Annotated in this window: 52 protein-coding genes (2 of these 52 cut by a window edge); 46 read left to right on the forward strand and 6 right to left on the reverse strand. The window is 32.0% G+C overall.

Annotation, left to right across the window (positions count from 1 at the left end):
* The 3 genes in view from srlD to ACY3IT_RS02380 are tightly spaced (at most 4 nt apart) and all read left to right on the forward strand, a layout consistent with a single transcriptional unit that may run on beyond the window.
* Positions 1-539, forward strand: the 3' portion of a protein-coding gene (gene srlD / locus ACY3IT_RS02370) for a sorbitol-6-phosphate dehydrogenase (protein WP_463083194.1). The gene continues 259 nt to the left of window position 1, outside the view; 539 of the gene's 798 nt are visible here — the last part of the coding sequence; its start codon lies off the left edge, out of view; it ends in the stop codon at positions 537-539.
* A gap of 4 nt (positions 540-543) precedes the next feature.
* The gene (locus tag ACY3IT_RS02375) at positions 544-1,533 is read left to right on the forward strand and encodes a sugar phosphate isomerase/epimerase family protein (RefSeq protein WP_463083195.1); all 990 of its coding nucleotides are present in this window, start codon (positions 544-546) and stop codon (positions 1,531-1,533) included.
* Positions 1,523-2,191, forward strand: a complete 669-nt coding sequence (locus ACY3IT_RS02380; RefSeq protein WP_463083196.1) for a class II aldolase/adducin family protein — start codon at positions 1,523-1,525, stop codon at positions 2,189-2,191. Before ACY3IT_RS02375 ends, ACY3IT_RS02380 begins: the two co-directional genes overlap by 11 nt.
* A 1-nt stretch (position 2,192) precedes the next feature.
* Here the strand turns inward: ACY3IT_RS02380 and ACY3IT_RS02385 are convergent, their stop codons facing one another.
* The gene (locus tag ACY3IT_RS02385) at positions 2,193-2,918 is read right to left on the reverse strand and encodes an SDR family oxidoreductase (RefSeq protein ID WP_463083197.1); all 726 of its coding nucleotides are present in this window, start codon (positions 2,916-2,918) and stop codon (positions 2,193-2,195) included.
* Positions 2,919-3,088: 170 nt separating this feature from the next.
* Between ACY3IT_RS02385 and ACY3IT_RS02390 the strand changes: the two genes are divergently transcribed.
* From ACY3IT_RS02390 to ACY3IT_RS02505, 24 genes are all read left to right on the forward strand, one after another.
* On the forward strand, positions 3,089-4,357 hold the full coding sequence (locus tag ACY3IT_RS02390; protein ID WP_463083198.1) for an ABC transporter substrate-binding protein: 1,269 nt from the start codon (positions 3,089-3,091) through the stop codon (positions 4,355-4,357).
* 69 nt (positions 4,358-4,426) lie between these two features.
* On the forward strand, positions 4,427-5,335 hold the full coding sequence (locus ACY3IT_RS02395; protein ID WP_463083199.1) for a carbohydrate ABC transporter permease: 909 nt from the start codon (positions 4,427-4,429) through the stop codon (positions 5,333-5,335).
* A 3-nt stretch (positions 5,336-5,338) separates the two neighbouring features.
* Complete coding sequence (locus ACY3IT_RS02400; RefSeq protein WP_463083200.1) at positions 5,339-6,184, forward strand: carbohydrate ABC transporter permease; 846 nt, start codon at positions 5,339-5,341, stop codon at positions 6,182-6,184.
* Between the two features lie 33 nt (positions 6,185-6,217).
* Complete coding sequence (gene aglA, locus ACY3IT_RS02405) at positions 6,218-7,609, forward strand: alpha-glucosidase AglA (RefSeq protein WP_463083201.1); 1,392 nt, start codon at positions 6,218-6,220, stop codon at positions 7,607-7,609.
* A gap of 292 nt (positions 7,610-7,901) precedes the next feature.
* Positions 7,902-9,095: an L-rhamnose isomerase gene (rhaI, locus tag ACY3IT_RS02410; protein WP_463083202.1), complete on the forward strand. Its 1,194-nt coding sequence runs from the start codon at positions 7,902-7,904 to the stop codon at positions 9,093-9,095.
* 10 nt (positions 9,096-9,105) lie between these two features.
* Positions 9,106-10,584 carry a rhamnulokinase gene (rhaB, locus tag ACY3IT_RS02415; protein ID WP_463083203.1) on the forward strand — a complete coding sequence of 493 codons (1,479 nt, stop codon included), beginning with the start codon at positions 9,106-9,108 and terminating at the stop codon, positions 10,582-10,584.
* Between the two features lie 83 nt (positions 10,585-10,667).
* Entirely contained in the window at positions 10,668-11,057 is a 390-nt protein-coding gene (locus ACY3IT_RS02420; protein WP_463083204.1) for a class II SORL domain-containing protein, read from the forward strand.
* A gap of 229 nt (positions 11,058-11,286) precedes the next feature.
* Positions 11,287-12,873 (forward strand): pectate lyase family protein, encoded by a 1,587-nt coding sequence (locus ACY3IT_RS02425; protein ID WP_463083205.1) that lies wholly within the window; start codon positions 11,287-11,289, stop codon positions 12,871-12,873.
* Between the two features lie 69 nt (positions 12,874-12,942).
* Positions 12,943-13,968, forward strand: coding sequence for a fibronectin type III domain-containing protein (locus ACY3IT_RS02430; RefSeq protein ID WP_463083206.1), 1,026 nt, complete (start codon positions 12,943-12,945; stop codon positions 13,966-13,968).
* A gap of 73 nt (positions 13,969-14,041) precedes the next feature.
* Positions 14,042-15,415 carry a pectinesterase family protein gene (locus tag ACY3IT_RS02435; RefSeq protein ID WP_463083207.1) on the forward strand — a complete coding sequence of 458 codons (1,374 nt, stop codon included), beginning with the start codon at positions 14,042-14,044 and terminating at the stop codon, positions 15,413-15,415.
* Positions 15,416-15,440: 25 nt separating this feature from the next.
* The gene (locus tag ACY3IT_RS02440; RefSeq protein WP_463083208.1) at positions 15,441-16,427 is read left to right on the forward strand and encodes a hypothetical protein; all 987 of its coding nucleotides are present in this window, start codon (positions 15,441-15,443) and stop codon (positions 16,425-16,427) included.
* A gap of 20 nt (positions 16,428-16,447) precedes the next feature.
* A complete protein-coding gene (locus ACY3IT_RS02445; RefSeq protein WP_463083209.1) occupies positions 16,448-17,581 on the forward strand; it encodes a pectate lyase family protein in 1,134 nt (377 codons plus the stop codon).
* Between the two features lie 71 nt (positions 17,582-17,652).
* On the forward strand, positions 17,653-18,834 hold the full coding sequence (locus ACY3IT_RS02450; RefSeq protein ID WP_463083210.1) for a hypothetical protein: 1,182 nt from the start codon (positions 17,653-17,655) through the stop codon (positions 18,832-18,834).
* 160 nt (positions 18,835-18,994) lie between these two features.
* Complete coding sequence (locus ACY3IT_RS02455; RefSeq protein ID WP_463083211.1) at positions 18,995-20,269, forward strand: ABC transporter substrate-binding protein; 1,275 nt, start codon at positions 18,995-18,997, stop codon at positions 20,267-20,269.
* A gap of 70 nt (positions 20,270-20,339) precedes the next feature.
* Positions 20,340-21,245 carry a carbohydrate ABC transporter permease gene (locus ACY3IT_RS02460; protein WP_463083212.1) on the forward strand — a complete coding sequence of 302 codons (906 nt, stop codon included), beginning with the start codon at positions 20,340-20,342 and terminating at the stop codon, positions 21,243-21,245.
* Positions 21,246-22,085 (forward strand): carbohydrate ABC transporter permease, encoded by an 840-nt coding sequence (locus ACY3IT_RS02465; protein WP_463083213.1) that lies wholly within the window; start codon positions 21,246-21,248, stop codon positions 22,083-22,085. It begins immediately after the preceding gene.
* A 21-nt stretch (positions 22,086-22,106) separates the two neighbouring features.
* Entirely contained in the window at positions 22,107-23,480 is a 1,374-nt protein-coding gene (locus ACY3IT_RS02470; RefSeq protein WP_463083214.1) for a family 4 glycosyl hydrolase, read from the forward strand.
* Positions 23,481-23,495: 15 nt separating this feature from the next.
* On the forward strand, positions 23,496-24,500 hold the full coding sequence (locus tag ACY3IT_RS02475) for a pectate lyase family protein (protein WP_463083215.1): 1,005 nt from the start codon (positions 23,496-23,498) through the stop codon (positions 24,498-24,500).
* Between the two features lie 12 nt (positions 24,501-24,512).
* Positions 24,513-25,658, forward strand: a complete 1,146-nt coding sequence (locus ACY3IT_RS02480) for a hypothetical protein (RefSeq protein ID WP_463083216.1) — start codon at positions 24,513-24,515, stop codon at positions 25,656-25,658.
* A gap of 23 nt (positions 25,659-25,681) precedes the next feature.
* Entirely contained in the window at positions 25,682-26,644 is a 963-nt protein-coding gene (locus ACY3IT_RS02485; RefSeq protein WP_463083217.1) for a sugar kinase, read from the forward strand.
* Positions 26,641-27,402 (forward strand): IclR family transcriptional regulator, encoded by a 762-nt coding sequence (locus ACY3IT_RS02490; RefSeq protein WP_463083218.1) that lies wholly within the window; start codon positions 26,641-26,643, stop codon positions 27,400-27,402. The genes ACY3IT_RS02485 and ACY3IT_RS02490 overlap by 4 nt, the downstream gene beginning before the upstream one ends.
* Positions 27,403-27,416: 14 nt before the next feature.
* Complete coding sequence (locus tag ACY3IT_RS02495) at positions 27,417-28,586, forward strand: 4Fe-4S binding protein (RefSeq protein ID WP_463083219.1); 1,170 nt, start codon at positions 27,417-27,419, stop codon at positions 28,584-28,586.
* Positions 28,573-30,360 (forward strand): FAD-binding protein, encoded by a 1,788-nt coding sequence (locus ACY3IT_RS02500; protein ID WP_463083220.1) that lies wholly within the window; start codon positions 28,573-28,575, stop codon positions 30,358-30,360. Before ACY3IT_RS02495 ends, ACY3IT_RS02500 begins: the two co-directional genes overlap by 14 nt.
* On the forward strand, positions 30,350-31,441 hold the full coding sequence (locus ACY3IT_RS02505; RefSeq protein WP_463083221.1) for a zinc-binding dehydrogenase: 1,092 nt from the start codon (positions 30,350-30,352) through the stop codon (positions 31,439-31,441). The genes ACY3IT_RS02500 and ACY3IT_RS02505 overlap by 11 nt, the downstream gene beginning before the upstream one ends.
* 30 nt (positions 31,442-31,471) lie before the next feature.
* On the opposite strand, the gene ACY3IT_RS02510 is transcribed toward ACY3IT_RS02505, so the two are convergent.
* Complete coding sequence (locus ACY3IT_RS02510; RefSeq protein WP_463083222.1) at positions 31,472-31,663, reverse strand: YgaP family membrane protein; 192 nt, start codon at positions 31,661-31,663, stop codon at positions 31,472-31,474.
* 256 nt (positions 31,664-31,919) lie between these two features.
* On the opposite strand from ACY3IT_RS02510, the gene ltaE reads away from it, so the two are divergent.
* On the forward strand, positions 31,920-32,954 hold the full coding sequence (ltaE, locus tag ACY3IT_RS02515) for a low-specificity L-threonine aldolase (RefSeq protein ID WP_463083223.1): 1,035 nt from the start codon (positions 31,920-31,922) through the stop codon (positions 32,952-32,954).
* On the opposite strand, the gene ACY3IT_RS02520 is transcribed toward ltaE, so the two are convergent.
* Positions 32,940-33,407, reverse strand: coding sequence for a ribonuclease toxin HepT-like protein (locus ACY3IT_RS02520; protein ID WP_463083224.1), 468 nt, complete (start codon positions 33,405-33,407; stop codon positions 32,940-32,942). The genes ltaE and ACY3IT_RS02520 overlap by 15 nt on opposite strands.
* Entirely contained in the window at positions 33,404-33,787 is a 384-nt protein-coding gene (locus ACY3IT_RS02525; RefSeq protein WP_463083225.1) for a nucleotidyltransferase family protein, read from the reverse strand. The genes ACY3IT_RS02520 and ACY3IT_RS02525 overlap by 4 nt, the downstream gene beginning before the upstream one ends.
* 70 nt (positions 33,788-33,857) lie before the next feature.
* Between ACY3IT_RS02525 and ACY3IT_RS02530 the strand changes: the two genes are divergently transcribed.
* The 3 genes from ACY3IT_RS02530 to yicI all read left to right on the forward strand — a co-directional run bounded on the left by ACY3IT_RS02530 (position 33,858) and on the right by yicI (position 39,550).
* Positions 33,858-34,274, forward strand: a complete 417-nt coding sequence (locus ACY3IT_RS02530) for a secondary thiamine-phosphate synthase enzyme YjbQ (protein WP_463083226.1) — start codon at positions 33,858-33,860, stop codon at positions 34,272-34,274.
* A 115-nt stretch (positions 34,275-34,389) separates the two neighbouring features.
* A complete protein-coding gene (locus ACY3IT_RS02535; RefSeq protein WP_463083227.1) occupies positions 34,390-37,209 on the forward strand; it encodes a glycoside hydrolase family 3 C-terminal domain-containing protein in 2,820 nt (939 codons plus the stop codon).
* A gap of 13 nt (positions 37,210-37,222) precedes the next feature.
* Positions 37,223-39,550 carry an alpha-xylosidase gene (gene yicI, locus ACY3IT_RS02540; protein WP_463083228.1) on the forward strand — a complete coding sequence of 776 codons (2,328 nt, stop codon included), beginning with the start codon at positions 37,223-37,225 and terminating at the stop codon, positions 39,548-39,550.
* 38 nt (positions 39,551-39,588) lie between these two features.
* Here the strand turns inward: yicI and ACY3IT_RS02545 are convergent, their stop codons facing one another.
* Together ACY3IT_RS02545 and ACY3IT_RS02550 are read right to left on the reverse strand one after the other, a co-directional pair.
* A complete protein-coding gene (locus ACY3IT_RS02545; RefSeq protein ID WP_463083229.1) occupies positions 39,589-40,032 on the reverse strand; it encodes a tetratricopeptide repeat protein in 444 nt (147 codons plus the stop codon).
* Positions 40,033-40,112: 80 nt separating this feature from the next.
* Positions 40,113-41,033: a calcium/sodium antiporter gene (locus ACY3IT_RS02550; protein ID WP_463083230.1), complete on the reverse strand. Its 921-nt coding sequence runs from the start codon at positions 41,031-41,033 to the stop codon at positions 40,113-40,115.
* Between the two features lie 498 nt (positions 41,034-41,531).
* Between ACY3IT_RS02550 and ACY3IT_RS02555 the strand changes: the two genes are divergently transcribed.
* From ACY3IT_RS02555 to ACY3IT_RS02625, 15 genes are all read left to right on the forward strand, one after another.
* Positions 41,532-42,731, forward strand: coding sequence for a MalY/PatB family protein (locus ACY3IT_RS02555; protein ID WP_463083231.1), 1,200 nt, complete (start codon positions 41,532-41,534; stop codon positions 42,729-42,731).
* 24 nt (positions 42,732-42,755) lie between these two features.
* Positions 42,756-44,156: an alpha-L-fucosidase gene (locus ACY3IT_RS02560; protein ID WP_463083232.1), complete on the forward strand. Its 1,401-nt coding sequence runs from the start codon at positions 42,756-42,758 to the stop codon at positions 44,154-44,156.
* A gap of 113 nt (positions 44,157-44,269) precedes the next feature.
* The gene (locus tag ACY3IT_RS02565; protein WP_463083233.1) at positions 44,270-45,250 is read left to right on the forward strand and encodes a hypothetical protein; all 981 of its coding nucleotides are present in this window, start codon (positions 44,270-44,272) and stop codon (positions 45,248-45,250) included.
* On the forward strand, positions 45,251-46,096 hold the full coding sequence (locus tag ACY3IT_RS02570) for a diguanylate cyclase domain-containing protein (protein WP_463083234.1): 846 nt from the start codon (positions 45,251-45,253) through the stop codon (positions 46,094-46,096).
* Positions 46,086-46,430: a hypothetical protein gene (locus ACY3IT_RS02575; protein WP_463083235.1), complete on the forward strand. Its 345-nt coding sequence runs from the start codon at positions 46,086-46,088 to the stop codon at positions 46,428-46,430. Before ACY3IT_RS02570 ends, ACY3IT_RS02575 begins: the two co-directional genes overlap by 11 nt.
* A 125-nt stretch (positions 46,431-46,555) precedes the next feature.
* The gene (locus ACY3IT_RS02580) at positions 46,556-47,362 is read left to right on the forward strand and encodes a hypothetical protein (RefSeq protein WP_463083236.1); all 807 of its coding nucleotides are present in this window, start codon (positions 46,556-46,558) and stop codon (positions 47,360-47,362) included.
* A gap of 183 nt (positions 47,363-47,545) precedes the next feature.
* Complete coding sequence (locus ACY3IT_RS02585; RefSeq protein WP_463083237.1) at positions 47,546-48,802, forward strand: glycosyltransferase family 2 protein; 1,257 nt, start codon at positions 47,546-47,548, stop codon at positions 48,800-48,802.
* Positions 48,802-50,793 (forward strand): cellulose biosynthesis cyclic di-GMP-binding regulatory protein BcsB, encoded by a 1,992-nt coding sequence (locus ACY3IT_RS02590; RefSeq protein ID WP_463083238.1) that lies wholly within the window; start codon positions 48,802-48,804, stop codon positions 50,791-50,793. Before ACY3IT_RS02585 ends, ACY3IT_RS02590 begins: the two co-directional genes overlap by 1 nt.
* A gap of 6 nt (positions 50,794-50,799) precedes the next feature.
* Positions 50,800-52,116: a glycerate kinase type-2 family protein gene (locus tag ACY3IT_RS02595; RefSeq protein ID WP_463083239.1), complete on the forward strand. Its 1,317-nt coding sequence runs from the start codon at positions 50,800-50,802 to the stop codon at positions 52,114-52,116.
* Between the two features lie 55 nt (positions 52,117-52,171).
* Positions 52,172-52,885: a sensor histidine kinase gene (locus ACY3IT_RS02600; protein ID WP_463083240.1), complete on the forward strand. Its 714-nt coding sequence runs from the start codon at positions 52,172-52,174 to the stop codon at positions 52,883-52,885.
* On the forward strand, positions 52,882-53,517 hold the full coding sequence (locus ACY3IT_RS02605) for a response regulator (protein ID WP_463083241.1): 636 nt from the start codon (positions 52,882-52,884) through the stop codon (positions 53,515-53,517). Before ACY3IT_RS02600 ends, ACY3IT_RS02605 begins: the two co-directional genes overlap by 4 nt.
* A 106-nt stretch (positions 53,518-53,623) precedes the next feature.
* Positions 53,624-54,361 (forward strand): response regulator, encoded by a 738-nt coding sequence (locus ACY3IT_RS02610; protein WP_463083242.1) that lies wholly within the window; start codon positions 53,624-53,626, stop codon positions 54,359-54,361.
* 6 nt (positions 54,362-54,367) lie between these two features.
* Positions 54,368-56,287 (forward strand): chemotaxis protein CheA, encoded by a 1,920-nt coding sequence (locus ACY3IT_RS02615; protein ID WP_463083243.1) that lies wholly within the window; start codon positions 54,368-54,370, stop codon positions 56,285-56,287.
* Positions 56,271-56,738, forward strand: a complete 468-nt coding sequence (locus ACY3IT_RS02620; RefSeq protein WP_463083244.1) for a chemotaxis protein CheW — start codon at positions 56,271-56,273, stop codon at positions 56,736-56,738. The genes ACY3IT_RS02615 and ACY3IT_RS02620 overlap by 17 nt, the downstream gene beginning before the upstream one ends.
* Positions 56,719-57,671 carry the 5' portion of a methyl-accepting chemotaxis protein gene (locus ACY3IT_RS02625; protein WP_463083245.1) on the forward strand. 907 nt of this gene lie beyond the right edge of the window, so 953 of the gene's 1,860 nt are visible here — the first part of the coding sequence; the start codon lies at positions 56,719-56,721; its stop codon lies off the right edge, out of view. The genes ACY3IT_RS02620 and ACY3IT_RS02625 overlap by 20 nt, the downstream gene beginning before the upstream one ends.

Here is a 57,671-nt window from a genome sequence, read left to right on the forward strand (position 1 = left end):
AACTTGATATAATGGTTGCTAATGCTGGAATATTGATAGCTCATGATATTACTGAATTTCCTCTTGAGGATTGGAAAAAGGTTATTGATGTAAATTTGACAGGCTATTTTCTCTGTGCGAGAGAGGCGGCAAAGGTTATGGTGAGACAAAGATCAGGTGTCATAATACAGATTAATTCAAAATCTGGTAAAAAAGGGAGTTTTAGAAATTCTGCTTATTCTGCATCTAAATTTGGAGGAATAGGTTTTACTCAGAGTATTGCATTAGATTTGGCTCCATATAATGTAAGAGTGATAGCTGTTTGTCCTGGAGATCTTCTGGATTCACCTTTGTGGAAAGAAAGTCTATATGATCAATATGCAAAGAGATTAGGGATAAGCAAAGAAGAGGTAAGAGAAAGGTATTTAAAACAGGTTCCCCTTGGAAGAGCATGTACTTATGATGATGTGGCAAATGTGGTAGTATTTCTTGCCAGTGATGAGGCATCCTATATTACTGGAGATGCTGTTAATGTTAGTGGTGGGGTAGAGATGAGGTGAAGAAATGAGAGTACATATAGATATTGGTGTTAATGGAGCCTTTTTAACAAGAAGGTGGGAAGAACCTGAAAATTTTATAAGGCTTACAAAAGAACTTGGGTATGATTACCATTCTTTCTGTAGTGATGTTTTAGATCCCTTCTTTAGTGGCGATAAGGAATATCAAATAGAGACAGCAAAGAAAATAAAGGAGTATTCAGAAAAATATGATGTAGATATATGGGACTACTATACAGGGATGGCAACCCATAGGTTCCATGGTTTGTCTCATAGTGATGAAAGAGTTAGAAAGAAAATGAAAGAATGGATCATATCTGCCATGGATATTGTAAGGGAGATGGGGGCAAAATATCTTGGAGGACATTGGGATGCTATTTCTGTAGAAGTATTGCAAGATAATAGCAAAAAAAGAGAAAGAATTAATTACGTTTATAATACTTTTAAGGAACTTGCTAAGATTGCTAAAGATAAGGGGCTTTTAGGCATTTCTAATGAACAGATGTATATACCAAGTGAAAAACCATGGACATTAAAAGAGGCTGAAGAATTTCTTATTGAAGTAAATAAAGATAATGAAGGGGTTCCTGTTTACTTAACTATTGATGTAGGCCATCAGGCTGGTATGCATTACGGACTTACAGGAGACGATCTTTCCTACGAAGAATGGTTAAGAAGATTTGCTTGTTTTTCTCCCATTATTCATTTACAACAGACAAAGCCAGATTCAAGTAGTCATTGGCCATTTACAGAAGAATATAATTCTATTGGACATGTCAAAATTGAGAAGGTGCTTTCTGCAATAAAGTCGTCTTTTGAAAATTATAAAGAAAATCCTGTATCTAAATATTTAAATCCAGTAGATAAAATAGTACTTATAGTTGAAGTTATTCCACCTTCCACAAAAACTGAGGAAAAGGTATTAGAAGAGCTTAAAAAGACCTCTGATTATCTACGAAATTATATTCCTAAGGGAGGAATTTATTATGAATTCTGATGTGGCAAAACTTAAAAAAGAACTTATAGAGATAGGAAAAAGAATTTCTATGGAAAGCTTAGTTGTCGGGCCTGGAGGAAATATAAGTGCAAGGCTTGGAGATAGAATATATATAAAAGCAAGTGGATCTTCCTTTGAAGATGCTATAGAAGAGGACTATATAGGAGTAGAAATAGATTCTGGAAATGTTGTAGACGGTGATAAAAGGCCTTCCTCAGAAATTTGGATGCATCTTGAGTGCTATAAGCAAAGGGAAGATGTAAAGGCAGTGATTCATACGCATCCTATATATGCTATTGCATATGCTTTTCAAGATGAATCTTTAAAACCCTTTACCCCTGATATGGTTGCTCTCCTTGGAGGAGAGATTCCAGTAATTGAGTATGTAGTCCCTGGAGGTAAAGAGTTTGCTGAGGCAGTAGGTGAGATTATAAAAAATCATAATGGGGTTTTAGTAAAGAATCATGGTCTTGTTACAGTTGGAAGTAATTTAAAAGAGGCGTTATATAGAACTTTACTTATTGAATCTTCAATTAAAGTAATTTTTGTAGCAAAACTTTTTGGAAAGATGCGCTTCTTTACAAAAGAACAAATAGATGAAATTGATAATTTAGAAGTTGAAAAATATAGAAAAAAATTATTAAAGGATAAATTTTAAACTATTTCCAAGGAATATTATCTCTTCGTCTTACTTGGATTTCGTCAATAACTGCATTATTTCTAAATCTTAATAGAAATACAATAATTTCTGCAATTTCATAGGGTTGTATGAGGAATGATTTTTTAAGATCAGGTCTAACTTTGTTAACAAGATCAGTGGCAACTCCCCCTGGAGATATTAAATGTACCCTTATATCATATTCATGCACTTCTTGAGCAAGGACTTTTGTGAATCCGTGAAGTGCATGTTTAGATGCAGTATAGGCACTTTGATTTACATATCCTTTGTAGCCTACTACTGAAGATATATTTATAATAGTTGGAATTTCTGAGTTTTTCAAATAAGGTATGGCATATTTACATAAAAAATAAGGAACCTTTGCATTAATTGTCATTAAATTATCCCATTCTTCCTCTGACGTTTCTAATAAAGGTTTGGAAAGAGCTGTTCCAGCATTATTTATTAATATATCTAATCCCCCAAAATATTTAGTTACTTTATCAATAACAAACTTTGGAGCATTATTCTCTGTCAAATCTATTGGCAAAATAAATACATCAATATTTTCTTTTGATAATTCATCTTTTATTTTTTTTAATTTATTTTCATCTCTTGCTATAAGAGCAAGATTAACCTTTTCCTTTGCAAGCCTTCTTGCAATTTCTTCTCCAATCCCTCTACTTGCTCCTGTAATTAAGGCTATCTTTTTCTCTAGATTAATCATGAATTTATTATATCATGACATTGATAATGAAAAAAATCTTGACAGAAATGAAAAATAAAAATAGAATATAAATGTTAATTTATGCAATGTTTTTGCATAATATAAAATGAGGGGGTGATCTGTAAATTTAAAAAATCTCTCCTAAATAATATTAAAAGGGGGTTAGATTTATGAAGTTTAAAGGGGTTTTAGTTTTTTTGTTACTTCTTCTCATCGTTTTGACAGTTAATTATTCTCAACAGCCTATAAATTTAAGGGTTGCTTGGTGGGGAAGCCAAACCAGACATAATCAGACTCTTGAAGTAATCAAGCTGTTTGAAAAAAGATATCCCAATATTAAAATAACGCCAGAATATACATCATGGAGTGATTACTGGACGAAACTTAATACACAGGCTGCAGCTGGAAACTTACCTGATGTAATACAACATGATTATCAATATATTACTGAATGGGTAAATAGAGGATTACTTTTACCTCTTGATGATTTTGTTAAGGATAATGTAATAAATCTAAAAGATGTGGATACTAATTATATAAAGCCTGGAATAGTAAATAGTAGACTTTATGGTATAAATCTTGGTGTTAATGCTCTTGGTCTTGTTTATGATCCTGAATTATTCAAACAAGCTGGTTTTCCTCTTCCAAAAAATGATTGGACTTGGGAGGAATTTAAAAATACAGTTATACAAATAAAGAAAAAACTTTGTATTTATGGTGTTGAAGGCTTTACAGGTCAAATAGAATGCTTCAAAATTTGGTTAATTGAGAATGGAGAATGGTTATATTCTCAAGATGGTAAGTCCATAGGTTTTAGTAAAGACACATTTGTAAAATGGTGGAAAATGATGCTTGATATAGAGAATGCGGGTGCTGCTCCAGATGTAACAGTGGATGTTTCAAGGACAGGTCTTGGAGTTGAAGATCAATTTATTGTTAAAAAGAAATCTGCCATGTCTCTTGCTTGGAGTAATCAGCTTATTGCTATATCAAAAGCTGCTGGCAGACCTTTAAAGATGGTTCTTTTCCCAAGGCTTGATAAAAAATCAAAATCTGGTACCTATCTTAAAGCTTCCATGTTTTTCTCTATTTATTCCAGGACAAGATATCCTAAAGAGGCAGCTATGTTTATTGATTTCTTTACTAACAATTTAGATGCTCATAAGATTATGAAAGCAGAAAGAGGAGTTCCTATTTCAAGTAGAGTACAAACTTTCTTAAAACCATATATTGAGGCTTCTCAGAAAGAGGCTTTTGCTTTTGTAAGACTTGCTGAAAAAGAAGGATCGCCTACACCTCCTCCTGATATTCCTAAACATGCAGAGATATCAAATAATGTTATAGCTCCTATATGGGAGCAAATTAGATACAAGAAGATTGGATTAGAGGAGGCCTATGATACTCTTAAGAAAGAAGCAGAGAAAATATTGAATAGGTAATTAATGTTTTAGGGGGAGAATAATAAAATTCTCCCCCTTTTATACTTTATAAGGGGAGTAGATAATATTATGAGGCTATCTAAGAAAAAAAGATCCAATATCTTAGCAGGATATTTTTTTATTTCTCCATGGATTATAGGTTTTTTAGCATTTATTTTGTTTCCACTTGTGGCTTCTTTTCTTTTATCTTTTACTAAGTATGATGTATTAAGTACTCCTAAATTTATAGGTTTTGATAATTGGTATAGAATGTTTTTTGAGGATAGGCGTTTTTATAATGCACTGAGAGCAACTCTTAAATATGTGGTCTTTGCTGTTCCTTTTAGATTACTGTTTGCTTTTATCGTTGCTTTGGTATTAAATCTTTCAGAACATAAGATAATTAGATTATATAGGGCTATATATTATGTACCTTCTCTTGTTGGGGGAAGTGTTGCAGTAGCAGTAATGTGGAAACAAATTTTTGGTATGGATGGACTTGTAAATTATATATTACAGAATATTTTGGGGTATTCAGAAAAGATTATGTGGCTTGGTGATCCTCGTTTTGCAATATGGACTTTAATTTTACTTGCAATGTGGCAATTTGGATCTCCTATGCTTATATTTTTAGCAGGGTTAAAACAGATACCTGTAGAACTATATGAGGCTGCAAGTATAGATGGGGCAGGATTTTGGAGACAGATATTTAAAATAACATTGCCCCTTTTAAGTCCTGTTATATTTTTTAATCTTGTTATGCAAACAATTGGAGGATTTATGGTTTTTACACAAGCTTATATTATAACAGGAGGAGCACCTTTAGATACTACTCTATTTTATGCTCTTTATGTATATCAAAAGGCTTTTAGAGATTATGATATGGGATATGCATCTGCAATGGCTTGGTTCTTATTAGTTGTGGTAGCAGTCGTGACTTTTATTTTGTTTAAAACTTCTAAAAAATGGGTATATTATGAGGCAGGGGAGGTTAAGTAATTTATGATAAAGAAAACTTTAACTTTTTATGTAATTTATTATATCCTAATTAGTATTTTTGCCTTTGTAATGATTTATCCACTACTTTGGTTGATAGGTTCGTCATTTAAAACGCATCAGGAGATATTTTCAGATATGACATCACTTATTCCTAAAAAATTTACGATTGAGAATTATATAGAGGGATGGGAAGGATTTGGAGGTATAACCTTTGCTACTTTTTTTAAAAATTCTTTTATTTTATCCACTGGAGTAACTATTGGTATAGTTATATCATCAACCATGATTGCCTATGGACTTTCAAGAATCGCTTTTCCGGGAAGAAATTTTTGGTTTACAACTATAATGTTAACCTTACTTCTTCCAGGACAAGTTCTTATTGTTCCACGATATATACTTTTTTATAAACTTGGTTGGGTTAATTCCTTTAAACCCTTAATTGTTCCTGCCTTTTTTGGGGGTCCTTTTTTTATTTTTTTGATGATGCAGTTTATAAGAGGAATTCCCTATGAATATGATGAGGCTGCATCTATTGATGGGGCTAGTAAATATCAAATATTTTGGTACATTATCTTGCCAGGATTAAAACCTGCTTTAATCACCAGTGTAATCTTTGCTTTTTATTGGACATGGGATGATTTTATGGGACCCTTATTGTATTTAAATAAACCAGAGTTGTACCCTGTAGCTCTTGCTTTAAAGGCTTTTGCTGATCCTACAACTATTACAAATTGGGGAGCTGTTTTTGCTATGTCAGTTCTGTCGCTTATTCCTATTTTTATTATTTTTATATTTTTCCAAAAGTATATGGAGACAGGTATTGCTACTACCTCTGTATCAAAGTTATAGAATTCTTAATAATTAAAATTGGGAGGTCTAAAAATGGCAAATATTAAGATTGCTTTTGTAGGAGCAGGAAGTGTCAGGTATACCTTAACTCTTATTTCAGATCTTTGTAAAGTAAAGGGATTAAATGATTCTTCTGTATCATTAATGGATATTGATGAAGAAAGATTGAATGCTGTATACAATCTTGCAAAAAAAATTAATGATGTACTTGGAGCAAATCTTAGGATAGAGAAAACTACAGACTTAAGATTTGCTGTAGAAGGAGCAAGCTTTGTTATTAATACTGCTCTTGCAAGGGCTGAGGGGCATGAAGATGGATATGTACAATATGAAATTATGAGAGAGGTTGGAGAGAAACATGGTTATTATCGGGGTATAGATAGTCAAGAGTTTAATATGGTTTCTGATTATTATACTTTTACTAACTATAATCAATTAAAACTTTCTCTTGATATAGCAAAGGTGATAGAAAAATATGCTCCTTCTGCTTATATGATGCAGACTGCAAATCCTGTTTTTGAAATTACTCAGCTTGTCTTACGCCAGACTAATACAAAAATAATAGGTTTTTGTCATGGTTATGGTGGAGTTTTTGATTTGATAGAAACTTTAAATTTGGATCCTAAAAAAGTGGATTGGCAAGTTGCTGGAGTAAATCATGGTATTTGGCTAAATAGATTTTTATACAATGGTGAGAATGCATATCCTCTTATTGATAAATGGATAGAGGAAAATTCATCAAAATGGGAACCTAAAAATCCATGGGATGCCCAATTAAGTCCTGCATCTATAGATATGTATAGATTTTATGGGATGATGCCCATTGGAGATACATGTAGAAATGGAAGTTGGAAATATCATTATGATTTAGAGACGAAAAAGAAATGGTATGGTAAATTTGGATGCATAGATAATGAGATAGAAAGGCCTAAATTCTATGAAGCTTTAAGAGTTTATAAGAGAAGGCTTATTGAATTATCAAAAGATGATAAAGTAAATCTTTTGGATGTTTTCCCTGAACTTAAAAGGGAAAGTTTGAGTGGTGAACAACAAATTCCTTTTATTAATGCAATTGTAAATGGGGAAAAACAGAGATTAGTTTTAAATATCCTTAATAATGGAATTATCTCTGATATTCCTAAGGATGTGGTGGTGGAAGTTCCAGTAATAGTAGATGATAATGGAATACATCTTGAAGAGATTAAGCCTGATTTAACAGATAGAGTTAAGAAATTTTATTTAACACCTCGAATTATGAGAATGGAATTTGCTATAGAAGCATTTGTTACTGGTGATAGAAGAGTATTGGAAGAAGTTTTGATAAGAGATCCAAGAACAAGATCATATGAACAAGTAAAGGAAGTTATAGATGAAATTTTAAATTTACCTTTTAATAAAGAGATGAAAGAGCACTATTCCCACTAAGAGTTAGTAAGTACTTATTTCTTTACCATAAAAAGGCCACTTAAGTACCTTGGTAATCCTTCTCGGCAATTTAGAGGAGGGTTACCAAGGTTTTTTCTGAATTCATAGTTTTTATACTCTCAACAATAGAAAAATGATGGCAATATTACACAAATCTACATCAAAGATTGATTTTATTTATTATTGACCATAACTTTTTTTTGTGATAAAAATAAAACATAAAAACAATAAAAAATGAAAATTAAATTTGAAAAAATAAATAGAAAAATAAAAATATATAGGGGGTAATACTATGATAAATTATGAAAAAAGGTATGAGATTTTAAGGAATATGTTAGAAGATGAAGGTATAGATGTAGAGGGGGTTGAGAGGAAGTTAAAGAATTTTAGGGTCGAAACTCCTTCTTGGGGTTATGCTGATTCTGGAACCCGATTTGCTGTATTTAAGCAAAAAGGATCTGCAAGAAATGTAAAGGAAAAGTTGCAAGATGCTGCTATGGTGCATAAATTAACTGGAATATGTCCTACAGTTGCTCTTCATATACCATGGGATATGTATGATGATTGGGATGAACTATTAAAATATGCTGAATCTCTTGGAGTTAAACCAGGTGCAATTAATCCAAATCTATTTCAAGATGATGAGTATAAGTTAGGAAGTTTAACTCATGTTGATAAAAAAGTAAGGGAGAAGGCTATAAATCATATTAAAGAATGCATAGAAATAGCTAAAAGACTTGGATCTAAAGATATTTCCCTTTGGCTTGCTGATGGTACTAATCATCCTGGGCAAGATGACTTTAGAAAGAGAAAACATAGATTAGAAGAAAGCTTAAGAGAAGTATATTCTTATTTGGATTCCGATATGAGGCTTCTTATAGAGTATAAGTTTTTTGAACCTGCTTTTTATCATACGGATATTCCTGACTGGGGAACAGCAATGATTCTTTCAAGAAAGCTTGGAGATAGGGCTTATGTACTTGTAGACTTAGGACATCATCCTCTCGGGACAAATATAGAGCAGATTGTTGCTATTCTTGTAGATGAAGGAAAACTTGGGGGATTCCATTTTAACAATAAAAAGTATGCAGATGATGATCTTACTACTGGCTCTATAAATCCTTATGAATTATTTTTGATATTTAATGAACTGGTTTCTGCGGAAGAAGATGGTTTAAAGATGAATATTGCATATATGATAGATGAATCTCACAACCTTAAGAACAAAATAGAAGAGATGATACAAAGTGTTGAAAATATATTTAAAACTTATGCAAAAGCTTTAATTGTAAACAGAAAATTGTTAAGAAAATATCAAGAGGAATGTGATATTGTCATGGCAGAAAATACCTTGGTAAAAGCCTTTGATACTGATGTTATGCCATTAATTTATAAAGTAAGAGAAGAAATGGGAGTTCCTCTTGATCCATTGAAGACTTTTCGAGAAAGTGGTTATATGGAAAAGGTTGTTAAAGAGAGAGTATGAGGTGATAAATATGAAAGAGAGAAGGTTTATTGCTATTGATCTTGGGGCAGAAAGCGGAAGAATTATGTTGGGAACCTTGAAGGATAATAGAATAACTCTTGAAGAGATTCATAGGTTTGTAAATAGGCCTGTTGATATTCTTGGGAGACTTTACTGGAATGTTACACAGATGTTTCAAGATATTAAAGAGGGTTTGAGTAAGGCTTTTTCTAAATATAAAGATATAGAAAGTATAGGGATAGATACATGGGGTGTAGATTTTGGATTGGTTACGAAGGAAGGTTATTTAGCAGGGATTCCTGTATGCTATAGGGATCATAGGACAGATGGGATTCTTGAAAAGGCTTTTAGAGTAATGTCTAAAGAAGAAATTTATAAATTGACAGGAATACAAATAATGCAAATTAATACCTTATTTCAACTCTATAGTATGGTGCATGAAAAATCTTCTCTCTTTAATTCTGCTCATAAACTGTTATTTATGCCTGATCTATTTAATTTTATGTTGACGGGAGAGATGATAACTGAGTTCTCTATTGCAACTACTTCTCAGATGTATAATCCTTTTAAAGATGATTGGGAAGAAGAAATCTTGAATAAATTTAATATTCCTAAGTACATAATGCCCACTATAGTTCCTTCTGGTACAGAGATAGGTAAGTTATACAGAGGGATTCAAGAAGAATTAAATGTTAAGGATGTTTCTGTAATTGCCCCTTGTGAACATGATACAGGATGTGCTGTAGTGGGAGTTCCTGGAAAAGGTGAAGATTGGGCATATATTAGTTCAGGAACATGGTCATTGATGGGGGTTGAACTTAAAGAACCTATTATAAATGAAGAATCTTTTAAGGCAAATTTTACTAATGAAGGTGGTTATGGTAAGACTTATAGATTTTTGAAAAACATAATGGGACTTTGGCTTTTACAGAGAGTAAAAAGAGAATGGGCTAAAGAAGGGTGTGACCTATCATATTCTGAGATTACTAAATTGGCTGAAGAGGAAGAACCCTTTAAATATTTTATAAATCCTGATGATGTATCGTTTTTAAATCCACCGAGCATGGTAAAAGCAATTCAAGATTATTGCTATAAAACCCATCAAGGTATACCTGAGAAAAAAGGAGAAATAGCAAGATGTATATTGGAATCTCTTGCTTTTAGATATAAAGAGGTCTTTGATGATCTTGAGAGAATTTTAAAGAAGAAGATCAAAGTTTTACATATTGTGGGAGGAGGCTCACAAAACCAATTACTTTCACAATTTACTGCTGATGTTCTTGGTATACAAGTTATTACTGGACCTGTTGAAGCAACTTCTTTAGGGAATATAGTAGTACAAGCTATAACAAAGGGAGCAATAAAAGATATAAAAAAGGCAAGAGAAATTATTGAATCCTCTTCTGATATGAAAACTTATTATCCAAAGGATACTGAGAAATGGCAAAAAATGTATGAGAGATATAAGGAGATTACAAATATAATTTAAGAAACCTTTTTCTTTTAGATTGAAATCCCTCTCAAAAAGATATAAAATAAAATATAATAATTTTAAGTTGGGAGGGATAAATTATGGAAAAATTGAAGGAACTTTTACAAGAAGCCGACTGGACAAGAGAAAAACATGTTCCTGTGATAGATATACTTGAAAAGGATAGAGAAAAAGGGGTTAAAGTAAGGGTTTCTGTAGGAAAAGAGATTCCACATCCCAATACATCTTCTCATTTTATTGCTTGGATTGAAGTATATTTCTTGCCAGAGGGAGAGAAGTATCCATATCAGCTTGGAAGATTTGAATTTACATCTCATGGGGCATCCACACAGGGTCCAGATACAAGTACTGTTTACACAGATCCAATAGTAGAATTTGTTTTTAAGACTCAAAAAGATGGAAAGATTTTTGCTTTATCCTATTGTAATATTCACGGACTTTGGGAGGGTTCTGCAGAATTAAAATTCTAATATTTTGATTTAAAAGAGTATAGTTTTATTAGAGGAGGGCCTTTTGGGCTCTCCTTTTTTTGCTATAACAAAATATTGAATTTTTTATAAACTTATAATTAAAGTATTTTATATATCCATATATTACTCTGAATATCTTTTATTTTTTTCTTGACTTAAAAAATTCATAAGTATATAATTTTGTTACTAAAATGCAATGTTATTGTATAATGTGCAAAGGGGGTTTATAATGAAGTTTAAAGTTGCTAATTTAAATATAAAAGTTGGTTTACTATTATTTTTCATGTTCATTCTTTCAAGTGGATGTTCACCGAAAGTTAATAATGTTTCTACAAGTGTTCCTAATCCACCTAAAAATCTAACTGGTTTAGTTCTATCTGAGGTAAGGGTTAGATTAATGTGGGAAGATAAATCTAATGATGAATTAGGATTTATTCTTGAAAGAAAAAAAGAGGGAGATACTTGGCAAGAGGTTAAGAATATTCAAGCTAATATTACAAGTTATATTGATGTAGGTTTAACTCCAGGATGGAAATACTATTATAGAGTAAAAGCATATAATGCTTATGGTAGTAGTTCATATTCAAATGAGTTTGTTTGTATTACTCCCGTTATTATTGCTCCTACTAATCTATCGGCTGGTGTAACATCGGATGGAAAGGTTAAGTTAATTTGGGAAGATAGATCTGAGATAGAGGAAGGATATAAGATAGAGAAAAATGATAATGGTAATTGGATAGAAATAGGATCTGTAACCTCAGATATTAATGTTTATGTTGACAATGATGTTACCTGTGGAAATACTTACTCTTATAGGGTAAAGGCATATTATTCAAATGTAGAGAGTGAATATTCTAATGTAGCTTTTGTTTTTGTTGCCCCAATTGATAATGGTGTTGATTTCTCATTAATAGGTTTTGCAACCTTAGGTGGGGGTACTACAGGTGGTGAAGGAGGAGAGGTTGTTTATGTAAGTGATGGAATTAGCTTGCAAAATGAAATAAATAAAGGAGGGCCAAGGATAATATATGTTAATGGAATTATAACTCCAGAAAATAGTTCAGGAAAGTATGTGATATATGTAAAAAATGTGTCAAGAATATCCATTATTGGCGTAGGTACAAATGGGGAACTAAATGGAGTTGGAATAAAAATTAATAATGCTAACAATATAATAATTCGTAATCTTAGGATTCATCATGTTAAAGACCCTAATATAGCAAGTCAAGGACCAGATTGTATTACAATTGAAGGTCCTTCAAGAAATATATGGATTGATCATTGTGAATTTTATAATCAATTCCAAGGGATTGATAAAGATTATTACGATGGGCTTTTAGATATTAATGGGGCTGTAGATTATGTTACTATTTCTTGGTGCTATTTTCATGATAGTTGGAAGACAAGTCTAATAGGAAGTTCTGATTCTGATAATTACAATAGGACTATTACTTACCACCATAACTGGTTTAGAAATTGTAATTCGAGATTACCAAGTTTTAGATTTGGGGAAGGGCATATCTATAGTAATTATTATCAAGATATTTCAAGTTCAGCTATTAATTCACGAATGGGTGCAAAATTAAGGATAGAGCATAACTATTTTGAAAATGTAAGAAATCCTATAGGATCTTGGGACAGTCAAGAAATTGGATTTTGGGATGTAGTAGGTAATATTTTTGTTAACTGTTCAGGTAGTATGCCTACAACTTCTACATGTTCTTATACTCCTCCTTATAACTATACTATTACGCCAGCTGATAAGGTAAAAGAAATTGTTACTCAATATGCAGGTGTTGGAAAGATTAACTTTTAAAAGAAAGGGGGTGTGAATTACTAAATATTTTCTTTATTGAAAAATAAATTCTTAAGGGGGGCAAAAGTTATGAAAAAAGTAAGAAATTTAAGTCTTATTTTGATTGTTATTTTAATAATCTTGTTAGTAAGTGGATGTACTCCTAAAACAGAACAGCCTCAACCACAGCCTACTAAACCGAATGCTCCAACAGATTTGACTGCAGAAGTTGTTTCAGGTACCGAAGTGAGACTTGCATGGAAAGATAATTCTAATAATGAAGAAGGATTTAAGATTGAAAGAAAAACATTAGATGGAGAATGGTCTGAAATAGCAACAGTAGGTGCAAATGTAAATACATATAACGATACAGGATTAACTCCAGGTACAACTTATTATTACAGAGTAAAGGCATATAACTCTGCAGGAGATAGTGATTATTCCAATGAAGTTTCTATAGTACCATTATACTCACCTACATGGGGCACTCATGATTGGACTAACACTTTTGAATTTCCAAGTGGATGGATAGATGGAAATGCAAATTATCCGATGCAAAACTTCTGTACAGTACAGGATGGAATCTTAATATTTGATACTACATATACTGCTGGTGCAACACCAAGTTTCAGGTATAATTTTGAAGCTTGTGCTCCAAATTCCTTCAGTATGACAATAGTACTCAAAGCTAAAGGAGATGTAGGAACAAATGTGACAAGAGCATGGACCCTCGATATTCAGACCGCTTTATATAGAGGAGGTTTTGAGATTCAAACTAATCCAACTCAAGTGAGAATATTAAATGGGACATCAACTTTAGCTTCCTATACCATGACTACTACCGATTGGCATATATATTGGTTTACTGTAAATTACACTGTAGATGGCTTATATGCCAAATTATATGTAGATAATAATTCTACTCCAGTTCTTGAAGGTATTATAAATGCTGCTCCTTCTACTCCACCTGATCCTCAGTTTATGAGGCTTGGTGATACTTCAACTTCAGCTTCTAACTTGTATAAAAGTCAGCTTGACTGGATATTCTGGACCTTTGATGGGGCCTTTGCTCCAAATGAGGTAAAACTTCCTGAAGGTTTCAATTTGAATCCTTAAAAAAAGTGTATGGAGAGGGCTCAAGAATAAGCCCTCTCCATTTTAGAAGGTTTTACAGGAGGTACAAAATAACATGTTTCGAAGAATCTTTTTATTGATATTTATAATTTCTGTTTTTATAATAACTGGATGTTCTGCTGAACAGATTGAGGAGCAATTTAATGTAATTATAAATAATTCTCCAAAATCTGTGGTGATAGATAATCCATATGTTATAGAAGTTATACCTAATCAAGATGCTTATTTAAGCCTTTATTTGAATGACAAGGAAGTATACAAGGATAAAGAAATAAAAGGAAAAGTAAGTAACTCTATTCAATTTTCATTTGAAAAGTCGAGGGGTAATTCTTTGAGAATTGAGATAAGAAATAAGAAAGGTGAAATATTGGAATATAAATATGAAAATATTCTATTTCTTCCGAAAGTTCAAATAGTGGTTGACAAGAATTATCAAGGTGAAGAAGGAATGGAAATAAATGGAAGGAAGTATTTTAAGAGTGTTAAAAATGCTATTACTTATATAATGCTAAATCAGAGTAATTACAATAACCAAAGAGTATATGTATTTGTCAGAAGCGGAGATTATTATGAAAAAGTTAATATTGGATTTCCCAATGTTAGTTTGATAGGTGAAGATGTTAATACAACAAAAATTTATTATGATCTTGCTGCAGGAACACCATTGCCGGGGGGAGGTACTGTAGGAACATCAAATAGTGCAAGTGTTACTATAAATAGTAGTGCAACTGGTTTTACAGCAGAAAATATAACATTTGAAAATTCTTTTGATGAGCTTAATACTACTATTACAAGTAAGCAGGCGGTAGCTGTTCTTACCCAATCAAATAAAGCTGTTTTTAAAAATTGTAAATTTATTGGAAATCAAGATACTTTATATGTAAGAGGAGGAATCCATTATTTTGTTGATTGTTATATAGAAGGAGATGTGGATTTTATTTTTGGAGATGGAAAAGCAGTTTTTGAAAATTGTGTAATTTTCTCTATAGATCGTCCTGGAATAACACCAAAGGGTTACATTACGGCAGCAAGTACAAAGATTGGAAATCTGGGATTTTTGTTTATTAACTGTAAATTGTTAACAAATATTACAGAACCTAATTCAGTATATTTGGGAAGACCATGGCACCCTAGTTCAGATCCTTATAGTGTTAATTCAAATGTGGTATTTAGAAATTGCTATTTAGATCAACATATCCATCTTGATGGATGGACTGCGATGAGTTCTAAGGATCCTAATACAGGTGAGATTATTTGGTTCTATCCAGATACAGAGAGATTTTTTGAGTATCAAAATTATGGTCCGGGGGCTGTTGTTAATAATAAACGGCGACAGCTTGAAGGAGATGATATAACTCTATATTCAAAAGAGATTTTTTTGGGAAATTGGGATGTAGAAAGTTTTATTTTAAATCTTTATGAGAATTAGGAAGGCTAATGAAAGGGGGGTAAATATGAGAAAAATAATATTTTTAATAATATTATTAATGCTTTTGGGACCTGCATTTGCCCAAGTTAATATCTATAATAAAGTAGAGTTTTCTACAAAATATTATCCTGATTCTAAAAAGCTCAATTTTAATCCTAATTATTCTCTACAATTTAGCTATAAAGAAACTAATATTGATGCTTATCTTGATATAAGAGATGGAGGTTGGAGAAGCTATTTAAATATTTCAAATTTATTAGGAGCTTTAAATGTGTATTTTACTAAATATTACTTAAATATAGAGGGAACAAGAGCACTTTTTGATTCTCTTTTATACAGTAGGTTAGGAGGAATTAATGGAGTTAAAGTATCTTTGAATAAACCCATAAAATTTACTGCCACCTATATTCCAAGGCAAATTGAATCTGATGTAGATTTTAATCTTGGAAGATTAACCCTTAAGATTGAGACTTCCCCTATTTCTGCGAAGTTGATGGGATTGAATATTTATGGTTTATACGACAAAGATATGCTTAACATGGTTGAAACATATGTTGTGGGAGCTGAAGTATCTCCATTATCATTATTAAATTTGTTCTTTGAATATGGGAATAATTCAAGACAATGGGCTATTGGTGGATCTTTGAAACCTATACCAAATTTAACTTTGTCAGGATATTATAGAGGTGATGGGGGATATAAATTAGAGTTTGATTTAAAAGATATTGTACCTAAAATGACTTTAAATGGTGCCTATTTCTTGGCTCCTGATTCTGCTAACTATATGTATCTTTCACTTGCTTTGCCTCCTCAGAATTTTGGTAATATAGATACCTTGTATGGAAGATATACCTCTTTCAGAGATTACGATGTGTTTTATTTTAGGTTAAGTTATACCATGGGAAAAATCTCTAATACCTTGAGAATCTATAAGAATTGGAACTTTGGGTATGGATGGTTTGATACTACTGTTCCTTTAACTTTTGAGGATGTAGTTTCACTAAGTTTCTGAAAACAAGGGGGTTTATCAAAATGAGAAGTTTAAAAAGATATCTAATTTTAATCTTAATATTTCTTTTCATTTTAGTAATAGCAGGATGTGGAGCTCCATCTACTGGAGGACAACCTACAACTAAAAAGATAACAATTGAAGGATATGATGAACCTATGATTGGTTTTGCAACTATTGGGCAGGGGACTACTGGTGGTGCTGGGGGAGAAGTTGTTGTAGTACATGATTACTTTGAATTTTTTGATGCTGTTTATCATGCTGATGATACTCCAAGAGTTGTTCTTGTGGATGGTACTATAACATATACTCCAAGTTATTATCTTATAGATCCCAAATATTTAAATACAATTAATATTGCATCTAATAAAACTATACTTGGGCTTGGAGATGGTGCAACTATTTCTGGAATAAGTATAAGAATTGGAAGACAGGGAGATCCAGAAAAAAATATTGTTATAAGAAATATAACTTTTGAAAATGCTCCTGATGATAATATATCTATATGGTGGGGTTCCTCAAATATCTGGATTGATCATTGCACTTTTAAATCGGCTGTTGATAGTAATGTAGATATAACAAGACAAGGAAATTATGTAACCCTTTCTTGGAATAGATTTGAGAATGTAGGAGCAAAAGGTGTGAGTATAGTAGGGAGTGATGATAAATTATCAGATGATGCTGATTATTTAAGGGTTACTTATCATCATAACTTTTTCAATGGTACCGCTGGAAGAAATCCCAGAATGAGGTATGGAATAGTACATATTTTCAATAATTATTATACTGATGTTCAGCTTGGTCCTAATGGTACATGTGCTGTAAGAGCTCTTGTAGAATATAATTACTTTGAGAGAGTTCAGATTCCTGCCTCAGGTACATATAATTCTCCTCCAGGGTTTATTGTTTTTTCTAAAGAGGATCCAGAAAACGGAGATACAAATATCTATATAGAGAGTGGTACTCCTCAGAAAAACTTACCTACTTTAGATCAACTGACAGATGGTATTAATTACGATTTCAGAGATAGAGCAGATGAGTGGCTAAATATATCCAATTGGATACCTTATAACTACTCACCTGAAGATCCTATTAACCTGCCAAGCGTAATCTTAGAGAAGGCAGGAGCTGGAAAGATTATAGTTAAGTATGAGTAATAATAGGGGGGTCCTTTTAGGGACTCCCCGTTGAAACCTTGTCGTTTTATTGGTTAAAAGGAGGTAACAAAATGAAAAGATATCTATATTTGAAGATGTTATTTGTAGTACTTCTGATTATTTTTATTTCAGGATGTACTTATTTTACTCCTAAGACTACTTGGAGAAAGATTCATGGATATTCAGGCAATGAATATGTTAATGATATTATAAAAACAAAGGATGGAAATTACATTCTTGCAGGAATGAGCAATTCTAAGAATATTAATGGAGAAGATGATTTTTATTTTCTAAAGATTGATAAATGGGGAAATATTCTTTGGGAGATATTCTTTTTTGGTGAAAGAGATGATAATGCTCAAAGTGTAATAGAAACTAGTGATGGAGGACTTTTACTTTTAGGTGAAAGCTATTCTTATGCTACAGGAATTTCAAAGGATCTTTTTGCAATAAAGTATGATGCAAAAGGAAATCTTGCTTGGGCTAAAAATTTCGGTGGAATAGATATGGATGGCGGAAGACAGGTTATTGAGGATAGTGATGGAAATTATATTTTTGTGGGATGGACAAGGTCTTTTGGGCAAGGAAACTCTGATTTTTATGTTCTCAAATTAGATCCTAATGGAAATCTTATATGGAGTAAAACATGGGGTGGAAGGAATTTTGATGAGGCAAGTTCGGTAGTAGAAGTAGAAGACGGATATTTGGTGTTAGGATATACTATGTCTTTTGGTAATGGGAGTAAGGATGTAGTACTTGTAAAATTTGATAAGAATGGAAATGTAATTTGGTATAAAACTTATGGAGGAACAAAAGATGATGTGGGAAATAGAATTGAGAAGACAAAGGATGGAAACTTCATATTAGTTGGATCTACACTTTCTTATAGTAACTATAGTGATGTTTATATTATCAAGGTTGATCCTAATGGTGATATGCTTTGGGAAAGGTATTATGGTGGAGATTCGGGAGATGAAGGTGGATGTATAAGAACAACATCAGATGGAGGATATATAATATCGGGAAGTACAAGATCATTTGGAACTACCGGAACAGCTGTATATTTAATTAGATTAGACTCTGATGGTAACTTATTATGGCAAAAAGTATACGATGGAGACGGAGATGATGATGGTAAAACAATAATAGAAACAGAGGATAATGGATATATTTTGGCTGGACTAACCAGATCTTGGGGAGCATCCTTAGGAGATGTATTAATTACGAAACTCAACTCTCAAGGGGATTTTTAACCTTAATTTAAAATTTGCTTGAAAAATTTTAATGATATGGTTATAATATAATACAAATGAATTTCATAATATACAAAGGAGGTGTATAAAGAAATAAAAAAAATTTTTAGTTTTGCTTTGATTTTCTTTTATTAAAAAACTTAGTTTGGGGGGATTAAAAATGAGAAGAAATTTTAGATTACTGATGATCTTATTAGTTTTAGTCTGTTTCTTATTAGCCATTTCTCCAGCTCAACAGCAGGTTACTTTAAGAATTATTTGGTGGGGCTCTCAGGATAGACATAATAGAACTTTAAAAGTTATTGATTTATTCCAAAAGAAGTATCCTAACATAAAGATAGTAGCTGAGTATACTGGATGGTCAGAGTATTATACAAAGCTTACTACCATGGCTGCCGGTGGTAATTTACCAGATATAATGCAACAGGATCATGCCTATTTAAGGGGATGGGTAGAAAAAGGATTTTTGCTTCCTTTGGATGATTTAGTAGCCCAAGGAGTAATAAATCTAAAAGATGTAGCAAAGAGTATAGTAGATTCAGGAAAGTTAAAGGGAAAACTTTATGCTATAAACTTGGATAATAACTCTCAAGCATTTGCTATTGATCCTGAAATTTTCAGAAAAGCAGGTGTACCTTTACCTCCAACTTTATGGACATGGGAAGATTTCAAGAGAATTGCAAGGATAATTCATAGAAAACTTGGAATATATGGAGCAGCAGAAAACTTAGGAGACCATAATGTATTTAGAGTATGGACTATAGAGAATGGTGGCTATCTATTTAGTGACGATGGAAAATCTCTTGGATATGAAGATGATAATGTTTATGCCAACTTCTATAGAATGCTTCTTGAACTACAAGATGAGGGTGTAATTCCATCAAGAGATGTAGAAATAGCAAGAGGAAGTGTAAGCCCTGAGCAAAGATTCATTTGTCTTGGAAAATCTGCTATGCAATTTACATGGAGTAACCAGCTTACTGCTATGAGTAAAGCTTTAAAAGGAAAACAATTAAGACTTTATATGCTTCCTACACTTAAAGGAAAAGTAGGTAATTTCTTAAAGCCTTCCATGTTTTTCGCAATAAATGCAAAAACTAAATATCCCAAAGAAGCTGCAACTTTTATAGACTTCTTTATTAATGATATTGAAGCAGCAAAGATATTAATGGCAGAAAGGGGAGTACCTATTTCCAAGAGAGTACAACTTGCACTAAAACCTCTTCTTTCTCCAGTGGAGAAAGAAATGTTTAATTTCATATCTATAGTTGAAAAATATGGAGCTCCAACTCCAGCACCTGATCCTGAAAGATGGCAAGAGATTTATAATAATGTTTACACTCCTCTATATGACCAGATTATGTATAAGAAGATTACCCCAGAAGAAGCAGCAAAGAAGTTCAGAGAACAAGTAATACAGATATTAAAGAGGTAAGTAAATTTTATTTAGGGAAGGGAGGCAAACTCCCTTCCCTATTATATTTTGAGGAGGTAATAAGAGATTTATGAAAAAACTTACTAAAAAGAAAAAACATGATCTACTTATGGGATATATTTTTGTAAGTCCTTGGTTGATAGGTTTTATTGCCTTTATAATTTTTCCCCTTGTAACTTCTTTATACCTTTCGTTTACCAGATATGACATCTTGACTTCACCAAGATGGATTGGTTTTCAGAATTGGATAAGAATGTTTACTCAAGATCCCAGATTTTGGAGTGCTACAAAAGCAACTTTTAAATATGTTTTATTCGAGGTGCCATTGAGGCTTATTTTTGCTTTTATTGTTGCTCTTATATTTAGTATGAAAGAAAGTAAAATTCTTAATTTATATCGTGCTATCTATTATATACCTTCTCTTATTGGAGGAAGTGTAGCTATAGCGGTAGTTTGGAGACAGATATGGGGATATGATGGAATTGTTAATGCATTTCTTTCTATTTTTGGAATTCATGGTATAAACTGGCTTGGAGATATTCGTACTGCTATATGGACTCTTATTTTACTTGCAGTTTGGCAGTTTGGATCTCCCATGTTAATATTTTTGGCAGCGTTAAAACAGGTTCCTACTGAGCTTTATGAAGCTGCGACTATTGATGGTGCAAGTTTTTGGAAAAGACTCACATCTATTACTCTTCCTATGATTACACCAGTTATTCTTTTTAATCTTATTAACCAGATGATACATGGTTTTATGGCTTTTACACAGTCCTATATTATTACTCAGGGAGGTCCATTAGATTCAACTTTGTTCTATGCAGTTTACATGTATAGGAAGGCTTTTAATGATTTTGAAATGGGTTATGCTTCAGCCCTTGCCTGGTTTATGTTAGCTTTAGTTGGCTTATTTACTATTATCATTTTCAAGACCTCTAATCGTTGGGTTTATTATGAAGCAGAGGAGGGAGTATAAGTGAAAAGGAAAACTTTGAATAATATAATTTATTATACCTTTGTTACTTTTCTTGCCTTCATTATGGTATATCCAGCCTTGTGGATGTTAAGTAGTTCTTTTAAACAGCCGTGGGAGATTTTTAGTGATGTTTTAAATCTTATACCTAAGGAACCTACAATAAATAACTATATAGAAGGATGGGGGGGATTTGGTGGTATAACTTTTGCTACATTCTTTAAAAACTCCTTTATATTAGCAGGTCTTAATACTATTGGAACAGTTATATCTTCAACTCTTGTAGCATATGGACTTGCCAGAATTCCTTTTGCAGGAAGAAAAATCATATTTACTACTATAATTCTTACATTGATGCTTCCTATGCAGGTTCAGATTGTACCCAGGTATATTTTATTTTCTAAACTTGGATGGATAAATACATTTAAACCTCTTATAGTACCAGCTTTTCTTGGAGGGCCTTTCTTTATATTTATGATTATGCAATTTGTTAGAGGAATACCTAAGGAACTTGATGAATCTGCCTTTATTGATGGGGCAGGAAGATTTGGTATTTTTTATCATATTATTCTTCCCAACTTAAAACCAGTAATTACTACCGCTACCATATTCTCTTTCTATTGGGCGTGGAATGATTTTATGGGACCTTTGGTATATTTAAATAGTCCTGAAAAATATCCAGTCTCAGTAGCGTTAAGAGCTTTTTCAGATCCTTCTGCAGTAACTAATTGGGGAGCAGTTTTTGCTATGTCTACGTTATCTTTACTTCCTGTGCTTATATTATTTGTATTCTTCCAGAAATATATTGTACAAGGTGTAACCACGTCAGGGCTTAGAGGATAGAGGAGAGGAGGAATTAAAAAAATGAATGATGTAAAGATAGCATACATAGGAGGAGGATCTAAGGGTTGGGCTTGGAAGTTTATGGCAGATCTTGCTCTTGAAGAGAGTTTTTCTGGAGAAGTGAGACTTTATGATATAAATTTTGAGTCTGCAAAAACTAATGAGATTATTGGAAATAGAATAAGTGAACAGAAGTCTGCTAAAAGTAAATGGAGATATAAAGCGGTAAAGGAGATAGGGGAAGCATTAGAAGGTGCAGATTTTATAGTTATTTCCATTCTTCCAGGTACATTGGATGAGATGGAAATAGATGTGCATCTTCCAGAGGAGTATGGTATTTATCAATCAGTAGGAGATACACCTGGACCTGGAGGAGTTATAAGAGCTTTAAGAACTATTCCTATATATATGGAATTTGCTGAGGCTATTAGAAAATATTCTCCCACTTCCTGGGTTATTAATTACACAAACCCTATGGCTCTTTGTGTGAGGACTCTATATACAGTATTTCCTAAGATAAAAGCAATAGGTTGTTGTCATGAAGTTTTTAAAATCCCTAAGATTTTGTCTCTCATGTTAAAGGAAAAGGAGAATATTGATGTCTCACTTTCTGAGATAAAACAAAATGTTTTAGGAATTAATCATTTTACATGGGTAGATAAGATTTCCTACAGAAATATGGATCTATTACCCATTTATGGTGAATTTGCCGAGAAATATTATTATGAAGGTTATGAAGAAGAGAAAGGTAGATGGACTTGGGATTATTTTGCCTCTGCTAATAGGGTAAAATTTGATCTTTATAAAAGATATGGAATAATTGCAGCTGCTGGTGACAGACATTTAGCAGAGTTTTTCCCTGCTTACTGGTATTTGGAAAATCCTGAAAAGGTAAAAGAATGGAAGTTCTCTTTAACTCCTGTATCCTTTAGAAGACAGCAAGCAAAAGAACTTTATGAGATGAGTCAAAAGCTTGCTAAAGGAGAGATGGAATTTCCTATTAAGCCTTCTGGAGAGGTAGGAGTCCAAATAATGAAAGCTCTTCTTGGGCTTTCCAATTTCATAACTAATGTTAATTATCCTAATGTTGGGCAGATGGATGGAGTACCAAGAGATGTGATAGTTGAAACCAATGTATATATAACAAGAGATAATATACTACCTATATATGCAGGAAAATTACCTAATGATGTGAATTCATGGGTTTTGAGGCATATTATGAATCAAGAAATGATCCTTCAAGCAGTTTTGGAAAAAGATCTAAAGCTTGCTTTTAGGGCTTTTTATAATGATCCATTAGTAGAGTCAAGATTAAATCATTCTAAAGCCAAAGAACTTTTTGATAGAATGATTGATGGTACAAAAAGATTTCTAAAATATTTTGGAGAAAAATAAAGGAGGTATAGAGTCATGAAGAAGCTTTTTATTCTATTACTAATTATTGCTTTATTAATGAGTTTTGGTTTCTCTCAAGAAAATATAGATGAAACTATACTTACTCTTGATGATAAGCCAGTAGGTTTTGGGGCAGGGACAACAGGTGGGCAAGGTGGAAAAGTTGTAACTGTTGATAATATTAATGATTTTAAAAAGTATGCACAAGATAAAGATCCATATATTATTCTTGTAAAAGGAATTGTAGATACTAGTAAAGAACAGGGTCAGATTACTATTGAATCTAATAAGACTATTATTGGTATAACAGAAGATGCAGGTATTGTTGGCTGGGGCTTATATTTAAAAGGAGTAAGTAATGTAATTATCAGAAACTTAACCATTAAAAATACTTTTGAAAATCCTAAAAATGATGCCATAACTGTTGAAAACTCTAAAAACGTTTGGATAGATCACTGCACATTAACCAGTGATATGATTGTGGTACCAGAAAGAGAAAAAGAAAAGGATAGAGTTGATGCATTATTAGATATTATCAAAGGATCTCAAGGAGTCACTGTTTCATGGAATATTTTTGAGAATAGTTGGAAATGTACTCAAGTAGGTAGTAGTGATAGCTCTACTGTAGATGTAGATGCAAGGGTAACTTATCACCATAATATCTTTAGAAATACTAATTCAAGAAATCCTTCTGTAAGATTTGGGGCTGTCCATATCTTTAATAACTATTATAAAAATATACTTCTTTATGGTATTGCATCCAGAATGGGGGCAAAAGTTATTGTAGAAAATAACTATTTTGAGAATGTAAAAATTCCAATGACTACTCAGTTTGAAAGTCCACAGGATGGGTATATAAAAGAGTCTAATAATTTTTACTGGGAATGTGGAGAAAATAATATAACTCAAGAATTGGAGGACTTTAATATTCCTTATGAATATGAATTAGATGAAGCTGACGTGATTCCATATCTATTGGAAAAAGGAGCAGGAGCAGGAAAGAAGGTACTTTTACCTTAAAGGAGAGGGTTTATGAAAAGGTTTTTGATTTTCTTTTTAACTTTCTTTTCTCTGTTTGTTATTTCTTTTTCTCAAGAAAAAGAAATGTTGGATTTTGGGCAGAGTGTATATGGTGGTGAAAAAAGTGAAAAAGGTTATGGAATAGTTAAAAGTAAGGATGGATATATTCTTGTAGGAGAGACTTCATCTTTTGGTAGTGGAGGAAAAGATGTTTATATTCTTAAAATAGACAGAAAAGGGGAAAAAGTTTGGGAGAAATTTTATGGCGGGTCTAAGGATGATTATGCCTATTCTATAAATGAGGCAGAGGATGGATATCTTGTTGTTGGTGGTACCAGATCTTTGGGAGCAGGAAATAGTGATGTATATGTGTTAAAGATAGATGAAAATGGAGATCTCTTATGGCAAAAAACTTTTGGCGGTAAAGGTTTTGAAGAGGTTTGGAAATTGTCAAAGGATTCTGATGGTAATTTTGTAACGGTTGGAAGAACTAATTCTTTTGGAAAAGGGCAATATGATCTTTATCTATTAAAAATCGATGGTAAGGGTAATAAGCTTTGGGAAAAAGCATTTGGAGATAAAATGAGCGAATATGGATATGGGGTAGTGTCTGATAAAGATGGTTATGTGGCTGTAGGGATATCTAATTCTTTTTCAGAATCTCAGGATATATATGTAATAAAAGTGGATAAAAAAGGAAACTTGATTTGGGAGAAGGTTTTTGGGGGTAAGGGATTTGATTATGCATACAGTATTACTTCTTGCAGGGATGGTTATATGATTGTTGGAAACTCCAATTCTTTTTCTGATAATCCTGATCTATATGTAATAAAGATAGACAAAGATGGAAACAAAATATGGGAGAAAACTTATGGTGGTAAAGGTTATGAGACGGGCTTCCTTATTATGCCTTCTAAAGATGAAAAGGGATATTTGATAGTAGGCGGATCTAATTCTAAAGGGGCAGGAAATAGTGATGTATATGTGGTGAAGATTAATGAGGATGGGGATCTTATTTGGGAGAAGTTTTTTGGTGGAGCGGATTTGGATGAGGGTTGGGGAGCTATATATGATCTTGATTATGTAGTGATCGTAGGTAGATCTGAGTCTTTTAGTACTGCTAATAGTGAGATGTATGTAGTAAAGTTTAGGGAATAAATCCATAGAAAGAGGGAGGAAATATGGTGGATATTATTTCTTATGGTGAGGTGATGGTAAGAATCACCCCTGAGAGATATCGTACTTTTCTAAGTAGTAATACTTGGAACGTGGAAATAGGTGGTACAGAGGCTAATGTTCTTATCTCCCTTTCTTTGTTAGGATTAAAAACTGAGTTTATATCTTTTTTTCCTAACAATTTTTTGGGTTATAGAGCTTTAAGTGAGCTTAGAAAATATGGTGTTGGAACAAATAGGGTGAGGCTTATATCAGAAGGAAGAATGGGAATGTATTTTGTGGAGCTTCATCATAGAACAAAAGGCATAAAAGTGCTTTATGATAGAAAAAATTCTTCTTTTTCCTTAACTCCTCTTTCTGATAGTGATCTTGATTATCTAAAAAAAGCCAAACTTATTCATCTTACTGGAATAACTCCCAGCTTAAGTGAGATATGTAAAAATAATGTGATAAAGATCTGTACATCCAAAAAAGAGAGTCAAAAATTATCCTTTGATGTAAATTTTAGACAAAAGTTATGGGGTGTAGAAGAATGTCGTAGATTCTTAGATATAGTGATTCCCTTTGTAGATATACTTTTTATTAAGAAAGAAGATTACAAGTTACTCTTTGGAAATAATGTAGAAGATGATAAAATTTTATATAATCTTCAGAAGAGGTTTGGAAAGGAAAAAATTTATGTCCTTACAAGAGGGGAAGAAGGATGTTCTGTACTTTATGGGGATAAATATTTTCTTCAAAAGGCTTTATCTACAGATATGGTAGATAGAATTGGGGCGGGAGATGCATTTGTTGCTGGTTTTCTCTATGGGTATTTAAAGGGTAAAACTCTTGAAGAATGTGCCAAATATGGAAATATATTAGCATCACTAAAGATGAGTGTATTTGGTGACTTTTTAGCATTGGATGAAGAGACTTTAGAAGGGTTTTTAGAATCTTTTAATAATGAATGGAGTGTAGAAAGATGAAATCTAAAATAGGTATTGGATCTGCAGGGCAAACTTTAGATATTCTTGAATATATAATTTTGGCTGGAAGAGAGGTTTCTTTAAAAGAGATATCGGAGGAGATTGGGCTTCACATATCTACTGTACATCGTTATCTGTCAACTTTAATTGATAAGGGATATGTTAGAAAGACACCTGCAGGATTATATAAGCCAGGATTTAGAATTCTTGAACTTTCTTCCTATATTCTTCAAAGTCTTGATTTAAGAGATATTGCTCGTCCTTACCTTATTGAGTTAATGGAGAACACAAAGCAGACAGTACATTTAACTATAAAAGATGGATATGAAGGAGTGTATATTGACAAAGTAGAAGGTCCAGGGACTCTTCCTATGATGTCAAGAATAGGTATGAGAATGCCTCTTTATTCAACGAGTTTTGGTAAAGTTCTTCTTGCCTTTAGTTCCGACGATTATATAGAGGATTATCTTAAGAAGGTACCTTTGATTCCAAGAACAGATAAAACTATTACAGACCCTAATAAATTAAGAGAAGAATTGCAGAAGGTTAGGAATCAAGGATATGCTTTTGATAATGAGGAAAATGAAAGAGGAATAAAATGTATTGGTGCTCCTATCTTTGATTTTTCTCAGAGGGTTGTAGCTGCAGTCTCTATATCTGGATACTACTTATCGGTAGAGGAAAATAAAGATATGTATCTCTCTGAACTTTTGAAAACTTGCGAGAAAATATCTAATGCTTTAAGGGGTAAGAAATAAAGGAGGAAATTTGTATGGACTTATCTTGCAATTATGTAGGATTGAAGCTTAAAAATCCTATTATTATTGCGTCTTCAGGACTTACAGAAAATGTTAAAAATATGAAAAAATGTGAAGAAAATGGAGCAGGGGCGGTGGTGGTAAAATCTCTTTTTGAGGAAGAAATATGTAGGATATCACCTACTCCTCGATTTGAGATAATAAATAGGACCATGGGACCTCTTAGATCTCAGACATTTTATTCCTTTGAGCAGGCAAGCCCTTTTGGTCCTGAAGAATATTTTAAGGAGATTAGTAAGGCCTTAAATACCTTATCTATACCAGTAATCCCCAGTATAAATTGTATAACCGATGAGGGTTGGTTTAAATATTCAAAGATGGCGGAAGAAGTAGGTGCTCCTGCTCTTGAACTTAATGTCTCTTGTCCTCATGCATCCATATCCTTTAGAGGACAAGATGTGGATGATACTATCTTGAGAGTGGCGAAAATGGTAAGAGAAAATGTAAATATTCCCATAATTGTAAAACTGCCTATGCAACTTTCATCTCCTCTGGCAATAGCTAAAATTTTGGAAGATATTGGGGTTAACGGAGTTGTTATGTTTAATAGGTTAACGGGTCTTGATATAGATCTTGATACAGAAAAGCCTATTTTACATGGTGGTTATGCTGGACATGGTGGTCCTTGGGCATTTAATTATGTTCTGAGATGGATTGCAACCTCTCGTCCTCATTTGAAATTATCAATTGCAGGCTCTGGAGGAGTGGGGAGTGGAGATGATGTGGCTAAGTATATACTAACTGGTGCTGATGTTGTTCAAATATGCAGTGTGGTCTATCTTATGGGTTATGAAATCATTTCAAAAATATTAGAAGGATTAAAGAGATTCATGGAGAAAAAGAATTATACAAGTCCTTTAGAGTTTAGGGGGAAAGTTTCAGGGAAGGTTATTCTTGGGAATAATGATATTGATAGAAGACATCTTTATGAAGCATATATAGATGAAAATCTTTGCACCTCTTGTGGGATATGTAAGAAGGTATGTATTTATGATGCTCCAATCGAGAAAAATGGAAAATATATTATTACTGATTTATGTAATGGTTGTGGTTTATGTGTAAAGCTTTGCCCTGTAAAAGCAATACGCATAATACCAAGGAGGAAAGACAATGAAAGTAATTAAGGGTGATGTGATAGTTATAGGTGCTGGAGGGGCAGGTCTTAGATCTGCTTTAACTGCTTATGAAAAAAATCCAAATTTGAAAATTATCTTATTATCTAAGAAACCGATTGGCAAAGGTGGCGTAACTGCTAATGCCTTTTCAGATAGAATGGCTTTTCATGCTACATTATCCTATACATTACCTATACAAAATAATTATATTTATCATGCTATGGATATATATAAGATCGGAGGAGAAGTATCGGATTACAATCTGGCTGAAATATTGGCTAAAAATAGTGAAGAAGCTATTAACTACCTTATATCTATAGGGGTACCTTTTGTCAGAACCCACGATGGAAAGATTGATCAATTTCTTACCGATGGTTCCGAATATCCCAGGGCGTGTTATGTAGGACCAAACACTTCTATTGAGATAGCTAAAGCGTTAGCTAAGAAGATAAGAGAAACAAATATTGAGACTTATGAAAATGTAATGGTTTATGATCTTATAGTCAAAGATAATAGGGTTGTTGGAGCAAAAGCTATAGATATGAGTACGCAAGAAAAAATAATTATTAAGGGAAAGGCTTTTGTGATTGCTACAGGTGGAGCAGGATCTTTATATCGTCAAAATGTATTTACTTCAGAAATGACAGGTGATGGATATGCAATATCTTTAAGAGCTGGGGCTCAAATGGTTAATATGGAGTTTATGCAGATTGGTATATGCCATCCTCAGATTCTCTTTGCTGAATCAGGAAGTATGTTTAGAGCTTTGCCTAAGATAGTGGATGAAAATGGTAGAGAATTTTTGTTAGATTATCTTTCAGAAGAGGATAAAGCTAATCTTTGTGTTCTTGAGTTTAAAAAGGGAGCTCGTTGGCCAGTATCTTACGAATCACCTACAAAGGTAATTGATTTGGCTGTCTATCATCATATAAAACAAGGCCACAAAGTATATATGAATTTTATGGAAAATCCATCTTACTTATCTTATGAAAGTATTCCAGAAGAAATATTGAAATGGAGTGAAAAGATTGGAAAAGAGATTTTTAAAGATACTACTCCCTATGAAAGGCTTAAATTAATAAATCCTTCAATTATTGAATGGCTGAAAAATTATAATATAGATCTTTCCAGGGAATTACTTCTCATACAAAATGCTCTTCAACATTTTCAAGGAGGGGTAAAAATAAGGGAAGATGCAAGAGCAAGTTTAGAAGGGCTTTATGCTGCTGGAGAAGTAGCAGGTGGGCAACATGGTGCCAATCGTCCTGGGGGAAATTCACTCCTTGATACTCAAGTATTTGGTAAAATAGCGGGAGAAAATGCAGTTCAATACGCTTCTAAAGTAGATTTTGTAGATTTTAATTTGGATGAGGTGGAAGAAAGAATTTCTCAAAGGGGTTTACCCTCAAAGTTAGTTAGGGAAAAGATCAGAGATATTGTATCTGAATATGGATTTTTAGTTAGAATGGAAGAAGATATTAAAAAAGGTATATCTTTAATAAAAGAAATTAAAAAAGAGGGTGTTTCCTTGGATGAGAATGGGCTCTTCTATTACTATGAGACTTTAAATATGTTAGATATTGCGGAATTAATTTTAAATGCTATTTTAATAAGGGATGAAAGTAGAGGTCCTCATTTAAGATTTAAAAAGTTCAATCCCCCTGTTATGGATTTCCTTCCTAAAAAGTCTGAATGGAATAAGTACATAATATTTTATAAAAAAGATGGAGAGTTAAAATATGAAATAAAAGAACCTATAAGACCTAAAAACTATGAAGGCTAAGGTTGCAGTTCTGGAAGAATTTAATAAACCCTTAGTTTTGAAAAGTATAGAGATACCTGAAATTCCTTCTGGTGGACTTTTAGTAAAATTAGTCGCATCAGGTGTTTGTGGATCAGATCTGCACATCATAGAGGGAAAGGATCCCAGAGTGCCTTTGCCTATAATTTTAGGTCATGAAGGGGTAGGAGAAGTAGTAGAAATTAATGGAGAAAAGAAGGATCTTAATGGGGTATCATTAAGGAAAGGAGATCTAATTATTTGGAATAGAGGGGTTGTGTGTGAAGAATGTTTCTACTGTAAAGTGATAAAGGAGCCATTTTTATGTGAAAACCGAAAAGTTTATGGAATTAATAGATCTTTTTTAGAATACCCCTATCTTCTTGGAGCATTTAGTGAGTACATAATATTAGAAGAAAAAACTGAAGTCATAAAACTTTCTTTAAAAGTAGATTTAGAAACAATGGTGATAGCTGGTTGTTCAGGAGCTACAGCAGTTCATGCCTTTGACTATTTGAAGGATAACCTGTTAGGTAGTACTGTGGTGGTTCAAGGGGGAGGACCTTTGGGGCTTTTTTCTGCTGCTTTAGCTAAGTATCAGGGAGCTAAAAATGTAGTGCTTATAACGGGAAGCCTAAAAAGAATAGAGGTAGCTCAAAAGATAGGTATTGATCTTGTAATAAAAAGAGACGAGTTTACTGAGGAAGAAAGAATAAAAAAAGTATATGATGTAACATACGGAAAAGGAGCAGATGTGGTAATTGAGGCTACTGGTTTTAATAGTGCTATAACTGAAGGAATAAAATTACTTAGAAAAGGTGGTACATATTTAATAGTTGGAATTGCTACACCTCAAGATAAAATATCCATAGATTTTTATGATATCTCTTCAAAGAATTTGAATGTTCAAGGGGTATGGGTAAGTGATGCAAGACACTTTAGAAAGGCTGTAACATTCATAGAAAAACATGAGGATATTTTCAGAGAAATGATAACTCATAGGATATCCTTAGAAGAAATAAATGAAGGATTAAAACTTTTAAAAGAGAAAAAGGCAGGAAAGATAGTTATAAATAGATTTTAAAAGAGGGGGGAGAAAATCCCCCTCTTTTTTTTAAGCTGTAGATTTATTTATAAGTTTATAGAGAGGACAATATCTTACGGCCGCAGTAAATACTAAAATAAACCCTATTATATGTAAGATTATACCCCAAGCAGCCCCTGAAACAATTCCCCATTTTGTAAGATGAGGTAAAATCATACCAACGATCACCCTAATGATGGCGTCAGTCTTCCCGATGTTCATCCTTTCACCCCCTAATTAAGCTTTATTTTAATTATACTTATAAATTTATAGTCTGGCAATATTTTGTAGAAGAGGGAAAATCTACCTTTTTATCAATTCTTTTCTTTCTTATTTTTTATACACATAAGGCTCTCTTATTTTCAATATTATTTGTTTTTTGAATTTCCTCAAAGTTTTCATTTACACTTTAAAATTCAAGATAATATAATAGTTATAAACTTCTAAAAGAGTAACGTATAAGGAAGAGGTGAAAAAATTGAAAATTATTGATTTAAGAAGTGATACTGTTACAAAGCCCACAGAAGAGATGAGAAAGGCTATGTATTTAGCTGAAGTAGGTGATGATGGGTATGGTGAGGACCCTACAGTAAATCTATTAGAAAAAAAAGCAGCAGAGCTTTTAGGTAAAGAATCCGCTCTTTTTGTAGTCTCAGGAACCATGGGGAATCAGGTGGCTCTTCTTTCTTGGACATCAAGAGGAGACGAGGTTATTCTTGAGGCAGAATCCCATATGTACTATTATGAAGCAGGTGGGATGGCAGGAAATGCTGGGGTGCAACCATTCCTTATTCAAGGTGAAGATGGAATCATGCCTATAGAAAAGATTAGAAAAGCGATTAGACCACAAGGAAAGGTATTTCCAAAAACCTCTTTAATTGTTTTAGAAAATACTCACAATAGGGCTGGAGGAAAGGTACTTCCTTTAGATTATATGAAAGAGGTATATGAATTAAGTAGAGAATATAACATACCTATTCATCTTGATGGGGCAAGAATTTTTAATGCTTCCATTTATTTAAAGGTTCCTGCAAAGGAGATAGCTAAATATGCCGATTCAGTGATGTTTTGTCTTTCCAAGGGTCTTTCTTGCCCTATGGGTTCTCTTCTTGTGGGATCTTCAAATTTTATTGAGAGGGCAAGAAAAAATAGGCAAAGGTTGGGTGGGGGCTTGAGGCAGGCTGGAGTTGTTGCTGCTTGTGGTCTTTGGGCTTTAGATAATATGATAGATCGCTTAGAGGAGGATCATAGGAAGGCTTACAATTTATATGATTTTCTCAAAACTATACCAATTTTTGACATTAAAAAGCCAGAAACCAATATTTTAAAGGTAAAAATAAAAAATGGTTTTAAGGCTTCTGATTTGATTAAAAGGTTCAAAGACTATGGACTACTTGCTACAAGTTTTGATGAAGAGACTTTAAGATTTGTGACTCACAAAGATGTATCCTTTGATGATATAGATGAGGCAAAAAATATTATAGATAAAGTGGTAAATTCATTGCATCTCTAAAAAGTTGCAAAAGTCTAAAAGATACTTTTTAGTTTCTTCCCATATTATAGGAAGATTTGTTATAAGATCTCTTATCTTTTCAGGTTTTAGCTTATAGGCGTATATATTTCTAACAACATGTCTAAAAGCTCTGTAGTTTTCAAGTTTTTCTTTGAGCTCTTTAGAAATAATTGCAGGTCTTACATAAGGAATTTCTATAGACATTTGGAGTAAAAGTTCTTTGTGCCAATCTGGTGTTTCTATAATTTTACCATCTATCTCTTTAGCGATTAAACTAAAAATTCTCTCTAAACCACTATAAAAGTTATGAAGGTTTAGTGCTACACTATCTATATATAGCGAATCTTCTTCTTTAATTAATTCCCATGCTTTTTGTGCTCTTTTTATTGTTTCTTCTATCTCTATAATTTCGTTTTTTATCCTACTTGAAATTACTAAGTACATTTTTTTCATAGTAATATACCTTCTCTCTCAAGACTAAGTCTAATTTCTTCTTCACAGCTATCCAAATCAATAATATCTATTTTAAAATCTGTGCTTAAAGATAAAACTTCAGATATTGCTTTAAAATAATCTTTATCAGATATTCCTGATACAGCTAAATCTATATCAGACCATTTTGTAAATAATTCTTTATCTTTAAGAGATCCCACTAATAATACCTTCTTAGCTTTATATTTTTTATAAAGAATTTCAGAGATTTCTTTTGCTAAATTTAATGCCTTTTCATATCTTATGTCTAATAGCTTTTTTTCTTCTTCCTCAAGTCTTTTTCGGACTTCTATATATTTTCTTTTTTCTTCAAGGGATAAATCTCTAAAGGTTTTACTCATTGCCTAATACTCCTTTATAAATTTGTAATATAATTATAACATTTTTATAATTTAAGGAGGGATCAAAGGTATGAAGACCTATAGAAAAGAATTGTGGTTTAATCTTCCAACAAGAAGGGGGTTTGTGAATATCACAGATACCTTGCAAAAATGTGTAGATGAGAGTGGAATTAAAGAGGGGCTTCTTCTTTGTAATGCTATGCATATTACTGCAAGTGTTTTTATCAATGATGATGAGCCAGGTCTTTTAAAAGATTTTGAAATATGGTTAGAAAAGCTTGCTCCTGAAAAACCATATAATCAATATTACCATAATGTGGGTGAAAATAATGCTGATGCACATTTAAAGCGTACCATAATGGGAAGAGAAGTGGTAATAGCAATTACTGATGGTAAGCTTGATTTAGGTCCATGGGAGCAGGTTTTTTATGGTGAGTTTGATGGAATGAGGAGAAAAAGAGTACTTGTAAAAATAATTGGTGAATAGCTATTTATACTATGAATTTAACTCAAATTAGTAAAATCTTGCAATTTATTATTTTCATGTATCATTATATAATCCTAAATTAAAATTATTTTGTGAAGGAGGCTTTAAATATTTTATGGCAGATGAATATATTTTTAAGAACCCTTTATTCCCTATTGATGAAAGAGTAAAAAATCTTCTCTCTCTTCTTACCCTTGAAGAAAAGATTAAGTTGCTTCCTACCAGACAAGCACCAATACCCAGATTAGATATAAGAGAGTTTCATATAGGTGGGGAATCCGCTCATGGTGTAGCTTGGTTGGGAAAAGCCACTGTGTTTCCTCAACCTATTGGTCTTGTATCTTCCTTTGATAGAGATCTTATGAAAAAAATAGGAGAAGTGGTCTCATTAGAGGCTCGAGCTTACTACTATATGAGGGGAAAGATTGGGGGACTTATGCTTTGGGCTCCTACTGTAGATATGGAAAGAGATCCAAGATGGGGTAGGATGGAAGAAGGTTATGGTGAAGATCCTTATCTTGCTGGAGAAATGGCAAGTGCATATATACAAGGTATGCAAGGAGATGATGAAGTATATCTTAAAACCGCAATGACTCCTAAGCACTTCTTTGCTAATAATAATGAGAAGGATAGAGATAAATTTTCCGCCAATATTGATCCCAGAAATATGTATGAATATTACTTAGATGTTTTTAGGAGGGTTATAGAAAAGGGAAAAGCTATGGGAATAATGACTGCTTACAATGCTGTAAATGGTGTACCTTGTATAGTAAATCCAATAGTAAAGAAGGTTTTAAAAGAGAAATTTGGATTAAGTGGATATGTAGTAACTGATGCTGCAGATTTTAGTCAAACAGTTACCTCACATAAAACTTTTGATAATCATTACGAGACAATGGCTTATGCTCTGAAAGCTGGAATTGATGCCTTTACTGATGATCCTGATCTTGTTATAGAATCAGCATGGAAAGCTCTTGAAAGGGGATTAATAACTGAAGAGGATATTGATAGGGCTGTTTTTAATACCCTTCGTGTAAGATTTAGACTTGGTGAATTTGATGAAGAAATAAGTAAAAAATTTTATGTTTCTCCTAACAAAATATGTGATAAGGAGCATTCTCAGCTTGCATATCAATCTGCTCTTAAATCTATTGTACTTTTAAAGAATCAGAATAAATTCCTTCCTATAAATAAAGAAAAAATAAATAATATTGCGGTCATAGGTCCTTTAGCCAATAAAAACTATAATGATTGGTATAGTGGTACTTATCCATATAAAGTTTCTATTCTCCAAGGAATAGTAAACAGATTATATAATAAGGAAATAAAATATTATGATTCCTATGATATTATTGCAATAAAATCGGTAAAAAATAATAAATATTTGAGAGTTATAGAATCAGAGATCAGTCCTTTATGGGCTATAAGTGAAGAAATTGGCCCAAGGGAAAAATTTAGATTTATAGATTGGGGATGGGGCAATAAAAGCCTGCAATCTTTAGCAAATAACAAATACTTAACTTGTGATGACTCTAATTTTTCTATCCTGTCTGCATCAGAAGAAGTATTTGGGTGGTTTGTAAAGGAACTTTTCCAAATAGATTCCTTAGGAGATGGTACCTTCTATATTAAGACTTGGCATGGAAAATATCTTTATATAGATGAAGAGAATGGAAATTTGATTAAATTCAAAGATAGTTTTGAAAACCTTCCAGAGGAAAAATTTATAATTGAGAAATTAGAAGATGGTATAGAAAAATCTTGCAATATAGCAAAAGAATCCGATTTAGTAGTATTATGTGTAGGAAATAATCCTTTAGTAAATGGAAGAGAAGGAGAAGATAGAGTAGACATTGTTTTACCAGATCACCAAGAGAAACTTGTTAGAGAGATTTATAAAGTAAATCCTAACACAGTGCTTTTAATAATTAGTAGTTATCCTTACGCTATTAACTGGGCAAAGGAGCATATACCAGCCATTTTATGGTCTTCCCATGGGGGACAAGAAATGGGAAATGCTATAGCAGATGTATTAATTGGAAATTATTCTCCGGCAGGAAGATTATGTATTACATGGTATAAATCTGTAAATGATATACCTCCCATGACAGATTATGATGTAATAAGGGGAAAGAGAACCTATATGTATTTTGATAAAGAACCCCTCTTTCCTTTTGGACATGGACTTTCTTATACTGAATTTGAATATAGTAATTTATTTTTAAATTCTAAAAATTATGGAATAAAAGATGAAATAAGGCTTAGTTTTGAGATTAGAAATGTCGGAGATATGGATTCTGATGAGGTACCACAAGTTTATGTTAGAGCTATTAATTCAAAGATAAAAAGGCCAAAGCTTCAGTTAAAAGGTTTTCAAAGGATATTTATTCCAAAGGGAGAAAAGGTTAAGGTTGAATTTACAGTACCTGTTTCGGAGCTTTTTATATGGGATGTGAGAAAAGAGAAGTATTTAGTTGAGAAAGGAGAATACGAGATTTTAGTTGGTGCTTCATCAGAGGATATAAGATTAAGAGGAAGAATTTATGTGGGGGGAGAGGAAATTGAAGATAGAGATCCTTTTGAGAGAATAAAAGCTTTTAATTTTGATGATGGATACAATTTAGTTTTCAATACAAAAAGAAATTGGGAAGAAACTTATGTAATCTTTCCTAAAGAAGATTCATGGATACTATTTCAGGATTTAAATTTTTATAGACCCTCTCAAAGGATAAGGATGGAAATATCTACTACCAAAAATTCCAAAATGTTTTTATATTTTAGCAAAATTGATAAAGAATTTTCTTTTGATGTAATAGATACTTTTAATGAATGGGAAGAAATTGTTTTTGTTTTAGATGAGAATATTTTAGGTAAACAAGATATGTATATAAGAGGAGAAAAGGAAGTAAAAATAAATTGGTTGAAATTTGAGTGAGGAGGATGATTTTATGAGATTTACTGATGGGCATTGGCGTATTAGAGAAGGTATAAGAATACATTATCCTTTCATGGTTTGGGATTACGAAGTTAAGGAAAAAGAAGTTATAGTATATGCACCTTGTACCTTTGTTAGAAATAGGGGAGAAACTCTATTTGGTCCTCTTTTAGAAATTCATTTTTCAGCTCCATTTCCTAATGTTATAGAGGTGATATCGTACCATTTTAAAGGGGTGGTAGAGAAAGGACCATCTTTCGAGTTAAATAAAGATAAAAATTTTAAACCTGAGATATTAGATAAAGAGGATGTGATCATATTAAAGTCTGGAAATCTTAGGGTGGAAATTAATAAAAAAGGAGTGTTTAAATATACCTTCTTCTGGAAAGATAAGAAATTGACGTCTTCTGGATTCAAGCATATGGCTTATGCTATTGATGAAAACAAGACTCCTTATATGGTAGAGCAATTAGATCTTTCTGTAGGGGAATTGGTATATGGCCTTGGAGAAAGATTTAGTCCTTTTATAAAAAATGGGCAACAGGTGGATATGTGGAATGCTGATGCAGGAACTATTTCAGATCAAACATATAAAAATATACCTTTTTATATAACAAATAGAGATTATGGAGTTTTTGTAAATCATCCAGAGAGGGTTTCTTTTGAGATAGCTACAGAGAATGTTGAAAGGGTGCAATTTAGTGTAAAGGGTGAAAAGATAAATTACTTTATAGTTGCAGGAGAAAATTTAAAGGAAGTAATTGAAAATTATACCCTTCTTACAGGAAGGCCTGCTCTTCCTCCTTCTTGGTCTTTTGGACTTTGGCTTACCACGTCTTTCACAACCAATTACGATGAAAAAACGGTAACAAGTTTTATTGATGGAATGAAGGAGAGAAATATACCTTTACATGTTTTCCATTTTGATTGTTTTTGGATGAAAGAATATCATTGGGTTGATTTTGAATGGGATCAAAGAGTGTTTCCTAATCCCGAAGATATGTTGAAAAGGTTAAAAGATAGAGGCTTGAAAATATGTGTATGGATTAATCCCTATATAGCTCAAAGATCAAAACTCTTTGAGGAAGGAAAAGAGAAGGGTTATCTCTTAAAGAAGCCTCACGGTGATGTATGGCAAACTGATGAATGGCAACCGGGCATGGGAATTGTGGACTTTACAAATCCATCTGCAAGAAAATGGTATGCTAATAAGTTAAAAGAGCTTATTAGAATGGGTGTTGATGTTTTTAAGACAGATTTTGGAGAAAGGATACCTACACATGTGGTTTATTATGATGGATCAGATCCTGAAAAGATGCATAATTTTTATACCTATCTATATAACAAAACTGTTTTTGAAGCATTAAAGGAGGAGCTTGGAGAGGAAAATGCTATAGTGTTTGCCAGATCAGCTACTGCAGGAAGTCAGAAATTTCCAGTACATTGGGGTGGAGATTGTTTATCTACTTATGAGTCCATGGCAGAGACATTAAGAGGAGGACTTTCCTTAGGTCTTTGTGGATTTGCCTTTTGGAGTCATGATATTGCAGGATTTGATAGTTCTGCTACTCCTGATCTTTATAAGAGATGGGTAGCATTTGGACTTCTTTCTTCCCATTCAAGACTTCATGGAAATCATGATTATAAGGTTCCATGGTTATATGACGAAGAAGCTGTAGATGTATTGAGATTTTTTGTAAATTTAAAATGCCAATTAATGCCTTATCTTTTTGCAAAGGCGGTAGAAGCAGTAAATAAAGGAATTCCAATGATGAGAGCTATGCTTCTTGAATTTGAAGAAGATCCTACTTGTCATTTCTTAGATAGACAATATATGCTTGGAGATTCTTTACTTGTAGCTCCCATATTTTCAGAAACGGGAGAAGTGGAATATTATCTTCCTAATGTAGGTATATGGACAAATCTTATAACAGGAGAGAGAAAAGAAGGGGGTAAGTGGTACAAAGAAAAGTATGATTATTTCTCTTTACCTCTTATGGCAAGACCTGGAAGCATAATTGCTATTGGGAATAATAAGGAAAGAACTGATTATGACTATGCAGATGGTGTGACTTTGTATGTTTTTGAACCTCAAGATGGGAAAGTATCAGTCTGTGAAATATATAATCAGCAAAGAGAAGTAGAATTAAAGGTGAATTTGTTAAAAGATAAAGATGAGATAGTAATAAATGTAGAAAAGGATTCTGGAAAGATGTTTTCTGTACTTTTATTTAATACATATGAGATAGAAAAGGTAGAAGGCGGTAGTTTAGAAAAGACAGATAAAGGTATATTAATTAAGCCAAATAAAGGTATAAAAGAAATAAAGATTAGGTTTTAGAGAAAAGCCCCCTAAATAGAATAGGGGGCTTTATTTTTTTATTGTTTCAAATAATCCTTTAAATAATCTATTGATGATTTTGCAGATTCCACATATTCACTATTAGGATAATTTTTAATTAATTTTTCATACTCTTCTATAGCCTTTTTGTAATCTTCAAGGAATTCATAGCTTAATGCAATTTCATATTGGGCATCGTCTGCGTATTCACTGTCAGGAAAGTCTTTTATAAACTTTCTATATGCTTCAATAGCTTCTTTATATTTAGCATCATAATATAATTCTCTTGCCTTTTCATACGCCTCTTCATCTGGTGTTTTTTCCTTTACAGTCTCCACAGGAGAAGTAACAGCAGGGGTCTCAGGAGTGGATCCTTGCTCAGGAGCCTTTTTCCCTGTGGTTGAGATAATCACTCCTATAATTATTACCATGATAATTACCACAATTACGTAAGGAAACCATTTTGGAAGATTCTTGTTCATATCTTCTCTACCTCCCTTTTTATGGATTAGATTCTTCCCATAATATGTTAGACATAAAAATTTTGTAATTATTCCTAATTTTAAAAAATAAAATTTAGTATTATAGAAATGAAATATAAAGAAAGAAGGATAAGCCCTGTTTTCTTTCCTATAATGTTATCCCTTTTAAGAGATATACTCAATGCAAGTAAGGTGATTAGTATTACTGGCATTATATAAGTGATAAATTTTTGATCAACTTTTATGGGATTTATTATAGATGCTATTCCTATCACCACTAATACATTTAGTATACTTGCACCTATTATATTTCCAACTCCTATATCTGGCACTTTTTTTATTGTTGAAATAACAGAATTAGCAAGTTCTGGAAGAGAAGTACCTAATGCTACTAATGTAAGGCCTATTATAAGTTCTGAAATATTGAGAAAGCGAGCAATATTTATACTACTCTCTACTAAAAATCTTGAACTAACAATAACTACTCCTATACTAAGTATCATAAGTATAAAAATTTTTATTGCTGAGTTTTGGTCTTGGTAATTTTCAGACTTGTTGTCTCCTTTAACCCTATAAATTATATAGATAAATATAGCATACAGGATTAATAAAATAAAGCCTTCAAATCTTGATATTTTCATATCAAACATTAATAAAAATAAGAGGAAATTAATAAATAATAAAAAAAATGAATTTTTCCACGCTAAATCATCCACTTTCATGGGAGATATGAGAGAACATATACCAAGAATTAAGGCGGTATTAACAATAACACTTCCTAAGGCATTACCAAGGGCTAAATTACTATTTCCCTTTAATGAGGAGATTATGGATACTATGATTTCAGGAAGTGTTGTGGCAATACTTGCTAGTATAAGGCTAATAACGAAATCTTTTACTCTTAGTTTTATCCCTATTATTTTTAAATATTCAGTAAATTTATCGGATCCTTTTATTAGAAAGAATAAGCTTATTATGAATATTATTACATCTTTTAACATTAAAATTTTCTCCTTTTTTCAGAAAGTATTATCTATAATAGATATTATCATAATAGAAGAAAGTTTGAAAATTGAAGAAAGTTTGAAAAAATTGTAGATTCTGAATTGAAATATTAATAAATGGTTTCGTAGCATCTCTTTTATTATGTAAAATTTTATTTAAAGGGTATAGTATCCATTTTACACTCCCTTAAGTCCCTTAATCTCTTTGAGTTTAATCTCCCATCTTAAAAAATCAAGTATAATAGCCTCTCAAAGTTGATCTGTTGTGTATATAAATTGTCTTATCTCCTTCGGATAATTCAAAAAGTTAATATTGCTTTCCAAGCATGAGGTTTTCCAAAAGGTGTTTAAGTAGCTTTTTGACCTCCTTGTGAAATAAATTTAAAATACCTCTCAAAGATTTGTACAACTAATGAGACAATACCAATGGTTAAGTATGTTTTTTAGTACATTATGCTTTATAATGTTGTAAAATAAATTTTGTCGGAGGCAGTTATGAAATATAACTTTGATAAAGTTATAAATAGACGAAATACAGCCTCATTAAAGTGGGATGCTGTTCATGATATATTTGGGGATAAAGATGTTCTTCCCATGTGGATTGCAGATATGGATTTTGAGGTTGCAAGGCCTATAACTGACGCAATTCTTAAAAGAGCTGAACATGCAATTTATGGATATACTACTATTCCTGAATCTCTTATAGATGCAGTGATTGAAAGAATTAAGTCAAAGTTTAACTGGGATGTTAAACCTGAGTGGCTTATTTTTACGCCTGGTACGGTTTCTGCTTTATATATAACAATAAAAGCAATTACCTCTATTGGGGATAGTGTACTTGTACAAGAACCAGTATATTATCCATTTTTCAGTGCAATAAGGGATAATGGGGCTCATATTGTAAGTAATGATTTAAAACTTGTAAACTATCATTATGAAATTGATTTTGATTATCTTGAGGATAAATTTTTAGGCAAGGATGGGATATTTACAGGCTCAAATCGTATTAAGGCAATGATTTTATGTAATCCACACAATCCTGTGGGACGAGTTTACACAAAAGAGGAGTTAACAAAGATTGGCGAGATTTTAATTAAAAATGAAGTTGTTGTCATTTCTGATGAAATTCATTGTGAAATTGTTTATACAGGTCATAGACATATTCCTTTTGCATCCATATCAGAAGAGTTTGCAGATAACTCTATTACCCTTATTTCAGGAAGTAAGACTTTTAATATTGCAGGATTAGAAACCTCTATCATAATTATTCCAAACAAAAAACTCCGTAGGAGATTTATTGAAGCAAAAGGTAAACTTTTATCAAATCCAAATCCTTTTGGACTTGTAGCAACAGAAGCTGCATTTCGTTATGGTGATGATTGGCTTTCACAGCTTCTTGAATATCTTGAAGGAAATCTCAAGTTTCTTATGGATTACGTGGAGAAGAGAATTCCAAAGGTCAAAGTTATAAAACCTGAAGGTACATACCTTGCATGGCTTGATTTTAGAGAACTTGGTATGGATAAGTATACTTTAAGCGAATTCCTCCGAAAAAATGCGAAGGTTGGTCTTGATGATGGCTATATCTTTGGTAAATCAGGGGAAGGGTTTGCCCGTCTTAACTTTGCTTGTCCCCGTAGTATTCTTGAAGAAGGCCTTAGAAGAATTGAAAAAGCAGTGAAAGAGATTATTTAAATAAATTATTAAGGAGGTCAACCTATGAGGTATAAAATGCCAGAAGGACCTTTTGAGCCTACTTGGGAATCCTTGAAAAATTATAGGATTCCGGATTGGTATAAGGATGCTAAATTTGGGATATTTATACATTTTGGTGTCTATGCAGTGCCTGCCTTTGGTAATGAATGGTATCCAAGAAACATGTACATAAAGGGTACAAAAGAATATGAACATCACTTGAAAACTTATGGAGACCATAAAAAGTTTGGATATAAAGATTTTATTCCTCTTTTTAAGGCAGAGAAGTTTGACCCATATGAATGGGCAGATCTTTTTAAAAAGGCAGGTGCTAAGTATGTAGTACCTGTTGCAGAACATCACGATGGTTTTGCTATGTATGATTGTAGCTATACCCGATGGTGTGCCAGTAAAATGGGACCTCAAAGAGATATTATTGGAGAACTTGCTAAAGCAGTGAGAGAAAATTATCTTACCTTTGGAGTTTCCTATCATAGGGCAGAACATTGGTGGTTTTTACATGAGGGAATGAAATTTGACTCTGATGTAAGAGATAGGAATTATTTTGACCTATATGGACCTGCCCAGCCTGAAAGTATGCAACCTACAGAAGAATTTTTAGAGGATTGGCTTTTAAGGCTTTTTGAGATTGTAGACAGATATCAGCCTCAGCTTATTTATTTTGATTGGTGGATAGAGCAACCTGCCTTCGAACCTTATTTAAAGAAATTTTTTGCCTATTATTACAATAGAGCCTATCAATGGGGAAGAGGAGTAGTAATAAATTATAAAAATTATGCGGTACCGAGAGAATGTGCAGTATGGGATATAGAAAGAGGAAAGCTTGGAGATATTGATCCCATATATTGGCAAACAGATACTTCTATTTCTCGTCTTTCTTGGGGATATATAGAAAATGATATCTATAAATCAGCTAAAGAACTTATTTGGGAACTCATAGATATTGTAAGTAAAAATGGGAATTTTCTTTTAAATGTAGGTCCTAAAGCTGATGGAACTATACCTGATATTGCTCGTGATATTCTTTTAGAGATAGGTAATTGGCTTCTTAAAAATGGTCCTGCTATTTATGGTACAAGACCATGGAAAATTTATGGTGAAGGTCCTACAAAAGAAGCTCATGGGCCTTTTAGTGAAAAGGAAATAAGTTATACAGGAGAAGATTTTAGATTTACTACAAAGGGAGATGATCTTTATGCTATTTTAATGGAAAAGCCTACAAAAGGAGAAGCCTTAATAAAGTCTCTTAGTACAAATCTAACTTTATATAATAAAGAAGTTAAGAAGGTAGAGATTTTGGGAATAGGAGAAATTGGATTTGAAAGAGATGAGAAGGGTCTTAGAATACATATTCCAGATTATGATAAATTAGATTATCCTTTAGTATTTAAAATTATGGGGTAAATAAAATAAGAAATTTATTCTTAATTCTCCTGTTTTCTATTATATTGATTATTATTATCTTTCAAATAAAAGATTATTATTATGGATTTAAATTAAAAAATGAACTTAAAGCTATGGAAAGGAGTGTATCATATAAAGAGAAAGAACTATTAAGTTTTATTAGAAGAGATTTTATTGATAACAGGGGATTTATCATATCAAAAATAGAAAATGGAAAGCCTTTGGAATATTCCCTTCTGGAATCCTATGGGGAATTAATGGAATATGCTTTATTAAGGGGAGACAAAAATCTTTTTGATATTCTTCTTTCAATAGTAGATAAATATTTTTATAGTAAAGAAGGATATCTATATTGGAGGATAAATAGGTTAAACTTGAGACCTGATAATAGTACTGCTTTAATAGACTCTATAAGGATCTTGTATGCTCTTTTATGTGTTTATGATACTTTTAAGGATAAAAAGTATATGGAAATGGGAGAAAAAGTAGCAGATGGAATATTGAAATTTAATTCATCAGGAGAATTTTTTGTAGATTATTATGATGGAAATATGAAAGAAAAAGCTAATAAAATTTCTCTATTCTATTTAGATCTTAGGAAATTGAAAAAGATAGCTGAAATATTGCCCTCCTTTAATAAATACTACATTACATCAAAAAAGATCCTTGAAAACTCCGTATCCATAAATAGTCCCTTTTTCCCTAAGGAATTTGACTTCTTTACTTTCTCCTATAAGACCTATTATCCTCTAAATATGTTGGAACAGGTAATTACTGCTATAAATTTTAATGATACGAATAAAATAAAAGGCTTTTTAGAGTTTGTAAAAAATGAAATAAATAACTATAACAAATTAAATACATTCTATATGGATCATAAAGTGCTAAAAGATGAAGAGAATGTAGCAATATATGCTATTTTAGCAAGGTTATTTATTTTTTGTAATGATAGAATAGGGGCTAAGAGGATATTAAATTTTGTTGAAAAATTTAGCGGTAGATCTTCTTCGGGTTACGGAGATTTTTTAGGGAAGGTCTATTATGCTTTTGATCAATTAGAAGTATTATTGACATTAAGTTATATGGAGGAGTAGATGGAAAGGAATTTTATGAAAGATAATCTTATTTTTAGCCTTTTGTTAATTTTTTGGCTTTTAATTCTAATAGTAATATTTAGTACTAGCTATAATGTAAATTTTATTAATTACTTATTGTTTTCTGCTCTTATTTTGAATATGTTGATAGCCTATAATCTTAGGATAGTAGCTGGCTTAATTACTTCTTTATTTTTAGTTTTTGGGTACGGATCCTATCTCTTATATTCCATTATAGTATTGAATACTATTTCTGAGTTTAAATTGGAATATGCTTTTTGGTTAGTTTCGTTTCCTGTAGGAGCTTTTCTTTCGGGAAGTTTGGAGAGGGAATTTAGGGTTTTGAAGGAAAGGCTTAGAGAATTTGAGGAAAGGGAAAAATTGGTTTTATTAGATGATGTTACTGGATTTTATAATCCTTTTGGGTTTTTTCAGAGATTAGAAGAAGAGATTAAGAGGGCACAAAGGTATAAGGAGACTTTTTCTATACTTTACATTAATATTGTGGATTGGAAGGAATTGAAGAATATATATGGAGAGGATGGATATAAGAGTATCTTAAGGGTAATTGCAAATGAAATCTTAAAGAATACAAGGACTACAGACATAAAAGGAAGAATAGAAGATGGAGTTTTGGGCATCATATTGCCAGATGCTGATATCAATTCCGTAAAAATAGTAAAGGAGAAACTTCATAGAGCTTTGGATAAGATCATTGTTGAAATAGGAGGAAAAAGAAGGGTTATATCATTAAAAATTAAAATTGGTGAGGCAGAATTCCAGGAAGGTGAAGATACACTGATTATTTGGGAAAGAGCAAAAGATAGTAGTAAATATGATGTATAAGTTTAAGATAATTCTTATCTTTCTTATCTTAATTATTTTAACCCTCTCCTTTGCAGAGGAGACTAAGAGAGTATTAGTAATCTATGACAGTTTTTCAAGAATAGGAGAAGACTATCCAATTGGGAATCAGTTGGAAGAATATTTGTCCCACTATGGAGTATATGTAGGATCTGTAAATAGTGAAGAGCTTTTACCTGATGTAACCCAATATGATCTTGTTATATATTTGGGGTTTCAAGAGAAGCTCTTAAAAAGGGATTTTTTAAAAGAGATTTCAAAGAGTAAAAAGATTGTTTGGATTGAGGAAAATATAGATCAGTTTGAAAATATATAGGATGTAGTGAATTCAAGGATGTAGGAAAAAGATACGGCTTTATAGAGTTAAGTTATAAGGGTTATAAACTTTCTTTTGATCCTCAAACTTTTATTCATATAGTTCTTCCTAAAAAAGCCAATGTATTGTCTTATGTATCTGATGATTTAAATAATTTTCCTTATGTATTTCGAGTGGACAATCTTTATTATTTTGGGAGATTAGATTTTAGAGATAGTACTGGAATAGTTTTTTTAGATCTTTTACATGATATTTTAGGAATTAAGCATCCTTCTTTTAAAAAAGCTCTTATAATTATTGATGAAATAAATCCTTTTACTGATGCATCTCTCCTTCAAGGAAAACTTCAAACGGTCTGTTGTCATCAGATTCCTTATTCTATAGTGGTGTATCCCACAGTAAAAAAGGATGGAAAATTATATTATCTTAGTGATAATGAAAAGCTTAGTAAGGTATTATTGGAAATAGAAAATAGTAATATTGGTATAATACAGGGAAGTTATTATGAGAAAAACTACGATTCAAAGATAAATAGTGATTTAAATCTTTTGGCAAGTTATGGAATACATCCCATTGCTTTTAAATTTTACGGTGTACCTTATAAAGAGAGATATATTGATGCTGCAAAATTCTTTAGGATCCTTCTCGGTGATGATCTGGTCTTTACAAAAAGATTGTATACACTTATCTATCCAATAAATGCAGGCTTTTATAATCCAAAGGATCCAAAGAATGTGAATTTAATTTTAAGAAAAGCAAAAGATTTTTTGGCTTTGAGGGATGCCATATTAGGAATTTCTATACCTATATATTTAGATAGGGAAGACATAGAAAGGCTTATACTGGGTTTGAAAGATTTGGGTTATGATTTTCTTGATCTTTTAAAAGAGCCATATCATGTGGAGAATAATAATTTAATAATTAATGAATAAAAATGGGAAAAAAGTTGTTGTAAGCAATGTATTGCCGTATTCAAAAAGTAGATTAGAAAGGTTTTTTGAAAAATTTGTTGAATATTTAAGAATTATATTGATATTCGTAGTAACAAGTTTTATTGTTATTATTCTTTATCTTGTGTTTTCCAGAATCAGATTATATGAGAGGGGAAAAAGGCAGTGAAAGTTCTGACTTTCTGGGATTATGCTTTTGTAATATCCATGGTAATGACTTGGTCTGTTCTTTTATATCATATCTTGCTAACCTATTTTGGATATCGCTATTTTCTTATAAGTTTAGACTTTGAAGAAGATGAAGAGATAAAAGAGTATCCTTTTATCTCTGTTTTGGTGCCTGCTCATAATGAGGAAAAGGTTATAGGCAATACAGTAGATGCTATAGCGAGGGCTTATTATCCTCGTGATAAATTTGAAATCATAGTGATTAATGATAATTCTACTGATGGGACAGGAGAAGTATTAAAAGAGAAACAAAAGTTATATCCAAATCTTAAAGTATTTGAGATTAAGCCCCCCTTAGGAGCTAAGGGTAAATCAAATGCTCTAAATCAAGGATTAAAGATAGCGAAGGGAGATTATATATTGGTTTATGATGCTGATAATACTCCAGAAAGAAAAGCAATTTATAATTTAGTGAGATTTATAATTAAGGATGATAATCTTGGAGCAGTGGTAGGAAAGTTTAGAACGAGAAATAAAGATAAAAATCTTCTTACAAGGTTTATAAATATAGAAACACTTAGTTTCCAGTGGCTTATTCAAGCTTCAAGAAACTATTTTTTAGGTCTTACTACTATTCCTGGTACCAATTTTATAATTAGGAAAGACCTTTTGGAAAAAATTGGAGGATGGAATATTCATTCCCTTACTGAGGACACAGAGCTTACTATAAGGATATATAAGGAGGGATATAGAATAAAATGGATACCACAAGCAGTAACTTGGGAGCAAGAGCCAGAAAGATTAAAGATTTGGATAAAACAAAGAACAAGATGGGCAAGAGGTAATATTTCTGTTATTGCTCAGTATTTGAAGAATATATTTAGTTTAAGAAGCAAAATTGCTTTTGATATTATTTATTTCTCTTACATCTATCTTGTGGCTTTTTCTGCCATTTTAATATCAGATATTATTTTTGGGTTGGGGCTTTTAAAAGTTATAAAACTTCATTTGGGAGGGCCTCTATTTACTATATGGATATTAGCATATTTACTTTTTATAACTGAGACTTTTATATCTTTGAGCTTGGAAAGGGGAGAAGGTAATTTAAAAAATCTTCTACTTATATGTCTTATGTATTTTACATACTGTCAATTATGGCTTTTTGTTGTTATCAGGGCAATCTATTTTACTCTTAAAGATAGAATAACAGGTAAAACTGTGAAATGGTATAAAACAGAAAGGAGTTCAGAATAATGAGGAGATGTTTGTTTCTTTTTCTCATAATATTAATGATGGTTCCTGTTTTTGGCTATGATAATATAAAAGTGTACAATTTACCTATAACCTCTCAAGATGTTCTTCTTAATTTACCTTTAAATAGGTACTCTTTTTGGTTTTATATTCCGGAAGGTGTAAATATATTGGACAAGTGTTATTTAAATCTAAATTACTTTTATTCAGAGACCATAAAGTCTAATGAGTCTTTTTTTACCATTTTAATAAATGGATATCCTATATCCAGTAGTTCTATTGTAAAAAAAGAAGGAAACTATGTGAAACTTACTGTTAAGATTCCTGTAAGGAGATTAAAGCACGGCTTCAATGAATTAACAATTTCTACAAGACAAAGAAATATTGAGGGACCTTGTAAGGATTTGGATAATGATGCTAATTGGTTCATCATTAACAATACTTCTATTTTACATCTTGAAACATCAGATAAGCCTTATAAAATTTCTTATTTCCCTTATCCCTTTATGGATTTATTATCTCTAAAAGTGATTAATTCCAATATCTATTTAAATGAGGTATCAAATCAAAATTTAGATATTCTCTTTAAGCTTGTAAATAATCTTTCGATAAAGGAGAGATATAAAAGGCTTTCTTTTAGGGTGTTTTTGGATGATCCTTATGTTAAAAAAGGAGAAAATCAAATATTAATTGGAAGTTTAGAAAGATGGAGAATTTTTAATGATAAAAGTTTTACTAACATAGATGAGGATTCAGGTTTATTATATTTAGCTAAATACAATGATAATTTGCAAATATATATTTCTGGTAAAGGAAAGGGTATTGAAAAGTCTATAAAATATCTATTGAATCCTGAGCAGGTAAAATTAACAGAGACAAATCCTGTTATCATAACCTCGGAGCCTTCTTTATCTGAAAGAGAAATTGAAAGTAAGAAGGTTTTGACTTTAAAGGATCTTAGTTATAGTAATGTGGTAATTTCAGGAGCCCATCATCAAAGTTTTTCTTTCTCCTTAAAATTACCTATAGGTTATCAATCAATACAGACAGGTTCTTATATAGAGCTAAAATTTTCCCATTCTCCTGTATTAGATCCCGAGAAATCAGGTATAACTCTGTATATTAACGGGATTCCTGTAAAAGCAGAAAGGTTATATGGTGGGAATATAGAAAGTGGAAGATTAAAAGCATATTTTCCTAAGGATCTTTTGAAAGAAAAGGAATGGAATATTGAAATAAAAGTTTATCATGCATTGAAAGATGGGGATTGTGATAAAAGGTATGATGAGATTGCATGGACAAAGATAGATGGTGATTCTGTTATTTACTTAAATAAAGGTTATGCGGAAGAATATCCTAATTTGAGGAACATATGGAGTGGAAATTACCAGGATATCTATATATGGTTTCCTCAAAATCCAACTCCTTACGAAATATCTTTAATGGCTACATTGATAGGAAAGATTTCGCAAAACACAGGTAATATTTATAACTTTAAAGTAATTTTAGGGAATGAATTGAAAGAGGAAATGAAGGATAAGGATATCTTCTTTATAGGTAGTTTCTATGATGATAGATTAAGGAAAATTGAGAAAAATCTATGGGTAAAACCAGAAGGTAATAAATTTATATTTAAAAAAGATTTAGGTATATTCTTCGATGGTTTTACAACAGATATAGTTATGCAATCTGATTATTCTCCTCTTGGAGGAAATGGGAAACTATATGTTATCTTATACAATGACGAAAGTTCTCTTATTAAGTTTAATAATTTTTTAGATGATATAAGGAATATAGGAAAGATTTATGGACAAGTTTTCATAATGACAAAACTTGGAAATACATCATCTTTTAATCTTGTGGAAAGAAAAGAAAGATTTATATCTATTTTTGAATTCCGACCTTCGATTCTATATCTTGCAGTATTTATAATAGTTTTAGCAGTAAATATTATTATATTAATCTTTTTGAGAAAAAGGGAGGTCATGAAATAAAAGAATGTGAAAAATTTATTACAAAATATCATTATAGATACTATAAGAAGTTTGAATCCAAAAGATGCAATTAAAAAATATGTTTCCTATGATCCAGAATATAAATTGTTAAAGGTAAAGGAGAGAAAGTTTGAAATAAAAAGCAAAGTATATCTTCTTGCTGTTGGTAAAGCATCTTTTACAATGACCGAGGGGATTATAGAAATCTTAGGAGATCTGATAAATAAAGGATATGTAGTAGTACCTTATGGATATGAGGGATCTTTTGAGGGAAATATTGAGGTTATACATTCCTCTCATCCTATACCCGATGAGAATGGGGTTAAAGCTGCCGAGAAAATTTATGATTTTGTAAAAAGTATGGAGGAAGGGGATATATTAGTATTCTTATTATCGGGTGGAGGATCAGCTCTTCTTCCATTACCAAGAGATGGGATATTGCTTGAGGATAAGATAGAGACCACTAAACTTTTGTTATCATGTTCTGCCAGAATACAAGAGATAAATGCTGTCAGAAAGCATTTAAGCAAGATAAAAGGTGGACAACTTGCTGATATATGTAAAGGAACAATTGTTACTTTAATAATATCTGATGTTCTTGGAAATCCATTGGATAGTATTGCTTCTGGTCCTACTGTTCCTGATCCTACCACATATCAAGATGTTTACAATATTTTTATTAAATATGATTTATGGGAAAAGATACCAGATAGGGTTAAAGAGCTTATAAAGAAGGGAATGGCAGGAGATATTCCAGAGACTCCAAAATCTATCGACAGTAGGCATTATGCTTTGATTATCCTTTCTAATAGGGATTATTTAGAGAAAGTGATGCAGAGGTTAAAGGAATTAGGTTTCAATACTATTCTTGTTTCAGGTTTTTTAGAGGGTGAGGCGAGAGAAGTAGCTAAGGTAATTGCAGGTATAGTTAGAGAGATAAAATATTCAGGAAATCCTATTTCTTCACCATGTGCTCTTATTTTTGGGGGTGAAACAACAGTTACTATAAAGGGCAGTGGCTTAGGGGGTAGGAATCAAGAACTTGCTTTATCTTTTGCTATTGAAATAGATGATTTAGAGAAGGTTTATATGATGGCTTTTGCCACAGATGGAAGAGATGGTCCTTGTGATGCAGCTGGAGCATATGCCGATACTACTACTCTTAAAAGGGCACGAGAATTAGGATTAGATCCAGTATTATATCTTCTAAATAATGATTCATATCATTTTTTCGATAAGTTGGGTGATTTAATCAAAGTTGGACCTACGCATACAAATGTGAATGATATAGTTATAGTGATTATTTCTGATAATGATACTTAGTTGAAATTAGTTATAATTTATTATATAAATTTTTAAGAAGTTAAATAATTAAGGGGTGAAGATTATATCTTCTGAAAAAGAAAAATCTTTTGAAAACTCAAAGGACAGTAGTGATTGGGTAAATCTTAGCAGATATTTAATAAAGGCTCAAGAAGAAGAGAGAAAAAAGATTGCAAGAGAGTTACATGATGAAATAGGGCAAATACTTACTGCTATAAAGATTAACCTGGAATTACTAAAGAGGAAAATAGGTAAAGATTTTGAAGGGCAAATAGAAGAAAATATAAATTTAATAAATAGAGCTATAGAAGAGGTAAGAGATATTTCTTTAAACTTAAGACCTTCCCTTATTGATGATTTAGGACTAATTTCGGCTATAAAATGGCTTGTAGATAAAATTAAGGAAAAAAGTAATCTAAATATAGAACTCTCCTTGAAACTTGAACAAAAGGATATTCCTAAAGATTTTTCTATAACTATCTTCAGAATAATTCAAGAAGGTCTAACTAATGTTGTGAGACATGCTGAAGCTACAGAGGTTTTATTAAGAGTAATACAAGAAGATGATGAAATTGAGATATTTATTAAAGATAATGGAAAAGGATTTGATATAAAACAGGTTTTTAAGGATATTAGTAAAGGGAGGGCTTTAGGGCTTCTTGGTATAAAGGAAAGGGTTGAACTACTTAACGGAAGAATTGAGATTAAAAGTGAAATCCAAAAGGGTACAGAAATAAAAATTAATATTCCTTTAGAGAGAAATATATGAGTATAAAAATTATAATTGCTGATGACCATACTTTGGTAAGAGAAGGGATTAAATCTCTTTTAAAGGATGTTGAGGGCATAGAGGTAATTGCAGAGACAGGAGATGGAGAAGAAACGTTATTAAAAACATCCGATCTTAAACCAGATGTTTTAATACTTGATATTTCAATGCCAAAGGTTTCTGGAATAAGATTTTGTGAGAAGATTAAAGAAATTTCACCTGAAACCAAGATAATTATTTTATCTATGCATTTTTCTAAAGAATATGTAAGAGAAGCCTTTAGATATGGGGCTAAAGGTTATATATTAAAAGATTCCTCCTTCATTGAATTGGAATTCGCAATTAAATCAGTATATGAAGGTAATATATACATTAGTCCTAAGATAGCTCAAATGTTAGTAAAGGATTATTTAGATCTCCTTGAAAACCCATTAGAGGTTCTTACAGAACGTCAAAAGGAGATTCTTAAGTTAATAGCAGAGGGATATTCTACTAAAGAAATAGCTAATAAACTAAACTTAAGTGTAAAGACCGTTGAAACTCATAAATCTCAAATTATGGATAAGTTAGGAATATATGATATACCCGGACTTGTAAAATATGCCATTAAACATGGATTAACTGATATTTAATTTATATGTACCCATAAGAACTTTCCCTAAAAAATCTTAAGGAAAATCCTTATAGATTTATATCCATATCTATTCTATCCTTTTACAAGGGGGATGAAGTAGAAAAATGTATAAAGTAGTGCTTATTGATGATAGTAAAGATTTTATAAATTCTGCAGTAAAGATTTTGGAAGAAGAGAATTTTGAAGTTGTAGGTTTTGCTAATTCAGGCCAAGAAGGAATAAGAATTGTGAGAGAAAAAAAACCTGATCTTGTTTTTGTGGATATAGTTATGCCAGATATGGATGGTTTTGCCACTATAAAGGAAATAAAAAAAATGGAGAATCCACCTAAAACAATTATTTTAACTTTATATGATAACGAGGAATACAGAAAGGCAAGTAATGAAGTAGGAGCAGATGGCTTTATTTCAAAGTCAGAGCTGTTTTCTCATATTGACGAAATAATAGAAAAAATTGGGGGAAAAGAATATATGAAGACAATATTATTAGTGGATGATTCTAAGACTATCCGTAAAATGCTTATGACTGTATTATCAAAGATTCCCAAGGTTCAGTTTGAGGAAGCTGAAAGTGGTTTATTTGCTCTTGAAAAACTTGCATTAAAAAAGATTGATTTAGTGATTCTTGATCTTAATATGCCAGATATGCATGGAATTGAGGTTTTGAAATTCATGAGAAAGCATGATTTATATAAAGATATTCCTGTAATTATATTAACTACTCGTGGAGACGAAGAAATGAAGGAAACAGCTATAAAAGAAGGAGCTAATTTGTATGTGGTAAAACCCTTTAATCCCCAGGAACTTTTGGATAATGTTAAGAGGTTTTTGTTTAAGGAGTGAAATTAGATGAAAGATGATAAGGAGTTTTTAGATTCTTTATTGCAAGATTATTTTGCTGAATGTGATGAACACCTATTATCAATAAAGAAAAATCTTATTGCTTTAGAAGATTATTTAGACAAAGAAGTAATTAATGAGGAGATAATAAATGAGCTTTTTAGAAGTTTTCATACCATAAAAGGTCTTTCTGCCATGGTAGGTATATTGCAAGCTGAAAAATTATCACATCAATTGGAAAGTTATCTTAAATTGCTGAGGACTGGAAAAAAGAGTTTTAAAGAAGAAGATCTTTTATTACTTAGAGATGGTGTAAAGCTATTGGAAGAAGTCATTTTGTGCAAAAAGGAGAATAAAGAAATTCCTGATATAGAAGAGGCACTTTCCAAGTTAAAGGTACTCACTACTCATGATGAGACTCCTAAGGAATTTAAGGAAGAGGTAGAAAAGAAAAAAGAAGAAAGGGTATATAAAATTGTTTTTTATCCTTCTCAAGAACTATCTGAAAAAGGTATAAATGTAGAATTTTTAAGAAAAAATCTTCAAGAGAAGACCAAATTACTTAAAGCCATACCACAAGTGGATAAGGATAAAAAGATATATTTTGAGTTTTTGTTCTCTTGTGATGATGAATCAAATTTAGAATTTCTTAAAGAGTTGAATATTCAATATTATCCTGAAGAAGAAAAAGGAAGATTAGAGGAAAAAGTAAAATCTGTTCCAACTACCCTTTCTCCTACCACATTTATAAGAGTGGATCTTTCCAAATTAGATGAACTTATGAGGATTGTGGGAGAATTGGTAATTACAAAGTCAAGATTACAAGAAGATTTTAAAGAAATAGAATCGGTAGTATCACCAATAATGCAAAGTAGACTTTCTGAGACCATAAGACTTTTAGATAAGAATTTAAGAAATTTAAGAGAAAGTCTTATGAAAGTCAGATTAGTACCCATAGGAGAAGCTTTTGAAAGAATGCAGTTTGTTATAAGAGATCTTATTAGAGAAAGCAAGAAAAAAATAAATCTACATATATTGGGAAAAGAAACGGAACTTGACAAGTATATCGTGGAAAGATTAATAGATCCTCTTTTACATCTTGTAAGGAATGCTGTAAGTCATGGAATTGAGGAAGAGAAAGATAGATTGGAAAAGGGTAAAGATCCTTATGGGAATATATATTTAAGAGCTTATACTTCTGGAGATAATGTGATTATTGAAGTAGAAGACGACGGTAAAGGAATAGATAGAGATAAAATAGCGGATAAGGCGTTAGAGCTTGGAATGATAAGAGGTAGAGATGAATTAAATTCGGATGAAAAGGTGTTAGAAATTATATGTTCTCCAGATTTTTCCACACGAGATTCGGCAGATAGAGAAAGCGGAAGAGGAGTAGGTATGTCTGTAGTGAAAAATACCATCCAGGAATTGGGTGGTAATCTTTATTTGAGTAGTGAGAAAGATAAAGGCACAAGATTTATTTTGAAACTTCCTTTAACTCTTGCTATTTTGGATTCAGTATTGGTAGAGGTAGGAAAAGAAAGATATGCTATTCCTCAATCCTATATAAAGGAGATCATAGAGGTAAAAAATGAGGATATTGTAAGGTTCAAAGGGATAAAAATGATTCCCTATAGAGCCAAAAGTATTCCTGTATTATTTATTTCTGAGATTTTTAACCTTCCTACAGAGAAGAAAGAGAAATATCATCTTCTTATTGTAACAAAGGAAAATCAAGATATTGGAATAGGAGTTGATAAGGTAATAAGTGTGAAAGAGGCAGTAGTAAGACCTATTACGGATCCTATTATACTTAAAAATCCTGCCATTATGGGGGGAACAGATTTTGGGGATGGAAAAGTTGTACTGATTTTAAATATAGATGGACTTCTAAAGGGAAGGAGTGAAAAAAGTGTTTTACATCATTGATGAAGAAAATTCTTATGTGGTTTTTAAAATAGGTGAAACCTTTTACGGTATAAAAAGTAAGTATATTCAGCAGATAGAGATGGTGGAGAATATTACCCTTGTGCCTAATGCAACACCTTATGTTGATGGTGTTACCCTTTCTCGGGGAAAAGTAATACCAGTAATTAATTTAAGGGCAAGAATGGGATTAGAGAGAATTCCGTATGATATAAAAACAAGAATGATTGTTATTAAAATAGAAGATAAAGAGGTAGGGCTTATTGTAGATTCTGCTCGTGAATATATCTCTATACCACCAGATAAGATTCAAGAATCTTTTGAAAATATTTTTGGTATATCGGAAAAATTTTTGGAGGGAATTGCTAATCTTGGAGATAGATTAATTTTGATATTAAATCCTAAAGAGATTCTAAAAGAAGGAGGCTTAGAAGATGAGAAGGAGAAAAAGTGAGGAGTTAGATTTGGATAAATTAGAAAAATTGACTGAAGATTTGAAGATAATAACAATTGAATCAGAAAATATAACTTCTTCAACAGAAAATATCATATCTTCTACTAATGAACTTTCTACTTCTATAGAGGAACTCAAAGAAAACCTTGAAAGTTTTTCTTCTGCAGTAGAGGAAATTTCAGCAAGTATAGAGGAATTGTCTAATTCGATCCAGAGTGTAAATCAGATGTCCCAAGAGATGGCTACATCATCTCAAGAGATTTCTGCAAGTATCACGGAAATGTCCCAATCTATAAAAGGGGTTACGGCTGATGTTGATTCTCTTGCCTCTGCAGTAACACAGACGGCATCCTCTATAGAGGAAATATCTCGTTCAATTCAGCAAGTAGCAGATAATGCAAAAGAACTTTTGCAGTCTGCAGAAATAACAACTTCTTCTATAAATGAGATGGCCTCCTCTATTGAAGAGGTAACAGCTTCAGTTGAAAATTTATCTTCATCAGTGGAACAAATAGCAACTGCTATAGAAGAGATGGCAAGATCTATAGAGAATGTGGCAAAGAGAGCTGAAGATATAACTTCAGCGGTACAAAATAGTGCCACAAGTGCTATACAGCTTGATAAGTCTATAAGATCGGTAGTGGATATTACAAAAAGAGCTGATGAAACCTCAAAGAGACTTGAGAGAGAGGCAAAAGAAGGGGGAATTACAATTGAAAAAGCTATTCAAGGTATCAATAAGATAAGAAATGTGATGGAACAAATATCATCGGTAATTAAAGAAATGGGAAAAAGGGCAGGAGAAATTAATGAAATAGTGGATACTATAGACCTTATAGCTGAAAGAACTAATCTTCTTTCCTTAAATGCTTCCATAGAGGCAGCAAGAGCTGGAGAAGCAGGCAGAGGTTTTGCTGTGGTTGCAGAGGAGAT

This window comes from Dictyoglomus sp. GBS (assembly GCF_055179815.1).

Excerpts from the sequence above, each read along its gene's own strand:
- ACY3IT_RS02375 (WP_463083195.1), top strand. The coding sequence starts at position 544 with ATGAGAGTACATATAGATATTGGTGTTAATGGAGCCTTTTTAACAAGA.
- ACY3IT_RS02380 (WP_463083196.1), top strand. The coding sequence starts at position 1,523 with ATGAATTCTGATGTGGCAAAACTTAAAAAAGAACTTATAGAGATAGGA.
- ACY3IT_RS02385 (WP_463083197.1), bottom strand. The coding sequence starts at position 2,918 with ATGATTAATCTAGAGAAAAAGATAGCCTTAATTACAGGAGCAAGTAGA.
- ACY3IT_RS02390 (WP_463083198.1), top strand. The coding sequence starts at position 3,089 with ATGAAGTTTAAAGGGGTTTTAGTTTTTTTGTTACTTCTTCTCATCGTT.
- ACY3IT_RS02395 (WP_463083199.1), top strand. The coding sequence starts at position 4,427 with ATGAGGCTATCTAAGAAAAAAAGATCCAATATCTTAGCAGGATATTTT.
- ACY3IT_RS02400 (WP_463083200.1), top strand. The coding sequence starts at position 5,339 with ATGATAAAGAAAACTTTAACTTTTTATGTAATTTATTATATCCTAATT.
- aglA (WP_463083201.1), top strand. The coding sequence starts at position 6,218 with ATGGCAAATATTAAGATTGCTTTTGTAGGAGCAGGAAGTGTCAGGTAT.
- rhaI (WP_463083202.1), top strand. The coding sequence starts at position 7,902 with ATGATAAATTATGAAAAAAGGTATGAGATTTTAAGGAATATGTTAGAA.
- rhaB (WP_463083203.1), top strand. The coding sequence starts at position 9,106 with ATGAAAGAGAGAAGGTTTATTGCTATTGATCTTGGGGCAGAAAGCGGA.
- ACY3IT_RS02420 (WP_463083204.1), top strand. The coding sequence starts at position 10,668 with ATGGAAAAATTGAAGGAACTTTTACAAGAAGCCGACTGGACAAGAGAA.
- ACY3IT_RS02425 (WP_463083205.1), top strand. The coding sequence starts at position 11,287 with ATGAAGTTTAAAGTTGCTAATTTAAATATAAAAGTTGGTTTACTATTA.
- ACY3IT_RS02430 (WP_463083206.1), top strand. The coding sequence starts at position 12,943 with ATGAAAAAAGTAAGAAATTTAAGTCTTATTTTGATTGTTATTTTAATA.
- ACY3IT_RS02435 (WP_463083207.1), top strand. The coding sequence starts at position 14,042 with ATGTTTCGAAGAATCTTTTTATTGATATTTATAATTTCTGTTTTTATA.
- ACY3IT_RS02440 (WP_463083208.1), top strand. The coding sequence starts at position 15,441 with ATGAGAAAAATAATATTTTTAATAATATTATTAATGCTTTTGGGACCT.
- ACY3IT_RS02445 (WP_463083209.1), top strand. The coding sequence starts at position 16,448 with ATGAGAAGTTTAAAAAGATATCTAATTTTAATCTTAATATTTCTTTTC.
- ACY3IT_RS02450 (WP_463083210.1), top strand. The coding sequence starts at position 17,653 with ATGAAAAGATATCTATATTTGAAGATGTTATTTGTAGTACTTCTGATT.
- ACY3IT_RS02455 (WP_463083211.1), top strand. The coding sequence starts at position 18,995 with ATGAGAAGAAATTTTAGATTACTGATGATCTTATTAGTTTTAGTCTGT.
- ACY3IT_RS02460 (WP_463083212.1), top strand. The coding sequence starts at position 20,340 with ATGAAAAAACTTACTAAAAAGAAAAAACATGATCTACTTATGGGATAT.
- ACY3IT_RS02470 (WP_463083214.1), top strand. The coding sequence starts at position 22,107 with ATGAATGATGTAAAGATAGCATACATAGGAGGAGGATCTAAGGGTTGG.
- ACY3IT_RS02475 (WP_463083215.1), top strand. The coding sequence starts at position 23,496 with ATGAAGAAGCTTTTTATTCTATTACTAATTATTGCTTTATTAATGAGT.
- ACY3IT_RS02480 (WP_463083216.1), top strand. The coding sequence starts at position 24,513 with ATGAAAAGGTTTTTGATTTTCTTTTTAACTTTCTTTTCTCTGTTTGTT.
- ACY3IT_RS02485 (WP_463083217.1), top strand. The coding sequence starts at position 25,682 with ATGGTGGATATTATTTCTTATGGTGAGGTGATGGTAAGAATCACCCCT.
- ACY3IT_RS02490 (WP_463083218.1), top strand. The coding sequence starts at position 26,641 with ATGAAATCTAAAATAGGTATTGGATCTGCAGGGCAAACTTTAGATATT.
- ACY3IT_RS02495 (WP_463083219.1), top strand. The coding sequence starts at position 27,417 with ATGGACTTATCTTGCAATTATGTAGGATTGAAGCTTAAAAATCCTATT.
- ACY3IT_RS02500 (WP_463083220.1), top strand. The coding sequence starts at position 28,573 with ATGAAAGTAATTAAGGGTGATGTGATAGTTATAGGTGCTGGAGGGGCA.
- ACY3IT_RS02505 (WP_463083221.1), top strand. The coding sequence starts at position 30,350 with ATGAAGGCTAAGGTTGCAGTTCTGGAAGAATTTAATAAACCCTTAGTT.
- ACY3IT_RS02510 (WP_463083222.1), bottom strand. The coding sequence starts at position 31,663 with ATGAACATCGGGAAGACTGACGCCATCATTAGGGTGATCGTTGGTATG.
- ACY3IT_RS02520 (WP_463083224.1), bottom strand. The coding sequence starts at position 33,407 with ATGAAAAAAATGTACTTAGTAATTTCAAGTAGGATAAAAAACGAAATT.
- ACY3IT_RS02525 (WP_463083225.1), bottom strand. The coding sequence starts at position 33,787 with ATGAGTAAAACCTTTAGAGATTTATCCCTTGAAGAAAAAAGAAAATAT.
- ACY3IT_RS02530 (WP_463083226.1), top strand. The coding sequence starts at position 33,858 with ATGAAGACCTATAGAAAAGAATTGTGGTTTAATCTTCCAACAAGAAGG.
- ACY3IT_RS02535 (WP_463083227.1), top strand. The coding sequence starts at position 34,390 with ATGGCAGATGAATATATTTTTAAGAACCCTTTATTCCCTATTGATGAA.
- yicI (WP_463083228.1), top strand. The coding sequence starts at position 37,223 with ATGAGATTTACTGATGGGCATTGGCGTATTAGAGAAGGTATAAGAATA.
- ACY3IT_RS02545 (WP_463083229.1), bottom strand. The coding sequence starts at position 40,032 with ATGAACAAGAATCTTCCAAAATGGTTTCCTTACGTAATTGTGGTAATT.
- ACY3IT_RS02550 (WP_463083230.1), bottom strand. The coding sequence starts at position 41,033 with ATGTTAAAAGATGTAATAATATTCATAATAAGCTTATTCTTTCTAATA.
- ACY3IT_RS02555 (WP_463083231.1), top strand. The coding sequence starts at position 41,532 with ATGAAATATAACTTTGATAAAGTTATAAATAGACGAAATACAGCCTCA.
- ACY3IT_RS02560 (WP_463083232.1), top strand. The coding sequence starts at position 42,756 with ATGAGGTATAAAATGCCAGAAGGACCTTTTGAGCCTACTTGGGAATCC.
- ACY3IT_RS02565 (WP_463083233.1), top strand. The coding sequence starts at position 44,270 with ATGGAAAGGAGTGTATCATATAAAGAGAAAGAACTATTAAGTTTTATT.
- ACY3IT_RS02570 (WP_463083234.1), top strand. The coding sequence starts at position 45,251 with ATGGAAAGGAATTTTATGAAAGATAATCTTATTTTTAGCCTTTTGTTA.
- ACY3IT_RS02575 (WP_463083235.1), top strand. The coding sequence starts at position 46,086 with ATGATGTATAAGTTTAAGATAATTCTTATCTTTCTTATCTTAATTATT.
- ACY3IT_RS02590 (WP_463083238.1), top strand. The coding sequence starts at position 48,802 with ATGAGGAGATGTTTGTTTCTTTTTCTCATAATATTAATGATGGTTCCT.
- ACY3IT_RS02605 (WP_463083241.1), top strand. The coding sequence starts at position 52,882 with ATGAGTATAAAAATTATAATTGCTGATGACCATACTTTGGTAAGAGAA.
- ACY3IT_RS02610 (WP_463083242.1), top strand. The coding sequence starts at position 53,624 with ATGTATAAAGTAGTGCTTATTGATGATAGTAAAGATTTTATAAATTCT.
- ACY3IT_RS02615 (WP_463083243.1), top strand. The coding sequence starts at position 54,368 with ATGAAAGATGATAAGGAGTTTTTAGATTCTTTATTGCAAGATTATTTT.